Here is a 57,671-nt window from a genome sequence, read left to right on the forward strand (position 1 = left end):
CTAGTACAGGTCTTTCTGAGTTGAGAAGTTTTGACTCTATTGACAACGCTCCTGAAGAAAAAGAGCGCGGTATTACAATTAATACTTCTCACGTTGAATACGCTACAGAAAACCGTCACTATGCGCACGTTGACTGTCCTGGTCACGCGGATTATGTGAAGAACATGGTTACTGGTGCTGCCCAGATGGACGGTGCTATATTAGTGGTTGCTGCGACAGATGGACCTATGCCTCAAACGCGTGAGCATATCCTTCTTGGACGTCAGGTAGGTATTCCTCGTATCGTTGTATTCATGAACAAGGTGGATATGGTTGATGATGAAGAACTTCTTGAGCTAGTTGAGATGGAAGTACGTGATCTATTGAGCTTTTATGAGTATGACGGTGACAATGGTCCTGTTATTCAAGGATCTGCTTTAGGTGCACTTAATGGTGAGCAAAAATGGGTTGATAAAGTTTTAGAACTTATGCAAGCTGTTGATGATTGGATCGAATTGCCAAAGCGTGATGTTGATAAGCCATTCTTGATGCCTATCGAAGATGTATTCTCTATTACTGGTCGTGGTACTGTTGCAACTGGTCGTATTGAAACTGGTGTTGCTAATACAGGGGATCCGGTAGAGATCATTGGTATGGGTGCTGGTAAACTTACCTCTACTATTACGGGTGTTGAAATGTTCCGTAAGATTTTGGATAGAGGTGAAGCTGGTGATAACGTAGGTATCTTATTGCGTGGTATTGAGAAATCTCAAATTACTCGTGGTATGGTAATTACCAAGCCAGCTTCTGTAACTCCTCACCAGAAGTTCAAAGCTGAGGTTTATATCCTGAAGAAAGAAGAAGGTGGTCGTCACACGCCATTCCACAATAATTACCGTCCACAGTTTTATGTACGTACAACTGACGTAACAGGAACTATTACACTTAGTGATGGTGTTGAAATGGTAATGCCAGGGGACAACTTGACTATCAATGTAGAGCTTATTCAGCCTATCGCGATGACTGTAGGTCTTCGTTTCGCAATCCGTGAGGGTGGTAGAACTGTAGGTGCAGGTCAGGTTACTGAAATTCTTGACTAAGAATATTTAATATATAAGAAGGGAAGGCGTCCGTTTACGGGTGCCTTGCCTTTTATTAATGTGTAGCCTTTTATTTATGCTAAAGGCTATTGATTACTAAAATAACTTTTTGGTTATTTTAAATACGGGTTTAGCTCAGTTGGTAGAGCACTGGTCTCCAAAACCAGGTGTCGGGAGTTCGAGTCTCTCAACCCGTGCAAAATTGGATTGATATTTACGGTTTTCCGTTTCATTCAATTGACAAATTAGAGAAGACGACTTGTATGTTGGAATTCTTAGATTAAAAATTTCTACTAAATAAAATATTAAAATGGCTGGTTTAGTAAATTACGTTCAGGAGTCCTATAATGAATTGAAAAATCATGTAACCTGGCCTCCTTTGTCTGAAGCACAACGACTAGCTGTTGTTGTTGCTGTATTTACGGTTATTTTTGCGCTGGCTATCTGGGGTGTTGATACTGTATTTAGCCGTGCTATCAAGTTTTATTTTAATCTCGTAGGCGCTTAAAAACATTTACAATGGCTATAACAAACAATACCGATAAAGACTGGTACGTGGTACGGGCCGTAAGTGGTCAGGAAAACAAAGTAAAAGGATATATAGATCAAGAAGTCGCTCGATTTAATCTTGAAGATTATGTAGAAGAGGTCCTTGTTCCTACTGAAAAAGTTATACAGATACGTAAAGGCAAAAAAGTCAATAAAGAGCGTGTTTATTTCCCTGGTTACATCATGGTTCATGCAAATTTGGGCGGTGAGGTAACACACATGATCAAATCGATCAATGGTGTGATAGGCTTTCTGGGAGAAACTAAAGGTGGAGATCCTGTGCCCCTTAGAAAATCTGAGGTCAACCGTATGCTAGGTAAAGTGGATGAGCTTTCTGTAAAATCAGAAAATGTAGCCATTCCATTTGTCATAGGAGAGACGGTTAAGGTGATAGATGGTCCTTTTAATGGATTTAATGGTACTGTTGAAAAAATCAATGAAGAAAAGCGCAAGCTTGAGGTCATGGTTAAAATATTTGGTCGTAAGACTCCTTTGGAACTTAGCTATATGCAGGTCGAGAAGGTATAGATTGATAAATGTTACATTATATAGATAATATTCTTCCGCTTCCACTAAAGAATATGTCAACTTAAATTTTTAGAAATGGCAAAAGAAATAAGTAAAGTTGTAAAGTTGCAAGTCAAGGGGGGTGCCGCTAACCCTTCCCCACCAGTTGGGCCAGCTTTAGGTGCTGCCGGTGTAAATATCATGGAGTTCTGTAAGCAGTTTAATGCGAGAACCCAAGATAAAGCAGGAAAAGTTCTTCCTGTTGTTATTACCGTTTATGGTGATAAATCTTTTGATTTTGTAATCAAAACCCCTCCTGCAGCAGTGCAGTTATTGGAAGCAGCTAAGTTAAAAAGTGGTTCAGGAGAACCTAACCGTAAGAAGGTTGCAAGTGTATCCTGGGATCAGATAAAAGCAATCGCCGAAGATAAAATGGTAGATTTAAATGCTTTTACTGTAGATAGCGCTATGAAAATGGTGGCAGGAACTGCACGATCAATGGGAATAACGGTAAAGGGACAAGCTCCTTTTTAAAAACCACAAAAGCAATTTAAAATGGCAAGAATAACAAAAAAGCAAAAAGAAGCCCAGGCGAAAGTAGATTCAAATGCTACTTACACCTTGCTTGAGGGTTCTAAGCTTATAAAGGAAATTAGTAAATTTAATTTTGATCCTTCTGTTGACTTAGCTGTACGTCTTAATGTTGACCCACGTAAAGCCAATCAAATGGTGCGTGGCGTCGTGACCCTTCCACATGGTACGGGTAAAGATGTAAAAGTACTCGCTCTGGTAACTCCAGATAAAGAGGCTGAAGCAAAAGAAGCAGGGGCTGATTATGTAGGTCTGGATGAGTATCTTGAGAAAATCAAGAACGGTTGGACTGATGTTGATGTAATCGTGACCATGCCAAGTGTAATGGGTAAACTAGGACCTTTAGGTCGTGTTTTAGGTCCCCGTGGCCTAATGCCGAACCCTAAAACAGGTACGGTAACGATGGACGTGGCAAAAGCAGTAAGCGATGTTAAATCTGGTAAGATCGACTTTAGGGTTGAAAAAACCGGTATTGTACATGCTGCAATTGGTAAAGCATCTTTTGATGCCGAAAAAATTGCTGATAATGCCCGAGAATTGATAACCACATTAGTAAAATTGAAGCCTACAGCAGCAAAAGGTATCTATATCAAAAGTATCTTTATGTCTAGTACCATGAGTCCTAGTGTAGAGATAGATTCTAAGCGCTTTGCTGAGCAGTAAATAGTTAAATTATGACAAGAGAAGAAAAATCAAAAGTAATAGAAGACTTAACTGCACAGTTGGCTGATAGCACAAACATCTATCTGGCAGATATCGCTGGTTTAGATGCTGGAACCACTACACGATTACGTAGAGCGTGCTTTAAAGCTGGTATACGACTGGCTGTAGTTAAAAATACATTGCTTGCAAAAGCAATGGAGGCTTCAGAAAAGGATTTTGGTGAATTGCCTTCGGTATTGAAAGGTAACACGTCAATCATGTTTTCTGAAACAGGAAATGCACCTGCTAAGGTTATAAAAGAATTCCGTAAGAAATCTGAAAAACCTTTATTAAAAGGAGCATTTATTGAAGAGGCAATCTATGTGGGTGACAACCAACTCGATGCACTTGTTGACATTAAATCTAGGGAAGAACTTATTGGGGATATCGTTGGACTTCTTCAATCTCCTGCCAAGAACGTTATTAGCGCTCTTAAATCAGGTGGTTCTACAATCGCTGGATTGGTCAAAACACTTTCTGAAAGGGAAGAATAATACGTACGCACTTTTTTAATTTATATAAACAAGAATAATTTTTTTAAAACGATAGAAATGGCAGATTTGAAAGATTTCGCAGAACAATTAGTAAACTTAACTGTAAAAGAAGTTAATGAACTAGCAACTATTTTGAAGGATGAGTATGGCATTGAGCCAGCTGCAGCAGCAGTTGCAATGGCAGGACCTGCAGGTGGTGGAGAAGAAGCTGCTGAAGAGCAGACTGAATTTGATGTTATCCTTAAAGCAGCAGGTGGATCGAAATTAGCAGTTGTAAAATTAGTTAAAGAACTTACAGGTTCAGGTCTTAAAGACGCTAAAGAATTAGTTGATAACGCACCAAGCCCAATCAAGGAAGGTGTAGCTAAGGACGAAGCAGAAGCAGTTAAAAAACAACTGGAAGAGGCTGGCGCCGAAGTTGAGCTTAAATAAGCTTAACACATACAATAACAAAGGTTTAGGTCTTTCTTTTTCGATATTTATCGGAAAGAATTGACCTAAACCATTTGTTGTATATAAGGTTTACCTTTTTATTACGACTAAAATCCCTCGTGATTGTTTATATTATATATCCACTAAGGTGGAAACTTAACAATCATGTATGTGTCGCTAGGACACGCCAAGTGCGAAGTCAATCTCGTACGCTCCTGATTGAGTTCAGGAAACACTTTTTATTTAATTAAATTCCGTTCGTTGAAGATGCAAGCAAAACAAGCTGAAAGAGTAAATTTCTCATCGGTACAGAACAGGCCTGAATATCCAGACTTTTTGGATATCCAGATAAAATCCTTTCAGGATTTTTTCCAGTTGGAAACCAAGTCAGAGGAAAGAGGGAATGAAGGACTCTACAATACATTCCTAGAGAATTTTCCCATTACGGATACCCGTAACAATTTTGTACTAGAATTTTTAGATTATTTCGTAGATCCTCCAAGATATTCCATTCAGGAGTGTATTGAGCGTGGTCTTACGTATAGCGTTCCCTTAAAGGCACGTCTTAAATTATACTGTACAGATGATGAGCACGAAGATTTTGAAACTATCGTGCAGGATGTTTATCTAGGTACCATACCCTACATGACTCCTAGTGGTACATTTTGTATCAACGGGGCAGAACGTGTAGTTGTATCTCAGTTGCACAGATCTCCTGGTGTGTTTTTCGGTCAATCGTTTCACGCGAATGGAACAAAATTATATTCGGCAAGGGTTATTCCTTTCAAAGGTTCTTGGATTGAATTTGCTACAGACATTAACAGTGTGATGTATGCTTATATTGACAGGAAGAAAAAATTACCTGTTACCACACTTTTCCGCGCTATTGGTTTTGAGCGTGATAAAGATATTCTTGAAATATTTGACCTTGCAGAAGAGGTTAAAGTATCAAAAACCGGACTTAAAAAATATCTGGGACGTAAGCTTGCTGCACGTGTCTTAAATACATGGCACGAGGATTTCGTTGATGAAGATACTGGCGAAGTTGTTTCCATAGAGCGTAATGAAATCGTTCTTGACAGGGATACAACCTTAGAAAAAGAGCATATTGATGAGATTCTTGATGCCGGCGCAAAAACTATTTTGCTTCACAAAGAGGATAATCTGCATGCTGATTATGCTATTATTCACAATACATTACAAAAAGATCCTACGAACTCTGAGAAAGAAGCAGTAGAGCATATATACCGTCAATTGCGTAATGCGGAGCCGCCAGATGAGGAAACGGCACGTGGTATTATTGACAAATTATTCTTTAGTGACCAGCGCTACAACTTAGGTGAGGTTGGTCGTTACCGAATGAACAAGAAATTAGGTCTTGATATAGGTATGGATAAGCAAGTGCTTACCAAAGAGGATATCATTACTATTGTTAAATATCTGATCGAATTGATCAATTCCAAAGCGGAAATTGATGATATTGATCACCTTTCAAACCGTCGGGTACGTACGGTAGGTGAGCAGCTTTCTTCACAATTTGGTGTAGGTCTTGCGCGTATGGCAAGAACTATTCGTGAGCGAATGAACGTTCGAGATAATGAAGTTTTTACCCCTATAGATTTGATTAACGCGAAGACACTTTCGTCGGTGATCAATTCATTTTTTGGTACAAACCAATTGTCTCAGTTCATGGATCAGACAAACCCTTTAGCGGAAATCACGCATAAGCGTCGTCTTTCTGCATTAGGGCCCGGTGGTCTATCCCGTGAGCGTGCAGGTTTTGAGGTTCGTGATGTGCACTATACCCATTACGGTCGTCTTTGTCCTATTGAAACCCCTGAGGGACCAAACATTGGTTTGATTTCCTCCCTAGCAGTTTATGCTAAGGTGAATCCAATGGGCTTTATCGAGACACCTTATCGTAAGGTTACTGATGGAACAATCGATTTAAAAACAACTCCGCAATATTTAAGTGCGGAGGAAGAGGAAGGGATGTTGATTGCTCAGGCAAACAACCCAATGAACGAAAATGGAACTATTGATGCGGAGCGTGTTATTGCCCGTATGGAAGGTGACTTCCCGGTAGTTGAACCAAATACTGTTCATTACGCAGATGTTTCCCCTAATCAGATTGCCTCTATTTCGGCATCATTGATTCCGTTTTTGGAACATGATGATGCGAACAGGGCACTGATGGGCTCAAACATGATGCGACAGGCAGTACCTTTATTACGCGCAGATGCGCCTATCGTGGGTACCGGTCTGGAACGTCAGGTAGCTTCAGATTCCCGTGTACTTATAAATGCAGAGGGTGATGGTGAAGTTGAATATGTAGACGCGAATGAAGTAACTATTAAATATGACCGTACGGAAGATGAGCGTATGGTAAGTTTTGATGGGGATTCAAAAACCTATCAACTGGTTAAGTTCAGAAAAACGAACCAAAGTACTTCTATCAACCTGAAGCCTATCGTAAGAAAAGGTGATCGTGTTAAGAGAGGTCAGGTTTTATGTCAGGGTTATGCCACCGAAGACGGTGAATTGGCTTTGGGACGAAATATGAAGGTAGCCTTTATGCCTTGGAAAGGGTATAACTTTGAGGATGCGATCGTAATCTCAGAAAAAGTGGTGCGCGATGATATATTCACGTCTATCCACGTTGATGAGTATTCTCTTGACGTACGGGATACAAAATTGGGTAATGAAGAATTAACCAATGATATTCCTAACGTTTCTGAAGAGGCGACAAAAGATCTTGATGAGCATGGGATGATCCGTGTAGGTGCAGAGGTGAAGCCTGGAGACATTTTGATAGGTAAGATCACTCCTAAAGGGGAATCTGATCCTACTCCAGAGGAGAAATTGCTTCGTGCGATCTTTGGTGATAAAGCAGGTGATGTAAAAGATGCTTCTTTAAAGGCGTCCCCATCATTGCGTGGTGTTGTAATAAACAAAAAATTATTTGCCAGAGCTATAAAAGATAAGCGTAAGCGTGCTCAGGATAAAGAGGATATTTCAGCGCTGGAAGCTGATTTTGATGCCAAATTTGACGAATTAAGGTCAATTTTAGTTGATAAATTGTTCCAGATGGTGAACGGTAAAACGGCTCAGGGTGTCAAAAATGACCTTGGTGAAGAAGTTTTGCCAAAAGGGAAGAAGTTTACCTTGAAAATGTTGAACGCTGTTGAAGACTACACGCATTTAAATCAAGGTACCTGGACAACAGACGATGCAACTAACATTTTGATTGCAGACCTGTTGCACAACTTCCGTATTAAGGAAAATGACCTTCAGGGGAATTTGCGTCGTGAGAAGTTTACCATCTCTGTAGGTGATGAACTTCCGGCAGGTATTATCAAATTGGCTAAAGTCTATGTTGCTAAGAAACGTAAGCTTAAAGTAGGTGATAAGATGGCGGGACGTCACGGTAACAAAGGTATCGTTGCCCGTATCGTACGTCAGGAAGATATGCCTTTCCTTGAAGATGGAACACCGGTCGATATCGTATTGAATCCACTGGGTGTACCTTCTCGTATGAACATTGGTCAGATTTATGAAACGGTTCTAGGATGGGCTGGTCAGAAATTAGGTCAAAAGTATGCTACCCCTATTTTTGATGGTGCTACTTTAGATCAAATCAATGAGCTTACTGATGAAGCAGGTATTCCAAGATTTGGCCATACCTACCTTTATGATGGTGGTACTGGTGATCGCTTTGATCAACCGGCTACCGTTGGAGTAATTTATATGTTGAAACTGGGGCACATGGTTGATGATAAGATGCACGCACGTTCTATTGGACCGTACTCGCTTATCACACAGCAACCACTTGGTGGTAAGGCACAATTTGGTGGTCAGCGTTTTGGTGAGATGGAGGTTTGGGCACTTGAGGCCTATGGTGCATCCGCTACTTTGCGTGAGATTTTGACCGTAAAATCTGATGATGTTATCGGTAGGGCTAAAACCTATGAAAGCATCGTGAAAGGTGAACCAATGCCAGAACCAGGTCTTCCAGAATCTTTCAATGTATTGATGCATGAGCTTAAGGGTCTAGGTCTGGATATCCGATTGGAAGAGTAGTGACTTTTCGCGAAAGCGGAAGTTTTTGACTCGTTCCTATTGATGTTCGAATAGAACATCGCTAACAATTAAAATAATTTTCGACATAAGGTATTATGGCAAGAAATAATGAGAATACTACAGCAAAGAGGTTCGATAAAATCTCTATAGGTCTGGCGTCTCCCGAAGCGATTTTGGCTGAATCACGAGGAGAGGTGCTTAAACCTGAAACTATAAACTACCGTACGCACAAACCAGAACGTGATGGTCTGTTTTGTGAGCGTATTTTTGGTCCTGTTAAGGATTATGAATGTGCTTGCGGTAAATACAAAAGAATACGCTATAAGGGCATTGTTTGTGATCGATGTGGAGTAGAGGTTACTGAGAAAAAGGTACGTCGTGACCGCGTGGGACACATCAATCTTGTAGTTCCAGTTGCACATATTTGGTATTTTAGGAGCTTGCCCAATAAAATTGGGTACCTTCTAGGTCTTCCTTCTAAGAAGTTGGACATGATCATTTACTATGAGCGTTACGTTGTAATACAAGCTGGTATTGCAAAAAACGCTGATGGTGAAGACCTACAAATGATGGATTTCCTTACGGAAGAGGAGTATCTGGACATTCGTGAGAGTATACCGCAGGAGAATGCCTATTTAGACGATTCAGACCCTAACAAGTTCATCGCCAAGATGGGTGCAGAGTGTCTGATTGAGCTTTTAAAGCGTATTGATCTTGACGAACTTTCTTATGACTTGCGTCATAAAGCCAACAATGAAACTTCAAAACAACGTAAAACGGAGGCTTTAAAACGTCTACAGGTTGTAGAAGCTTTACGTGATGCAAATAAAAATCGTGAAAACAAAGCGGAGTGGATGATCATGAAAGTGGTTCCAGTTATTCCACCGGAATTACGTCCTCTTGTGCCCCTGGATGGTGGTCGTTTTGCAACATCAGATTTAAATGACCTTTACCGTCGAGTAATCATTCGTAACAACCGTTTGAAGCGCTTGATGGAAATCAAAGCTCCAGAGGTAATCTTACGTAATGAGAAGCGTATGCTTCAGGAAGCGGTAGATTCCTTATTTGATAATACCCGTAAGTCTTCAGCAGTAAAAACGGATTCTAACCGACCTTTAAAGTCACTTTCTGACTCTTTAAAAGGTAAGCAAGGTCGTTTCCGTCAAAACTTACTTGGTAAACGTGTCGATTATTCTGCACGTTCGGTAATTGTTGTGGGACCAGAATTGAAATTATATGAGTGCGGTCTGCCTAAAGACATGGCAGCGGAACTTTACAAACCATTCGTGATCAGGAAACTGATAGAACGTGGTATTGTAAAAACCGTAAAATCCGCTAAAAAAATTATAGATAAAAAAGAGCCGGTAGTTTGGGATATTTTGGAAAACGTCCTTAAAGGACACCCAGTATTGCTCAACCGGGCTCCAACGCTTCACCGTCTAGGTATTCAGGCATTTCAGCCTAAATTAATAGAAGGGAAAGCGATCCAGTTGCACCCATTGGTTTGTACTGCATTTAACGCCGATTTTGACGGTGACCAGATGGCGGTTCACCTTCCACTGGGTCCTGAAGCTATTCTTGAAGCACAATTATTGATGCTTGCCTCTAACAATATTTTAAACCCTGCTAACGGTGCACCAATCACGGTACCGTCTCAGGATATGGTATTGGGTCTGTATTATATGACCAAATCCCGTAAGAGTACTGAAGATGTTAAGGTCAAAGGGGAAGGTATTACCTTCTACAGCGCTGAAGAAGTTGTTATTGCGCACAACCAGAAAGTGGTCGATATCAATGCCAATATCAAAATCCGTGCAGTTGACTTCAATGAAGAAAGAAAATTGGTGCCACAGATTATTGAAACCACGGTTGGTCGTGTGATCTTTAATGAAAGCGTACCTCAAGAGGCCGGGTTTATCAACGAAGTATTGACTAAAAAGTCACTTCGTGATGTTATCGCACGTATCCTGAAATTGACTAATGTACCACGTACTGCAGAATTTTTGGACAGTATCAAGACACTAGGCTATACGTTTGCCTTCCGTGGTGGTTTATCGTTCTCTTTAGGGGATATTATTATTCCTAAAGAAAAACAAGGAATGATTGACGATGCCAATACGCAAGTAGATGGTATTATGTCTAGCTATAACATGGGTCTTATTACCAATACGGAGCGTTACAATCAGGTTATTGACGTGTGGACTTCTACGAATGCCACGTTGACTGAATTGGCAATGAAACGTATTCGTGAGGATCAACAAGGGTTCAACTCCGTGTTTATGATGCTTGATTCTGGTGCAAGGGGTTCTAAGGAGCAAATTCGCCAGTTGACAGGTATGCGTGGTCTTATGGCCAAGCCGAAAAAATCAAATGATGGTGGTGGGGCAATTATTGAAAACCCTATTCTTTCTAACTTTAAGGAAGGTCTTTCCATTCTTGAATACTTTATCTCTACTCACGGTGCGCGTAAAGGTCTTGCAGATACCGCCCTTAAAACGGCAGATGCTGGTTACTTGACACGTCGTCTGGTAGATGTTTCGCAGGATGTGATCGTAAATAGTGAAGACTGTGATACCCTTCGTGGTGTTGAAGTTTCAGCACTTAAGAAAAACGAAGAGATTGTAGAAACACTTGAAGCTAGAATCATTGGTCGTATCGCATTGAATGATGTGATCAACCCATTGAATAGCGAAGTGATTGTAACCGCAGGAGCAGAAATTACAGAAGAAATCGCTGCCGAGATTACCGCTAGTCCATTGGATTCCGTAGAAGTACGTTCTCCATTGACCTGTGAGGCTAAAAAAGGAATATGTTCTAAATGTTACGGTCGTAACCTTGCAACCAATAGAATGGTACAGCGTGGTGAGGCGGTAGGTGTAGTAGCGGCGCAATCCATTGGAGAGCCTGGTACACAGCTTACGCTACGTACGTTCCACGTGGGAGGTATTGCGGGTAACATTTCTGAAGAAAACAAAGTAATCTCTAAATTTAACGGTCGTCTTGAAATAGAAGATCTTAAAACTGTTCAGGGAGAAGACAATGAAGGCAATCCTGCACAAATTGTAATTTCCAGAACATCTGAGGCACGTATCTTCGATTCTAAAACAGGAATTTTATTGAGTACCAATAACATTCCTTACGGTTCTCAATTGTTCTCTAAAGATGGAGGAAAAGTTGATAAAGGGGAGATCGTTTGCCAGTGGGATCCTTATAACGGGGTGATCATTTCTGAATTTGCAGGTAAGATCAAATATGAAAATATTGAACAAGGTCTTACTTATCAGGTTGAAACAGATGAGCAAACTGGTTTCCAGGAGAAAGTAATTTCTGAATCACGTAACAAACGTATGATCCCTACCCTTCATATTATGGGTAAAAAAGATGAGATCATCCGTTCGTACAACCTTCCGGTGGGAGCCCACTTAATGGTTGATGATTCTGAAAAAGTAAAAATCGGTAAGATTCTTGTCAAAATACCTCGTAAATCATCTAAAGCAGGTGATATTACCGGTGGTCTGCCACGAGTGACTGAATTGTTTGAAGCACGTAACCCTTCTAATCCTGCTGTTGTAAGCGAAATTGACGGTGTGGTGTCCTTCGGAAAAATCAAGCGTGGTAACCGTGAGATCATTGTTGAATCAAAACTAGGGGATATCAAAAAGTACCTTGTTAAACTTTCTAACCAGATATTGGTACAGGAAAATGACTTTGTACGTGCAGGTATGCCACTTTCTGATGGTTCTGTAACTCCAGAGGATATCCTTGCCATTAAAGGACCTTCCGCAGTGCAGCAGTATCTTGTGAACGAAGTACAAGAAGTATATCGTCTACAAGGGGTACGTATTAATGACAAGCACTTTGAAGTTGTCGTACGTCAAATGATGCGTAAAGTTCGTATAGGTGATCCGGGAGATACTATTTTCCTTGAGAATCAACTTGTACATAAAGATGACTTTACTACTGAAAATGATGAAATCTTCGGAATGAAGGTTGTTGAGGACGCAGGTGATTCTGATACTCTAAAAGCAGGGCAGATAATTTCTCCTCGGGATCTAAGGGATGAGAATTCCATTTTGCGTAGGGAAGATAAGAACCTTGTTGTAGCAAGGGATGTTATTGCGGCAACGGCTACTCCTGTATTACAGGGTATAACCAGAGCTTCATTACAGACCAAGTCATTCATTTCTGCTGCTTCGTTCCAGGAAACGACAAAAGTGCTGAATGAGGCTGCTGTGAGTGGTAAGATTGATGAACTGGAAGGTCTTAAGGAAAATGTGATCGTAGGTCACAGAATTCCGGCAGGTACCGGTCTTCGTCGCTACGAGAGCATTATCGTAGGCAACAAGCAAGAACTGGCAGAACTAGAGGCTGCCCGTGAAGAAGTTAATTTTAATTAATAATATATATCTAAAAAGCCACCAACAGAATACGTTGGTGGCTTTTTTAGTTTTATAAAGGAGCCATCTGCACTTTTTAATCATTTACTGATTTAAAAGTCCGTGGTTCACTATAAACAAAGAATATGGCAGAAGAAGATAAAAACAAACAAGGACAGATTAATATAGAACTTGATGAAGAAATGGCGCAGGGCACGTATTCAAACCTTGCGATAATCAATCATTCAGTATCAGAATTTGTGGTAGATTTTATCAATATCATGCCCGGAACACCTAAAAGTAAGGTCAAGTCGCGAATTATCCTTACTCCGCAGCATGCAAAACGATTGGCGAAAGCCCTTCAGGAGAACGTAAAGCGCTTCGAGAAAGCACATGGGGAGATCAAGGATTATGACAAGCAGCCCATACCTTTAAATTTTGGCCCTACCGGGCAAGCCTAAATTATTAAAACCCTCTTTTGAGGGTTTTTTTTTTGGACTTTAATTATTTTAATTTTTAGGGAAGAACCTGATTAATTTTAGAATTTTTTTTAATGAATTAAGAAAAGACAGCGTAATATTGTGAGGTGATGATAAGCAATTGGTATTCAAATCTTGTGTTCTTTATGTTTGCGGTACTTTTTGGTACGGCCAGCTCGGGATATGCGTTTACTGGACATGAAATTGCTGGTGCCAAGGTTCCTGTATCTAAAAGTCATTATTTATTAGATAAGAATTTTCAGGATCAGGGACTCGAAGTTGACGTGTTGATACTCTCCTTTGAGGAATTTACTATTGAATCGACATCATTTTCCGTTTCTAAAATTCCTTTTTATAATGGTTTATCACATCAACGTGCGTCGAGACATCTGTCAAAAGCCATTACGCCTTACTATATCTTTTCTCAGACCATTTCCCCCAGTCTGACAAGTTATGAGTTACTTTTTCCCTTTCATACTTTTAGTTAGTTATTAAAGTATCACTGGCATTGATTGCTCAATGATTGCAGTCTTGACATGTGCCTTTAAGGCTCTTTTTAATACTAATTAAACTCAAACAAAATGAAAATAGAAATGACCGTGGTCTACATTATCGTAGCCGCACTTGTAATCGTACCTTATATTGCCATAATCTTTTTCGGATCTGGAAAAGGAAAAAAAATATCCTCCCGTTTTAAAGAAGAAGTCAAAAATAACGGACTTCATATTGCTCAAAAAGAAGCATGGAACCGTCACATTATTGGCGTGGATAACACAAAGAATATTTTGCTTTTTGCCCAGTATAATGAAGAAAATGTTGTCGACACGTTTAAGATCAACCTCAATGAAGTTGACCGGGTGGATGTTTTTGAAAAGAAAAACACCATTAAATTAGATAACAAGCCCAGTGAAGTTCTTGAATATATAGGTTTAGATGTTTTACTTTTTGACGGTAGAACACATGAAATCTGTTTTTACGATACACACATTGACGTTGCTCAGAATTATGAGCAGGAACATGCCGAAAAATGGAGGGCAATCTTGGTAGGACAGAAAAATTCAAAGATGCCTATTAAGAATACAACTGCTGCTTAATAAGTAGTATTGGTTTGTAAAAAAAAACAGTCAGGTTTTCCTGACTGTTTTTTTTGCATTATAACCTCTCTATTTATATTCTGAGACGAAATGTAATTTTACATTGGGATATTTTTGCTGCGTCATTTGTAAGGTAAATGGGGAGTCAGCAAAGAATACCATATGACCCCGTTTGTCCTTGGCTAAAAACCGCTGTTTTACCCTAATAAACTCCTTATATTCGTCACTTTTAGGGTCTTTCGGCTCAATCCAGCATGCTTTATGGACATTTAGCGGCTCGTAAGTACATTTAGCTCCATATTCATGTTCCAGGCGGTATTGTATGACTTCGTATTGAAGCGCACCTACCGTACCTATTACTTTCCTTCCATTGAGCTCCAGGGTAAAAAGCTGGGCGACACCTTCATCCATAAGTTGGTCAATCCCTTTCTCCAGTTGTTTTGATTTCATGGGATCGGCATTGTTGATATACCTAAAATGCTCTGGGGAAAAGGCGGGGATTCCTTTGTAGTGAATACTTTCCCCTTCGGTAAGCGTATCCCCTATTTTGAAATTTCCAGTATCGTGAAGGCCCACGATATCCCCAGGGTATGAAACATCTACGATTTCTTTCCGCTCCGCGAAAAAGGCGTTCGGGCTAGAGAATTTTAGTTTTTTATCGTGGCGCACGTGTAAGTACGGCGTATTCCGTTCAAAAACCCCCGATACTATTTTTACAAATGCCAGTCGGTCACGGTGTCGCGGATCCATATTGGCATGTATTTTAAAAACAAAACCGGTAAATTCTTTTTCATTGGGTTTGATCAGGCGTTCCTCGCTCTGTTTAGGACGTGGGGGAGGAGCGATCTCAACAAAGGCGTCCAACAATTCACGAACACCAAAATTGTTTAAAGCGGAACCAAAAAATACAGGTTGCTGCTCTGCATTAAGATACGCCTCCTGATCAAAATCTGGATAAACACCGGTAACGAGTTCTACATTTTCACGAAGTTCTTCAGCAAATTTCCCGCCAATGACCTTTTCCAGAAAATCATCATTAAGGTCATCTATCTCAACGGTTTCTTCAATATTCTTACGGCTGTCGCCACTAAAGAGATTTATATTTTTCTCCCAGATATTGTAGATTCCTTTAAAATCGTAGCCCATTCCTATGGGAAAACTCAATGGCGTTACCGTAAGATTGAGTTTTTGCTCAATTTCATCAAGCAGTTCAAAAGCATCTTTACCTTCGCGATCCATCTTGTTGATAAATACAAGCATGGGGATCTTGCGCATACGGCAGACCTCCACGAGTTTTTCGGTTTGTTCTTCAACCCCTTTTGCAACATCAATCACAACGATCACGCTGTCAACCGCAGTTAAAGTCCTAAAGGTATCTTCGGCAAAATCTTTGTGCCCGGGGGTATCGAGAATATTGATCTTTATTCCCTCATATTCAAAGGCAAGCACAGAAGTGGCTACGGAAATACCACGCTGGCGCTCAATTTCCATAAAGTCACTGGTTGCCCCTTTTTTGATCTTATTGGATTTTACGGCACCCGCTTCCTGAATTGCTCCACCAAAAAGCAAGAGTTTTTCGGTAAGTGTGGTTTTCCCGGCATCCGGGTGGGAGACGATCCCAAAAGTTCTTCTGCGTTTTATTTCCTTGGCAAGGCTCATTTGCAATTTTTAAGGCTGCAAATATACCATTTATAAAAGATTCCCTAAGGCCTTAAATAAGTATCTTAAAGAGCCTAAAAACCGATTTTTTCAACCAAAAATGATAAAAAACAGGTTGAATTCGGCATATTTTAGGAGGTTTAGCGGCCTATCAATTCTAATAAGTAATGAATTACCTTTGTTTACGGTAGGCACGATTTGTAACTTTACATATTAAAAAGGCGTATGACAGAAGAAATGGTGATCCTTGTTGATGAAAATGATAAGCAGGTAGGGCTCATGGCAAAAATGGAAGCGCATGAGAAAGCACTTTTGCACCGGGCATTTTCGGTCTTTGTATTCAATGATAAAAAAGAACTTATGTTACAGCGCAGGGCGCTGACTAAATATCACACCCCGGGCTTATGGACGAATACCTGCTGTAGTCACCAGCGGCCGGGAGAAACCAATATCTCTGCCGGCAGTCGCCGTTTGCAGGAGGAAATGGGATTTACCACAGCACTTACCGAATCAATTTCTTTTATTTACAAGGCCCCTTTTGAAAATGGCCTTACCGAACATGAATATGATTACATACTTCTGGGCGAATACAACGAGCAGCCAGAACCCAATCCTGAAGAAGTGGCCGAGTGGAAATGGCTTTCTTTGGATACTGTCAAAGAGGATATAGCACAAAACCCCGAAATTTATACCGCCTGGTTCAAGATCATATTTGATAAATTCTATAACCATATCGAAGTATGAAAGCTACAGTAAAACGAAAGGCGCACTTTAATGCAGCGCATCGTCTCTTTAAAAAAGAGTGGGATACAGAAAAAAATATGCAGGTTTTTGGAAAATGCAGCTACCCCAATTACCACGGGCATAATTATGAGCTTATCGTAGGTGTGACCGGTGAAATTGATGAAGAAACTGGCTTTGTGATCGATTTAAAAATCCTTAAGGATCTTATTGAGGAGGAAATAGAAGAGGCCTTTGATCATAAAAATTTAAACCTGGATGTGCCAGAATTTAAAAATCTGAACCCCACGGCAGAAAATATTTCGGTGGTAATCTATAATAAACTGAAGCGCAAGCTGGATTCATCATTTGATCTGGAAATCATATTATATGAAACCCCCAGGAATTACGTTATATATACTGAAAAATAATGGCACTGAAAAAAGGGGATCCCATACCGGAATTTGAGTTGAAGACTAAGGATGACGAGTGGTTTTACAGTAAAGATTTTGCTGGTAATAAACCGCTGGTTATCTATTTCTACCCTAAAAATTTTACGCCGGGCTGCACAAAAGAAGCTTGTAGCTTTAGGGATAGTTATGAAGATTTTAAGGAACACGGTGCAGAGGTTATTGGGATCAGCAGTGATAGCGTTGCCTCACATTCCCGCTTTGCAAAAAAACATGAGCTACCTTTTATTTTTCTTGCTGATGAAAAAGGAAAGGTGCGCAGGCAGTTTGGAGTAAAATCAGAACTTTTTGGACTACTTCCCGGAAGGGAAACCTTTGTTTTTGACCACAAGGGTACGTTAATATTAAAATACAACAGTTTAAAAGCCACTACGCATATCAAAAGGGCTTTAACTGCCATCAAACAACTACCACATGAAAACTAAATTGTATCCACTTACTTTTGAACCCATTTTAAAAGAAAAAATTTGGGGTGGCCAGAAACTGAACAACCGCTTTAACAAAGGCAAAGATGCTCATGCTAAAGTAGGGGAAAGCTGGGAAATTGCAGACCTTGAAGAAGGCCAGAGTATCGTAAAAGAAGGTGCTCTTAAGGGAAAGGAACTTACAGAGATTATAGCTGAAAACCCAGAAGCTTTGTTAGGCAAAAAAGTCGCGGAGCGCTTTGGGAAGAAATTTCCGCTTCTTATAAAATTTATCGACGCGGCAAAAGATCTATCCATACAGGTACATCCCTCTGATGCGACATCACCCACCGGTGTAGGCAAAACTGAAATGTGGTATATCATGCAGGCTGATGAAGGCGCTAAAATCACCGTGGGCTTTAAACCAGATATGAGTCGGGAGGTTTTTGAAAAACATATTGAGAACAATACTGTTGAAGATGCGATGGATATGCATGAGGTAAATCATGGGGATTCCTTCTTTATCAATGCCGGTCGTATTCACGCCATAGGTGGCGGAGTCCTTCTCGCGGAAATTCAGCAAACTTCTGACGTTACCTACAGGGTTTACGATTATAACCGCAAAGATGACAACGGGGAGTTGCGGGAATTGCATATTGAAGAATCAAAAGATGTACTGGACTATAAGGATACAAAAGATTTTAATCTGGAATATCCACGCGCGTCTAACGAAGTACAGACCCTCAAGCACCATAAGTATTTTAAAACCGATTGGCTGCATCTCAAGGACAAGTCGCATACCTTAGACCGCGGCGATAGCTTTACGATCATCATGGTGGTTTCTGGGACACTTAATTATAAAGTTGATCAGCATCAAAGAAGCCTCAGTGCCGGTCAAACGTTACTCATCCCTGCAGCTTGTGATAAAATAGAACTGGAAGCTAAAGACTGTGAGCTTCTGGAAGTATATTTGTAAATTATAACGAACACTAAATTTAAAGAAAAACAGAATGGCAAGCATTAAAAACCTCAAAAAGGACATAAACTACGTTTTAGGAGATATTATTGATGAAGTATATGTATGGCAGCAGGAAAATCCCAAGGAAGATCAAACAAAAGCCGAAGCAATCATTGATGAAGCCATTGCGACCTTTGACGAACTGATTGCAAAAGTGAATGATAAATCTGTTGATAACAGAAAGAAGCACCTTAACGATGTTCAAAATGAACTAGCGGAAAAAGGCAATGCATTGATCAAAAAAGCTAATGAATTATAGCATTTTTAAAACCAATTAGATAATCATCTGATTTGGTTTAAAACCCAATGAAAAACCCCTCAAAATGACCATTTTTGGTATGTTTTGAGGGGTTTTTAGGTATTATTGTCATTGAAAAAAGAATAGGTTCTTTTAGGATCCTATTTTGTAATGACTAAAATATATATTTAAAGAAACCAGAAAGGCAGTTATAATCGAAAAGTTTCTTTTGGCATTCCTGGGGTTTATTTTGTAGCACCTTCTTTGGGCGTAATTTCTTTCTTTTTAGCGACCTCTACTTCTTCTGGCTGCTTATCTGTTTTTTTGCGTTCTTTTATAAATCCTTTTAAAGTCTTACCGTATTTTGATTTGCGTATATCAGGTTCCAGCGCTTTGTAAATAGTATCCAGATACTTTACATTAGCATCAAAAATCTCTGATATGGCGAGATAAGGGGCAACTTCCAGATTCTTGTTGTTCATTGCAAAATTAACGGTGTAGAGGTATTTACGACGTACAAGATCCTGCATTTTCTTGTCATAAAATATCAGCGAATCTTCGTTTTCCTGCTGCTGTGCCTCAAAATTTTTTTGATGAGATCAAGGTTCTGCCCATTGAACTTGATGATCATTTTTTGATATTCATCAAGCTTTAGCTGGTTTTCAGATCCAGTGATCGCGGCCTGTCGTTCAAAATTTTTCAAGGAGGTAGTTAGGGTCATTTCCCCGGGTTCGGCAAAAAATAAAATACGATCATCATAATCTGAACCATCCTTTTTATCAAGATTGATGTATAATACCTGCGGTTCTTTAATTCTTGCTTCAAAGGCAAATTCTGGATCCCCATTGATCTCTACACTATCCAGTGTGATCAGCGTAGTATCATCAACCTGCTGTAAGTATAATTTTCCTTTTTTAAGTCCGCTGACGTTGCCCGTTATAAAAAAATCATTGGAGTTGTTACAACTTATGGTCGCGAGGGCCACGGCAATAAAAATCAATTTTTTGAACATGATACGTTTTTGGGTTGAGCAGCAAAGATGCCCATTTTTTACTTGAAAAGCTAAGGCAGTTTATCAATTTTTAAGCGCAAAAAAGCTTATCACCTTCAATACCTTTTACTTATGAAATACGGTATAAGCAGGATTTAAGCATTAGAAGAGGCAATCTGCATAAGTAACGTACAGGCATACGCGCCCCAGGTGCCTACAACATAACCCATAACGGCAAGCAACACGCCCACCGTGGCGAGCGAAGGGTGAAAAGCAGCCGCTACCACGGGCGCAGATGCTGCTCCTCCCACATTGGCCTGACTGCCCACCGCAAGGAAAAAGTAAGGGGCCTTGATCAGTTTAGCAACGAGAATCAGCAATCCTGCATGAATAGACATCCAGACCAGACCTATGGCCAACAGCCCGGGGTTGTCAAAAATCATGGTCAGGTTCATCTTCATTCCTATCGTCGCCACAAGGATATAGATGAATATACTACCTATTTTGCTCGCCCCGGCGCCTTCATATTGCTTCGCCGAAGTAAAAGAAAGTCCAATGCCCACTGCGGTTGCCAGGGTTATCATCCAGAAAAAAGTGCTGGTAAAGGAAGAAAGGGCCGACTTAGGGTCACTAAAGGCCGCAAAATTATGTATTAAAAAATCCGATATTTTTTCTGAGCCCCAATGAGCAAAACCTACCGCGCCAAAAGCCAGGCCCAGCATGATCATTAAGTCACTTAAAGTAGGGATTCTGTTGACCTTTTCCGCATAAGCGGAAACCCTGTTTTTAAGTTCGGTTATTGCCGTGGCGTCTGCCTTGAGCCAGCGATCTATTTGTTCTGTCTTCCCAATTCCCATCAGGATAATGGCCATCCATAAATTAGCAACCACAATGTCCACAAAGACCATCCCGCCATATTTCTCAGGATTGAACTGAAAGATCTCAAGCATTGCCGCCTGGTTTGCACCGCCACCTATCCAGCTTCCGGCAAGCGTTGCGAGACCGCGCCATACGGCATCTGGCCCGGCACCACCCACTGTTTCTGGGGATACCATGGAAATCAATAGAATGGCTATAGGTCCGCCGATTATAATTCCCACTGTTCCCGTTAGAAAAATAATTAGTGCCTTTGGTCCTAGATTGTAGATTGCTTTTAAGTCTATAGATAAGGTCATAAGTACAAGGGATGCCGGTAAAAGATAGCGGCTGGCCACAAAATACAATTGGGAAACATCAGGGTCTATAAGGCCGGCGGTACTCATGATTGCGGGAAAAAGATAACACAAGAGCAGCGCGGGGACTACTTTATAAAATTTATGCCAAAAGCCATTTTTCTTGCTTGAAGTATAAAATATACCAGCTAATGCAAACATGATCAGCCCAAAGACAATGGCATCATTTACAATTAAAGGCTCACTTTGCATAACGTAAATTTTTGGGGAAAATAGCACATTAATTACTAGGAGGAAAAATAAGGGAGGAGTTTACGATTTTTCATCTTTGTCGCCCATAGAAGTGGGAAGGCGTTTTTGAGCTTTCAGGGATTCGTTCAGTAAATATTCTATCTGGCCATTAGTGCTCCTAAATTCATCAGAAGCCCATTTTTCAATAGCTTTTAAAATATCTTCGTTAATACGTAGCGCGAAAGCTTTTTTCTTTGCCATTGTTATTCTTTAATCAACCAGTAGCTCGTAGCACCAGATTTTCTTACTATAAATTTCAAATGTTTTTTAAAGCGGAATTATAGGGTTTTTCTGCAATGTATTATTCCGAAGCTTTAAAATATGAGATTGCTTCAAAGTGTGCATAGAGATAAAGGATGGAGCTTTTTATCTATTTTAAACTTAAATTGAATAGATGAAGCCACGGCTGCTAAGGTGGTGCCTTGCTGTTCATTTCCCGAAATTGGAAAAGCGAATTAATACTATGATTTCACCCTGATATTTTCTGAAGAAAACAATTTCAGGATACTTTCATATCTAGTGATTTCCTACTTTATCGCTCCGTTATTAACGTATGTTTTAAGCACAGCTTCTGCTTCATTGGGACGTTGTGTGCCCAATAAGAGTTGGCGCCCATTTTTATATACGATTTGAATTCCCATATTGCCCTTTACGTTGAGGGCGCGTTTTTTTCTAAGTCCTATACGATATCCCCAGCCGCCATATTCTAAAATTGGGTTGTATTTGCGCACAGAGACAGATCGTATTTTATCCCAGGTGCGAAGCCGCGCTTTTCTGTGAAAAGGTAGGTAGCGATAGGATATGCCCTGTTCATCAATACGTGTTTCCAATTTGAATAGAAACCAAAAGGTTAAAAATAGCGCAACAATCAAAAGCATGCTGGTCACAACACTGGTGATTTCTGATCTCGATTGAATGATCGCATCATATTCAAACACTAAGGGGCTCGCGGCAACAGCAAGGGCTGCAATAAGTAAAATGCGCAGCCACCACTGGTCAAAACGTTGAACTTCTTTAAATACTTTCATTAATATTATCTGTTTTTCTCACGTTCAAGGATAATCTGATAATTATCCAATATTGTTATTACCTGCCAACCTTCTATCGCAAATTTATTGAGAAAATCCTGTAGTTTCTGATCATTGTTCGTTAAACTGCTCTTATATGTTTTAACCTTGTATTCTTTCATCTTCTAATGATGTAAAGTTCCTGCATTTACGACTGGTGATGCATCTTTATCACCACACAATATAACCATTAAATTGCTCACCATGGCTGCGCGTCGCTCTTCATCTAAATTTACGATATTTTTCTTGCCCAGTTCATTGAGCGCCATTTCTACCATGCCCACGGCACCTTCAACGATTTTATGCCTGGCGGCAACAATAGCGGTAGCTTGTTGCCTTTTAAGCATCGCACTTGCGATTTCCTGTGCGTAGGCCAGATAGCCAATTCTGGATTCTAAAACCTGTATGCCGGCAATTGCCAGGCGCTCTTCAAGTTCTTTTTCTAAGGCATCACTTACCTCGTTCATGCTGGAGCGTAAGGTAATATCTTCATCCAGGCCTTCATCTGCAAAATTATCATAAGGGTACATACTGGCCAGTTTACGTACCGCGGCATCAGTCTGTACGCGCACAAAATTTTCATAATTGTCAACTTCAAAGGCAGCCTTGTAAGTATCCTTCACCCGCCACACTAAAATGGTACTTATCATCACGGGGTTTCCCAGTTTGTCGTTAACCTTTAAACGCTCGCTGTCAAAATTACTTGCACGAAGCGATATTTTTTTCTTTGTAAAAAATGGATTTACCCAATAAAGGCCATTGGCCTTGATAGTGCCTTTGTATTTTCCGAAGAGTAGAAGTACCCGGGATTCGTTAGGGTTAACCATGACAAGGCCAAAAAGCAATGCAAACACTATAAAAGTAACAATACCTATTAGGCCGTTATCAAAATAGAATATTCCTGTGATAGAGGCTGCGATTACCAGGATTAATATAGCAAGTAGTATAGAGCCATTAGCGGGTAAAACGGTTTTTTCTTTGAACATTTTTTTAAATTTTAATGATATTATATTGATATCATAAAGATATATAATTTTTTAGTATCCCACTTATTAATAATCTTGTATAATTTTGATTTCCGTATAAAATGCCTAAAATCGGCTGATAATGAGCAATAAATAGCGGGTTTTACTCCATTTTGAAGCATTTTTTAAACTGACATAACCTACCTGAAAGCAGATTTGATTAGTTTTACAAAAAATCAAGCAGCTATGACGCGTCTTCTTTTAGTGCTATTGAGTGTACTTCTAACTACTGTAACGGCGACTGCCAGAACGGTTGATGATTGGGGGCAAAATGGACATCGAACCACAGCCGCAATAGCAGAAAAATATCTTTCTAACAGGGCAGAACGTGCTATCAAACGTTTGCTTGGCGATGAAACGCTCGTGACCGTTTCCACTTACGGCGATGAGATCAAAAGTATTGCCGAGATGCGTAAATATAGCGCCTGGCACTATGTGAACATAATTCCGGGAAAAACCTATGCGGAAGATGCTAAAAATCCTGATGGGGATCTTGTAATGGCCATCAATACGTGTAGGGAAGTGCTTCTTTCAAAGGCTTCAACACAGCAGGATAAAATATTCAGCTTAAAAATGCTTGTTCATCTTATGGGGGATCTACACCAGCCCTTACACGTAGGGCGGGCATCTGATAAGGGGGGCAACGATCTACAGGTACGCTGGTTCAATAAGGGCACAAACTTACATTCTGTGTGGGATACCCAGATGATAGAAAGCTACGGAATGTCTTATAGCGAACTCGCAACAAATTATGGCGCTGTTGCAAAAGAGCGTTATAAAATGTATAGCCAGGGTTCACTGATGGACTGGGTTGATGAAAGTCAGCAATTGGTCGAAACAGTATATAATTCGGCGGAAAGCGGTGATAAATTGGGATATGCCTATATGGAAGAATATAAAGATACAGTCTTTTTACAGCTTGAAAAAGGCGGAATTCGTCTTGCCGAAGTACTCAATCAAATCTTTGATTAGAAATACAATTTAATATAAAATGCGGCTGTTTTAAGATTTTTCAGTCAATTTTCCGGAAGGTAAGGTTGATGCGTTCCCCTACTTGTTTTGCTGTCTTTGGTACCTGGTGTTGCCAGTGATGTTGTGTGCTACCCTTCATAAGAAGCAAACTACCCGGCTCTAAGAGGATTTTACGCGTATCTGCTTTGTTCTTTTTGTCCCTGAATTTAAAAAATCGGGGTGCTCCCAGGCTTACCGATGCAATAATAGGGTTTTTGCCCAATTCTTTCTCATCATCTGCATGCCAGCCGTTACTGTCCTGACCGTCCCTGTATAGATTGAGCAGGCAGGTGGTAAAAACACATTTGGTCTTTTGCTCTATTTTTTGCTTTAACTCCAGGAGTGCCGTAGGAAAAAGCGCTGGGTGCATAGTTATGGAGCTATAGGTGTAGGATTTTTCATTGTCTGCAAAAAGCGCGGTTAAACGGGGTTGCGCATAGATTTTTCCAAATACTTTGATGTTATCCTGTTGCCAGTTCACTTGTTTTTTTAAATGATCAAATAATTTTTTTTGCTGATTTGGCTCAAGAAAGTCCGGGTAGTAATAGACTTCCGCTTGCGGCATATCTAGTAATTGATACCATGTATTTTCCTGATCAAAAAGTCCTTCCATACCTACGATACCATAAATTTTAGTTCGTTGCGATAGGTTGATGGTGTTTTTCCGGTAAATTTTTTGAACTGTTTATTAAAATGACTGAAATTATTAAATCCGCTTTCAAAGCAAACATCTGTAATGCTAATAGGATTTTCATGTAATAATTTGGCAGCGTGGGTCAAGCGGTATTCATTGACAAACTGGGTAAAGGTCTTACCGGTAATCTTTTTAAAATACCTGCAAAATGCGGGAACGGTCATACTTACCAGTTCTGAAATTTCGTCCAAAGGGATTTGACGTTTGAATTCATCCTTGACGAAGTTGAAGACTATATTGATACGATTGTTGTCCTGAAGTTCGGTTTCCAGTATAAAACCCTGCGCGTTCAGTACGGTGTACTGTTCTGCAACCTCAAGTGATTTTAAAATTTCCAGCAAACCAAGCAAGCGCTCATAATTTCCCAGTCTCCCCAGCGCTTCGATTTTTGCGCCAATACCACGTTTAATTTCCCCATGAAAAACGATTCCCATTTTCGCCCGTTCAAAAAGCGATTTTATGCTCTTCATCTCGGGAATCTCAAAAAATGTAGCCCCCAGAAAATCGGGAAGCATTTGTATTACGGTCTCCTGATCGTAATTACTCAGGGAATCCGTAAAACCGCAATGGGGCAAATTTGACCCTATTAATATGAGCTCTCCATTGCGATAATAGGAAATATGACTTCCTACCTGGCGTTTTCCCGTGCCACCATGCACATAAACAAGCTCAAGCTCGGGATGGTAATGCCAGAAGTTTTTACTATTGTTTTCTTTTTCTGCGTTATAGGTCCTGTATAAAAAAGAACTGCCAAAGGTGGGCTTTATCTTTTCTAAAGTAGGTTTTGAGGTTACAATACTTGACATAGACTTAAGATTTGGTTTCTCTAAAGTACGCTGAAGTGTAGAAACACACCTGTGTAAAATTAACCCAAATATGTTTAATTTTCACAATTTACTTTAGAGGATTGGTTCTGTAGTTAATTTAGCACATATTGTTGCATATTGTCTTCTATTTTTGAGGGTTTAATCTAGGTATGTTTGTATTGAAATATTTCCCAAATATTCATTTAAAACAAATACTTATGAAAACAACAATCAAAAATTTAATGTTGGCAATGGTGCTTATCGCCGGTATGAACGTGTTTGCAGCAGACTTCAACGTCGCTGTAAAAGAAGGATACACTTTATTGGTCTCTCTGGAGCAAGTAGGTGCCTCTTCAAATGTGTTGCTGCGTGATGATCAGGGTGTTCTTTTGTATAACAAAGAATTAAAAAATCAAGTGGAGACGCTTGACCTTAAAAATCTTCCCCACGGTACGTATACCCTATACATGGAGAATGACGTGATTTTTGAAAAAACATTAATCATTAAGAATGCGGATGGACTTTCTGTATTTGCTGATGCAGAAGGAACGGTTTTCAAGCCAAGCTTCAAAAAAATAAATAATACGTTGAGAATGTCTTTGACAAATCCTGCACACAAAACAGTGACTTTCAAGATATATGACAACAAAGGAGCTGAGGTCGCTTCAACGCAGAGCGAAGATTTTATAATAAAGAAAACTTTTGAATTTGCAAATGATAAAAAAGGGGATTACTTAGTGAAGACCTACGTAGGTGATCATTCTTTTTCTAAAAGCATTAGCATGAACTAAGTTCACTAACCTACTTGTGAAACTGAAAAATGCCCCTATTAAGGGGCATTTTTGGTGTTTTATAGTCTTTTTTTTACCTAAAGTTCCAGTGAAAGGGAAAGTATTACCTGATCTGGACGGGTATCTATACGACCACTGTTCAAAGTTGTGATGTTTGTATCAATAAATTGCGCTTCATTATCGCTCAGACCTCTCTCATAACGTATATCCACACCCAGGCTACCTAAATTCACGCCTATCCCAAACTGGGCTCCTACTGTAAGGTCATGTTCTACGTCGCCTAAGGTTACCTGGTCATAATCTGTGTCTAAAATATACTGAAGCGATGGTCCCGCAAATATATTCAAGGGGCCAAAAACCTGTGCACCTACGAGTAGGGGAGCGTCTAATTTTTGCATTTTAAAGTCCCTGTTATCATTGTAAGAACTTTTTGTACTGGTATACAATAGCTCTGGCCGAAAGAAAATGGAACTCCCTATTTTTCCGAATACACCTATATGATACCCCACGTTACGGTCTGGATTCTCAATAACCTTACCGGCAGAATCTTTTACATCGCCATTTCCGTTATAATTAAGTCCGGCACTTACTCCATAGCTTGACTGGGCAAAGCCCACGCTACATACAATCATGAATATTCCTAATACTACATTTTTCATACTAAGGTGGTTTAAGTTGTGAATTTGCTGTTTTGGTTTATAATTTGAATTGCGTTACAATCCTCTTAACGCAATTTTAGGTCTACTTATTTTATTTGCTATGCCACTGTGGTTGATTAAGTGTTCTTACAAATAGTTTTACCTTTGCCACTTCTTAAAAAAAATGATGCACTTTAACCTTTTACAGACAGATACTGCCAGCAGCGCAAGAGCGGCCACAATTACAACTGCTCACGGTACGATAGAAACCCCCATTTTCATGCCGGTGGGTACGGTAGCCTCGGTAAAAGGGGTTCACCAGCGTGAACTTCGGGAAGATATAAATCCTGATATTATACTGGGCAATACCTATCACTTATATCTAAGGCCACAGATTAAAGTACTGGAAGCTGCTGGTGGTTTACACAAATTTATGAACTGGGACCGCAATATCCTTACAGATAGCGGTGGTTATCAGGTATATTCACTTTCGGCAAATAGAAAGATTAAAGAGGATGGTGTAAAGTTTAAGAGCCATATAGATGGCTCCATGCACCTTTTTACGCCAGAAAATGTTATGGAAGTGCAGCGCAGCATAGGTGCAGATATCATCATGGCCTTTGATGAATGCACGCCTTATCCCTGTGATTACCAGTACGCTCAGCGCTCTATGCACATGACCCACAGGTGGCTTGACCGCTGTATAAAGCACCTGGCCAAAACACCCGTGAAATATGATTATGAACAGGCGTTTTTTCCTATTGTACAGGGAAGTACGTATAAAGACTTGAGAATGCAATCTGCGGAATACATTGCAAACGCAGGCGCCGTGGGGAATGCCATCGGTGGACTTTCAGTTGGAGAACCAGCTGAAGAAATGTACGCAATGACCGAAGTGGTGACGAATATACTTCCGGCAGATAAACCCCGTTATTTAATGGGTGTGGGCACCCCAACTAACATTCTGGAAAATATAGCCCTGGGTATTGATATGTTTGATTGTGTGATGCCCACGCGCAATGGCCGTAACGGTACGCTTTTTACAAGCCATGGTATATTGAATATCAAGAATAAAAAGTGGGAAACTGATTTCTCTCCACTTGATGAGCATGGTACTGTCTGGGTAGATCAGGAATATAGTAAAGCCTACGTACGTCATTTGTTTAAAGTAAATGAAATGCTCGCACGGCAGATAGGGACCCTGCACAATCTTGGCTTTTATATGTGGTTGGTACGTGAGGCAAGAAAACATATCTTAGCGGGCGATTTTGCCACGTGGAAAGAAAAAATGGTGCGCCAAATGGATAACAGGTTATAATGAAAATACTTGATTGGTACATACTCAAGCGTTATCTGGGTACATTTATAACAATGTTGCTGCTATTTATTCCTATAGGTATCACCGTAAACCTTGCAGAAAAAATAGATAAGATATTGGCGAATGAGGCTCCTTTATCTGAAGTTGCTATATATTATCTCAACTTTACGGTTTATTTCGCAAACCTGCTTTTCCCGCTGTTTTTGTTTCTATCAGTGATCTGGTTTACGTCAAAACTGGCAAATAATACAGAAGTGATCGCATTTTTGAGCAGTGGGGTTTCTTTTTACCGCTTTTTACGCCCTTATATCATAGGTGCAACCCTGGTTTGTGTAGGGGCCTATATTATGGGTACGTATCTCGCCCCTGCCGCAAGTCGCGGATTTAATGAGTTTACCTATCAATATCTGAAAAGCAATAAAGAAGATAGGGAAACCCAGAATGTGTACCGGCAGATTAGCGACGATGACTATATATATGTGAGTCGGTTTAATCCCGCACAAAACCTGGGTAATAATTTTACGCTGGAACACTTCAATGGCAACACGTTAGAGTATAAAATACAGGCCCGCAGCATCGTTTTTAAGCCAGAGGACAGTACCTATTCCCTCAATGGTTATAGAAAACGTATCGTGGGCAAAGAGCGTGATATCCTGGATACCGAAAGAAATCTGGATACTGTTTTTGACTTTGACCTGGAAGATCTAACGCCCGTAGAATACATTGCGGAAACCTTAAATACGCCAGAGCTGCGTGAATTTATCGCAAAGGAAAAAGCACGGGGCTCTTCGGCTATAAATAGGTATCAGGTGGTTCTTTATAAACGCTTCAGTTTGCCTGTAAGTGCCTATATCCTTACGATCATCGCCGTTTCGGTTTCTGCGATCAAGCGACGTGGGGGAATGGGGATCAATCTCGCCCTGGGTATTTCACTGGCATTTGTGTTTATATTTTTTGACAAAGTATTTACCACAATCTCCGAACAATCTGATTTTTCACCCATTATAGCGGTCTGGCTACCCAATGTACTTTTTGGTATGCTCGCCATTTATCTCCTCAAGAATGCAAAACGATAAGCTGCGCAGTTACCTGCATTTTCATGTAATTGTTTTTATCTGGGGATTTACCGCTGTGCTGGGCGCACTCATTACGATTGACGCCGTGCCCCTGGTCTGGTACCGCATGCTGCTGGCGTCAATAACCATTTTTCTATATATTAAATGGAAGGGTATTTCGCTGAAAGTAAATAGGAAAACCCTGGCCGGTTTTGGTATTGCGGGCGTAATTATCGCGCTGCACTGGCTCACTTTTTTTGGTGCCATAAAGATCTCTAATGTATCCATAACGCTGGCGATGATCAGTACCGGGGCATTTTTCACCTCTATTTTAGAGCCTATTTTCTATAAACGGAAAGTAATCTGGTACGAGATATTTTTTGGTTTAGTGGTTATCTTTGGGCTTTACCTCATATTTGAAGTAGAAACCCGCTATACCGAAGGGATTATCGTTGCATTGATCTCCGCTTTTTTGTCCTCCGTATTTACCCTTATCAACGGTAAGTTTGCCCAGAAGTACCGGCCATCGGTAATCTCGGTCTATGAACTTTCTGCAGGGGTTCTTTTTATCAGTGTGTATCTTTTGTTTTCTTCTGGTTTTGATGCGCAGTTCTTTCAGATTCCCGGGATGGACTGGATCTACCTTATTATCCTTGCTACCATTTGTACGGCTTATGCCTTTATTGCTTCCGTAAAGGTCATGAAATTCCTAAGCCCATATACGATTATGCTTACCGTGAACATGGAACCGGTGTATGGTATTTTGCTGGCTTTTGTGATATTGGGGAATGCTGAGCAAATGAACACTGGCTTTTATTACGGAGCGCTTTTGATTTTGAGTACAGTGGTCTTGAACGGAATTTTTAAAAACCGTCGCCGGAAGAAAAATGGTACGCTACCGGAAACGCTGAAAAATCCGCATGGCCGACTCACAGAGTCAAAAAACGCCACTATTTCCCCCCGAAAAACCGACTAAAACAGGCGATTTTTCAACTTTTTAGGCGATTTTTCATGCAAAGTGGTAACATTTTCTGCTAAAATTAAAGACTTTAATTGGACAATTATTGAAATGCAAAAAAAGTAAAACGTGCCTATTTAAAACTCCCAAAGCATTGGAAGGACGTTTTAAAATCTTGTATATTTGCCTTCTCACTAAAATTCTCCCTATACATGGAATATTTGGATTTTGAACAACCCATCAAAGAGTTAGAAGAACAGCTCGATAAATGCTCAATAATAGGGCAGGAAAGCGATGTGGATGTAACCAATACCTGTAAGCAGATTGAAAAAAAACTGGCCGAAACGAAAAAGGAGATCTACAAAAACCTGAGTCCGTGGCAACGGGTGCAGCTTTCGCGCCATCCCAATAGACCGTATACTTTAGATTATATCAAAGCGCTTTGTGGCGATACTTTTTTAGAACTGCATGGTGATCGCAATGTCAAAGATGACAAAGCGATGATAGGCGGGCTGGGCAAGATAGGCGATCAGAGTTTTATGTTTATTGGTCAGCAAAAAGGATACAACACAAAGACACGCCAGTACCGTAATTTTGGTATGGCAAACCCAGAGGGATACCGCAAGGCCCTTCGGTTGATGAAAAGTGCAGAGAAATTCGGTATCCCGGTAATCAGTCTTATTGATACCCCGGGTGCATATCCCGGCCTTGAGGCTGAAGAGCGCGGTCAGGGAGAGGCAATCGCCAGGAATATCTTTGAAATGACCAAACTTAAAGTGCCCATTATCGTGGTAATCATTGGCGAAGGTGCCAGTGGTGGCGCACTGGGCATAGGTGTAGGTGACCGCGTGCTCATGCTTGAAAATACCTGGTACAGTGTGATCTCGCCAGAGTCCTGTTCTTCTATACTATGGCGCAGTTGGGAATATAAGGAACGGGCAGCAGAAGCCTTAAAACTTACCGCCCAGGATATGAAAAAACAAAAGCTTGTAGATCATATTGTTAAAGAACCTTTGGGAGGTGCACACAGCAACAGGGAAGAAACATTTTCTATTGTAAAAGATGAAATTCTAAAGTCATTTAAGGACTTAAAAAACTTATCCCCAGAAGATCTGGTAGAACAAAGGATGGAAAAATACAGCCAGATGGGTGTTTTTAAAACCTAAAGGGCGTAAACATAGGTTAAACCTTATTCCGGGATTTAACAACCCGGATTTTTTTATGCTTATCAACAAATAAATAAAGTTATTCACAAGGCATTTGTTGACTACCGGTTAATAAACCTCAAGGCAATAATCACCCAAAGCCTTCACTATTTATTTACATTCGCTACATGGAAAATATTCAGACCCAGCCTGCATACAAAACCAGTTCAAATCAAGTGATTTCCCTCGAAAAAGGGAAAATACCGCCACAAGCGATTGATTTAGAGCAGGTTGTGCTGGGTGCAATGATGATTGATAAAAAAGGGGTAGATGAGATCATTGATATCCTTACCCCAGAGGTTTTCTACAAAGAAGCACATCAGCATATCTATGACGCCGTTAGGGCGCTCTTTGAAAATGGGGAGCCCATTGACTTATTAACCGTTTCTGAGCAATTGCGCAGAATGGCAAAGCTTGATAAGGCGGGCGGTGATTATTACCTTATTCAGCTTACCCAGAAAGTATCTTCATCTGCGCATATTGAATACCATGCGCGTATAATCCTGCAGAAATACATTCAGCGGAGCTTGATCAAAATTTCAAACGAGATTATTGAAGAGGCATATGATGAGACCACAGATGTTTTTGACCTTTTAGATCATGCGGAAAGCAAATTGTACGAGGTAACACAGGGCAATATCAAGCGAAGTAGCGAGACCGCCCAGAGCCTTGTGATCCAGGCGAAAAAGAAAATCGAGGAAATATCCAATAAAGAAGGACTTTCCGGTATTCCTTCCGGCTTTGACAGGTTGGACAAACTAACCTCGGGATGGCAGCCCAGTGACCTTATTATCGTTGCGGCGCGTCCTGGTATGGGTAAAACCGCGCTTACGTTGAGTATGGCAAGGAACATTGCGGTAGGGCAGGGCATTCCTGTGGCGTTTTTCTCCCTGGAGATGGCTTCCGTACAGCTTATTACACGTTTGATTTCTTCTGAAACAGGTCTTTCTTCTGAAAAGCTGCGTACCGGTAAACTGGAGAAACACGAATGGGAACAACTCAACCACAAAGTCGCCGCACTGGAAAAAGCGCCGTTGTTCATTGATGATACACCTTCGCTCTCCATATTTGACCTTCGGGCAAAAGCCAGGCGTCTTGCTTCGCAGCACGGTATTAAAATGGTCGTGATTGATTACCTGCAGCTTATGACCGCCGGCGGAAGTCAGAAAAATGGAAACCGCGAACAGGAAATTTCCATGATTTCCCGAAACCTTAAAGCACTTGCGAAGGAACTTAACGTTCCGGTTATCGCACTTTCTCAGTTATCCCGTGCGGTGGAAACCCGTGGTGGAAGTAAACGCCCACTGCTTTCTGACCTTAGGGAATCTGGGGCGATAGAACAGGATGCTGATATTGTAAGCTTTATTTATCGTCCTGAATACTACAAAATTGATGAATGGGATGATGAGGAGCGCAGCCCAACAGACGGCCAGGCGGAATTTATCGTGGCCAAACACCGTAACGGAGGCCTGGAAAACATCCGACTTAAATTTATAGGGCATTTGGGTAAATTTGATAACCTGGATGATTTTAGCACGCCTTACCAGTTTGAGTCCGCAATGAACCAGAACGCGGCGGCAAATGATGATACCTTCCGTCCAGAAAGTTTCCCTACCAGTCCAGACCAGGCCTTTGGCAGTTCTATGAATGACGATGATGATGACGGGATTCCATTCTAATGGAATTCATGAGCAGGGCAATTAATCCCCTGGATTCTTCTCATTTTTCTTGTTAAACTTAAAGATATTTAGGGGCAATACATTCCTATTCTGGGCATAATCCTTGCTATATTGTAAATTCACAAAATGCCTATGAATCTTACAATACGAAATCTCCTTAAAAGACCAATTATTGACCGTTTTAAGCGGAAAATTGCGTTCTTTTTATGTTTTTTTCTTTTCAGTATGCATGGATTTGCTTCCTATGTTTTGATCCCAATGGACCTGGAAGGTCAAAAAGAGCACCTAAAAGCGTATGGGATCACCTACTGGACCCTGGCCCGACAGCAAAAAGTGAAATGGCTGCTCAACTACCGTGGGGGTTCTTTTTTAATGTCTGATACCGAAGAACTACGGAAAGAATGCAAGATTCGTGGGGTTTCTTTTGAAGTGTTGAGCGATTCAAAAACAGCAACCATCCTAGAAGAGATCAATAGCCCTTCTCAAAATATGGAAGCCGTGGTACTTGAAAAAGCCCCTAAAATAGCGGTCTACACTCCAGAAAGTTCTTTTCCCTGGGATGATGCCGTGACCATGGTGCTTAGTTATGCGGAGATTCCTTATGAAACCATTTATGACAAAAATGTGCTGGGCGATGAGTTGGTTCTTTACGACTGGCTTCATTTGCACCACGAGGATTTTACTGGGCAGTATGGTAAGTTTTATGGGAGTTACCGGGCGGCGCCCTGGTATATTCAGGAGAAAAAAAACGCGGAGCAGCTTGCCAGCGAAATGGGTTTTGATAAGGTTTCCGAAGAAAAACTTGCTGTTGCACAGCATATTAGGGATTACGTAATAGGTGGGGGGTTTATGTTTGCCATGTGCAGCGCGACCGATAGTTTTGACATTGCGCTCTCTGCCGCAGGGGTGGATATTTGCGAACCCATGTTTGATGGGGATCCTTCTGATGCGAATTACCAGGCAAAAATAGATTACGACAATACATTTGCCTTTAAGGATTTTCAACTGGAGCGCGATCCCAATAAGTATGAGTTTTCTTCCATAGACATGACCTCAAAACGGCGTATCCCTATGGACACCGATTATTTTACCCTTAAAGATTTTTCGGCAAAATGGGATCCCGTGCCTACGATGTTATGTCAAAATCATACCGCTTTGGTCAAGGGTTTTATGGGACAGACCACCGCGTACGATCCCAATGCTATTAAAGCAACCGTACTGGTGCTGGGCGAGAACAAAACAAATGGCGAGGCGCGATATATTCATGGTATTCAGGGAAAAGGCTTTTTTACCTTTTATGGCGGCCATGATCCAGAGGATTATCAGCACAGGGTAGGTGATCCCAAAACTCAGCTTTCTTTGCATCCCAGTAGTCCGGGATATCGCTTAATACTCAATAATGTGCTGTTTCCCGCAGCGAAAAAGAAAAAGCAAAAAACCTAATATGCCTCATGTGTATCAGGTGCTTGGGATGATCCTCTTTTTTAGTTGCGCTACTTTCGCCCAGCAACCCAGATATTCCTGGTCAGAAAAAAAGGATTTTAGTTGGGCAGACCTTTCCGGTTTTCCCGATGAACAAAGTCTATATGCCGCGAGTGTAAACACAGGAATATCGCAGGATTTCTCCATTAGTTTTAAAGGCGGCGCAAAGCTATCTTCACTTCAAATCACAGCCTATATATATCCCAAACTTTCCTGGTACAAACCAGGGCGGGTAAATGCCGCCTTATTAGAACATGAGCGCCTTCATTTTATGATCACCGAAGTGCATGCACGTATGCTAAAAGAAACCATTTCAAAATTCGATTTTTCAGAAGATATACGCTCAGAAATGAACCATTTATACCGAAAAATAGAGCAAAAACGGCAGAAAATGCAGCAGGATTTTGATGCAGAAACCCGGCATGGTCTTAATAATCAGCGGGAACTTTTCTGGGAGGAAAAAGTTAACCAGCTTTTAGCAAAATATTGAGATTGCCTTCCTTTCAATTAAGTTATATTTCTTCCTTAAAGCGGTGCGCTATAGGATCTATTTTAGAGGGTTTGTAGCTTTTTTTCGATTAAAATTGACCGTTTTTTTAACTAAAATAGAAGTTTATGAATAAGGTAATAGTATTGAACAATAGGCCAGAGGGACGGCCAGAAGATTCTGATTTCAAATTTACGGAAGAAGAAAAACCAAAGCCTCAAAATGGCGAAGTTTTATTGAAAACAAAATACGTATCTGTAGACCCATATTTGCGGGGTAGGATGCGCGATCAAAAATCGTATATAGAACCTTTTAAACTGCACGAACCATTGGTTTCTGGAATTATCGCTGAGGTGGTAGAATCTAAGAATGACGATTTTAAAGAAGGGGATTTTGTAAATGGTATGCTTGCCTGGAAAGAATTTCAGACAAACAACGGTAAAAATATACAAAAAGTTGATCCAGACCAGGCCCCACTTTCTGCGTATCTGGGAGCTGTGGGGATGACCGGGCTTACCGCATATTTCGGACTTACGCATATTGGCAAACCCAAAAAAGGAGATACTATTGTGGTTTCTGGAGCAGCGGGAGCCGTAGGAAGTATCGTGGGGCAAATAGGTAAAATAAATGATTGCCGCGTGATAGGGATTGCTGGTACTGATGAAAAAATAGCATTGCTCAAGGAAGAGTTTGGTTTTGATGAAGGTATAAATTATAAAACCACAGACAATATGCAGGAAGCTATCAGTAACCTGGCACCTGATGGGGTTGATATTTATTTTGATAATGTGGGTGGCGAGATCAGTGATGCTGTTTTGCAAAATATTGCACGCGGCGCACGGGTCGTGGTTTGCGGTGCCATTTCCGTTTATAATAATGAAAAAATGCCTGTAGGGCCACGGGTAACGCCTATTTTGATCAAAAATAGCGTATTAATGCAAGGTTTTACTGTTGGTGATTTTCAATCGGAATTTAATAATGGAATGAAGCAATTGGCCACCTGGCTACAAGAGGATAAAATAATGCACAAAGAAACCATTGTAAAAGGTTTTGAAAACATACCGCAAGCTTTTATAGATCTTTTCGACGGAAAGAACTCGGGTAAAATGATCGTTGAGGTCTAAGGTATTTTTGAAAGATTGGGTTTTAGTTTACTGATCAGGTTTTAAGAATATTTTGAGCAGCAGATCATGAATTTAAAGGATCGCTGATTTATAATTTAATTGAATATATACAACAGGATGTCTAAGTTATTTTCATCATATAATATGCGGGGTATTACCTTTCGCAATCGCATAGTAGTTTCGCCTATGTGCCAGTACAGTGCAAAATATGGCCTTGCAAACGATTGGCATCTGGTACATCTGGGCAGCCGCGCTGTGGGTGGTGCTGGTTTGGTTTTTACGGAAGCTGCTGCCGTTTCGGCAAAAGGACGTATTTCTCCGGGAGATCTGGGGATCTGGTCCAAAGAGCATATAAAACCATTAAAAAGAATTGCCAACTTTGTGAAAGAACAGGGTGCGGTGGCTGGTATTCAGTTGGCACATGCCGGGAGAAAAGCAAGTACCACGCCACCCTGGGAAGGTGGGAAAAAAATCCTGCCAAAAGATGGCGGTTGGAAAGAAGACTCGCCATCACCTGTGGCCTATTATGATACAGATGAAGCGCCTAATGCCCTTTCCATCGCCGAAATCAAGGAGATTGTGGCAGATTTTGCCAGCGCTTCCAGAAGGGCTGTTAAAGCAGGCTTTGAAGTGATTGAAATTCATGCCGCGCATGGTTATTTACTCAATGAATTTTTATCTGAGTTGACTAACAGGAGACAGGATACGTATGGCGATTCTTTTGAGAACAGGATGCGTCTTTTGAAAGAAGTCTGCCGGGCGGTACGGGTCAATATTCCCAGGACAATGCCACTTTTTGTAAGGATCTCTGTTTCAGAATGGACAGAAGGCGGACAAACCGTTGACGATTCCATTCAGGTGGCAAAAGCCTTAAAGGAACTGGGAGTTGATTTAATTGATTGTTCCTCTGGAGGTGTCGTTAGAGAACAGGAGATTGATGTCGAAAAAAATTATCAGGTTCCATTTGCGAAAGCTATTAAAGAACGTGCCAATGTACCTACCGGCGCTGTGGGTACCATTACTGATGCAGCGCAGGCCGAAGCAATCTTGAAAGAAAATAGTGCAGACCTGATCTTTATAGGACGTGAATTTTTAAGGAATCCATACTTTCCATTAAATGAGGCGCTTACACTAAAAGAACAAGTAAAGTGGCCGAAACAATATGAACGTGCCAGGCCTGGGAGGTAAGTCTAAATGTGAATATTAGCCCCATAAACGGAGCTAAAGTGGTATCAATAAGAACGAAAATTATGAAAACTACAGCATATTCTATATTGGAACTGGCTACTGTAAGTCAGGATCTAGAACATAAAAAAGTATTTGAAAACAGTCTAAAATTGGCTCAAAAAGCCGAAAAATTGGGCTATAAGCGTTTCTGGCTGGCAGAACACCACAATATGGTAAGTATCGCAAGTTCTGCGACGACGGTACTTATGGGGCATATTGCCGAAGGAACAAATTCCATAAGGATAGGTTCTGGGGGGATTATGTTGCCTAACCATTCTTCCTTGTTGATCGCAGAGCAATTTGGTACACTGGGTCATTTGTACCCTAACAGGATCGATATGGGATTGGGCCGTGCACCTGGTACAGACCAGGCTACCGCTCATGCCATACGCCCAGATCGCATACAGGCGGTTTATAAATTCCCAGAGGAAATAGAAAGTATCCAGCGTTATTTTTCTAAGGATAACCAGGGTGCTAAAGTGCGCGCCACGGTAGCCGAAGGTGTTGACGTCCCTATTTATATACTGGGTTCGAGTACAGACAGTGCACATCTGGCCGCTAAAAAAGGCCTACCTTATGTGTTCGCAAGTCATTTTGCACCTACAGATCTTTTAAAAGCACTTATGATTTACCGTCGCGAGTTTCAGCCTTCTCAATATCTGGCTGAGCCTAAGGTGATCGCTTGTATAAATGTCATCGCAGCGGATACCATCAGCGAGGCAGAAAATTTATCTACCAGTTCTATACGGATGATGATAGGGGTTTTGACCGGACAGTTAGATTATATTCAACCGCCAATAAAAATGACCGATGAATTACGTCAAATCTCTCAAAATCCTGCATTGCAACGCATGCAGAAATATGCCTTTGTAGGAGATAGGGAACGTATCCAGGAACAAACAGAAGCTTTCTTAAAAGAAACTCAGGCTGACGAATTAATGGTCGCATCACACATGTATGCTATCGAAGATCGTATAAAATCGTACGAAATATTTGCATCGGTTATGGAAGAATTGAATGCAGTGCCTACCCATTAAGATCAAATTTCACTTCCGAAACTTTTCTTTAACGAATTTGTTTCTGTTATGTATCGTTATAAAAAAGCTTTATTTAAACTACAGATTTGAATATTCATTAAAGATGTAAAGTGTTTAAGAAAAAGAATTTCAGTCTTTAATTCCCATATAATTAAAAATAAAGGAGCTCTTTTGAGCTCCTTTATTTTTTTAAGATAAAGAGTACTTTTAGTATAACAGTACCAGTCCTTTAAATTAATAAACTGAACTTAATACTTATGCCAATTCAGAGGTTTCCTTATTCCTTTTAATGGTTCTGCCTTTTTGAATGAGTAAACGAATATCCTCCAGGGCAAGATATGCGCAGGGTACAATTACTAGAATGATCGAAGTTGCAAAAATAATCCCAAAACCTAGGGAAATCGCCATAGGTATTAAGTACATGGCCTGACTTGAACTTTCAAGAATTATGGGCGTAAGTCCTCCAAAAGTGGTCAGCGTGGTCAACATAATAGGCCTGAAGCGACGCAATCCTGCTTCATGGATGGATTCATAAATGCTGTTATCTTTTTCGCGCTGCTTGTTAGCATAGTCTATCATTATCAGGGAATCGTTTACTACAACTCCTGCCAGCGCTATAATCCCCATCAAACTCACGAGGGAAAGGTCATAGCCCAACATCATATGCCCCAATACCGCGCCTACAATCCCAAAGGGGATAGCGGCCATAACTATCAATGGCTGAATATAGCTCCCAAAGGCGATGGCCAGCAATGCATAAATAATTAGCATGGCCATAATAAAATTGTTCATAAGGGAGTCGGTAGATTCTTTCATTTCGGCCTGCGTACCTTCAAAAGTCCAGGTAATTCCAGGAAAATCTGCTCTCAATTGAGGTAAAACCTCCGTCTCTATGGAAGCATTGACACGGCTCACCGCATTGGCCGGTTCCACATCCATGGCCACATTTACGACCCTGCGGCCATCGCGCCTATTGATACTAGTAAAGGCCTGGCGCTGGCTGACTTCCACGACATCTAACAACGGTACTTCAACGCCATCATCGTTCCGAACTAAAAAATTCTCCAGGTTTTGTAGATCCTGACGTTCATCAAGAGGTAGTTTGACGCGCACTTCAATTTCATTAGTGCCGCGTAATTGCCGCACTGCCAATGCGCCAAAAAAGGCGTTACGAACCTGTCTGCCAATTTCTGCTGAGGTAAAACCGAGATTCCTTCCCTGCGGAAGCAACTTAAAATCATATTGCAGTTTGCCCTTGTCATAATTATCATTGACATCTGTGGTATTTGCAAAAGCTTCCATACGGGATACAAAAGCGGTGCTGGCCTTTTCCAGAACTTCAATATCATCATGGCTCAGGTCTACACTGATATCCTGGCGGTAACTCGCTGGGCCGCGCTCCGCTTCAAACGTAATTTGATCAACCCCGGGAATATCACCTATATTATCCCGCCACAAGGCGATAAGTTCACCGGCGGTCATATCGCGTTGATCTGGCGGAAGCATTACGATTTCCACATCTATGAAATTTTGCCCCGCACGTTGCTTTTAATACCTTCGGCAACCTGATCTAAATTATTTTCATCAAACATTTTACGTGTGGCCGCGGCAATATCCTCGGCTACAAGTTGAGCCTGGTCGCGCGTAGTACCTACCGGAAGGCGTACACCTGCTTCTATTTCCTCTGCGGCAACTTCTGGCATCATGATAATGCCCATATGATCACTAAGCGCATATCCACCCACGACCATCAATATAGAAGTGGCAATCGTAAGGGTGATATAACGGTATTTCAAACAATAATCCAGAAAAGGCCGATAATACCTGTCAATAAAACGGTCAAAACCTTTTGCGAAAGATTGCTGCCAGCTTTCTAATTTAGCGATCCATTTGCTCTTCTTCTTGTCAGACAAATGACCCAAATGGGAAGGAAGGATAAAAAGCGCTTCAATGAGCGAAACCGCAAGGATTACGATTACGACTGCGGGCAGCGGCCACCAGAATTTTCCGGTTTCCCCTGGTAAAAATAACAGCGGAATAAAGGCAATAATCGTTGTTAAAACACTAAAAACGACCGGTTTTGATACATCTTTGGTTCCGGCGATCGCCGCATCTATAAAACTCATGCCCTGTTGCCGGTATTCATAGACATTTTCCCCCACCACAACAGCATCGTCCACCACTATACCAAGAACGACCAGAAAACCAAACATGGAAATCATGTTGATACTTACCCCAATTAACGGAAGCAGGATCATTCCCCCTATAAAAGAAATGGCCATACCCATCATGACCCAGAATGCCAAACGATATTCAAGGAAAAGGGTCAAAATGACCAAAACGATCACAATGGCAAGCAGTCCGTTTTCTGTTAGCAAAGAAAGGCGCTCGCGGTAATCTTCTGCGCGATTGCTATCAATACGGTAATTAACCCCTGGGGGCAGTTCAAAATCATCTAAAATCTGTTGCACGGTCTCCGCAATATCCAGTGGCGATTGATCCCCAATGCGAAAGATTTCCATATCCACAGAAGTTGTCTGATTGAATTTTCCGTGGAAACCCACTTCCTCAAAGCCATCTGTAATCGTGGCAATATCCGCCAGTTTTACTGTAGCGCCAGAGGTGGAGGAAACGATAGTTATCTCACCAAATTCTTCTGCCCATTGCTTGCGTTCCTTCATGCGCAAAAGGATTTCCTCAGATTGTGTTTCCACCGCCCCAGCGGGAACATCCTGACTGTTTTGCGCGATTATATCTGCGACCTGTCTCAGGGTAAGATTGTATTGCCGCAATTTATTGCTGGGGATTTCAATATGCGTCATATACTCTGGTACATAACCTATTTCTACCTGGGTAATCTTGGGGTCGCTCAATAAACGGTTGCGTAGGCGTTCTCCCAGTTTGCGTAGTGTCCAGATGTCTGTATCGCCGTAAAGGCCTATTTCCATAACGTCGCGCTGGCGGTTGCGCAGGTTCACGTTAGGTTCTTCAATATCGTCTGGGAAGGTACGGATACGGCTAATGGCCTGATCAATATCCTGAAACGTTTTCATGCGCTCACTGCCGGCAACAAGCTCAATTTCTACCCTTCCAGAGCCTTCATTTGCGGTGGATATAATTTCTTTGATCCCCTGTATACCACGTACCGCTTCTTCAACTGGTAGCAGGATTCCCTGTTCCACTTCCGCGGGAGCAGCGCCGGGATAAACCACGTTTATATCCACAAAATCCAACTGAAACTGTGGAAAAACCTCTTTCTGAATCGTGAACATGGTATAAATACCGCCCCCTATAAGGAGTACCATAAGCAGGTTTGCCGCTATGGAATTACGCGCCATATACCCAATAACCCCTTCTTTTCTCGGTTTTTTAGTCTCTTTCTCCTTCATCTTTCTTCTTTATTGGCGCTGAGCGCTAGTATCTTTCACTGTTGTGGAATTACTATTTTGCTGCCGTAGTTCAATACCTTCTGCCACCGTGCTCAAGTTGGTTTTTACCACCTGCTCTTTGTCTTCCAGCCCGTCATTGATATAGGCATTTTCCGTATCGGTTAGTAGTACAGCTACGTCACGTATCTCTAATTTACCATTGTTCATTACCCACACCGTATTATTGGTTCGTACATAATCCCGGTCCAATTTCACTACATTTTCAAGAGTAGTTGCTTCCATACTTACTTCTACAAAGGAGCCGATGAGCAATTTCGGCTTCTCTTGATTTTCTTCTAGTTTTGACAGCGGATCAGGAACTTTTACCAGAACGCGTGCCAATCGTGTTTGTCGATCAAGGGCGCCTATCTGTTTATCCACAAAACCCTGTCTGCTTTCATTGGCTCCCCAGCCAGTGGTGTTAGTTATCGTGGCGACCGTACCGGTATCCTTTTCTGTTTCTGGGAAGCTGAGCCATTTCAGTTTAGAAACCGGAACGCTAACTTCAACCCAATAAAAGTCTGCGCCTACCAATCGGCCCAAATTAGCGCCAGGGGTCACCTGAGACCCCGTACTTACCATTTGTGAGATGATATTCGCATCAAACGGACTTCGGATGGTGGTGCGTGATAGATTAAGCTGCGCCTGGGATACGGCCGCCTTTGCGGAGGTGATATTTGCCTTGACCGCCTTAAGTTGAGGTTCCCGAAGCACAAGGGCTTCATCTTCTTCAGAAAGTGTATCGCCACCTATAAGGGCCAGATCTTGCTGTGCGATCTTTTGCCTGCCCATTTCTGTGGCCAGATTGGTCTGGGTCTGCATGAGTTCGCCTTTGCGCAGCTCAACGGTATTTGCATAATCCGAAGGGTCGATTTTCAATAGAACAGTCCCTTTTTTTACAAATCCCCCGGGTACAAAAGAAGGCGATCTGTAGGTGATTTGGCCCGTAACGCGCGGACTTAACATAATATCTTCAACCGCCTGAACCGTTCCCGTAGCTTCAATAGCCGGTTTGAAATCGCCCTTTTCGGCAGGAATAACTTCAACGAGCATGGCGGTTTTTTTTGTCGCGCCTTCTCGTTGTGCATCGGGTTCACTGCTGAAAATGAAATAGATGGACAATGCAGCCACTGCAAAGATCGCTGCACATATAATTATAATTTTCTTCTTTTCCATACTTTAAATAAATAATTTACTGCGGTGTTGTTTCTGGTTCGCTTTCGTCACTGGCATCAAAACTGCCCGCGAGTGCCCTGTACATATCAATGCGTATTTCTAGCTGCCGCTGCTGGGCATCTATAAAATCACGGCGCAATTGTTGTTCGCGGTCTAGCGCCAGGAAAACATCAAGATAATTACTTGTTCCGTAAAGAAAACCCAGCCGCAATTGGCGATTGGTACTTTCCGCGAGTTTCAACTGCAATTGGAGCGTTTCCAGGCGCTGTATCTGATTTTCTTCCTGAACAAGGGCGTCTTCCACCTCTCGGAAGGCATTTAGAACGGTTTGCCCATAGTTGTAAAGCTGCTGGTTTTTTAGAGCTTCCGTACGGTCAACCTCTGCCCGAAGCCGGCCACCGTAGAGTAGGGGAGCGACCAGATTACCAGCAAGGGTATAGGCCCATTCGTTGAACAGGTTCGCGTAATTATTAGAGCGTGCCTGAGCAGAAAGATCAACAAAAAGGCGTGGATATTTATTCCGGATCGCCTCTGCCATGTCACGATCTGCCGCTAGCACAAGATTGTAACGTTGAACGACATCTGGCCTTCTGCGTACAAGTTCCAGGGGTATACCTGTAAGGGGCAACGCGGGCATCCCTGGAAGACTGTCTGGAATTATTTCAGTAAAACTTTGTGGCGCTTTGCCCAGCAACACCGCGATCTGGTTGTTGAGCAACTGTACATCAGCTTCATAGGACAGGCGCTGGTTGCGGGTTTCTTCTACAAGCTGCCGCTGCCTAAATACATCTACCGAACCTACCTGGCCGCCGGTAAAACGCGCACGGATGAGTTTAAGCAAATCTTCATTGGTCTGCATTTGTATTTCAGCAAGGCTGAGCTGTTTTGTTGCGGTTACAAGTTGAAAGTAAGTTTCTGCAATAGTCGCAGATAAACTTATCGCCGCTGCCTGATAATCCTGATAACTTGCACGCATTCTAAGGTCTGCGGCCTGGGCGGCAGAGCGTATGCTGCCCCATAGATCCACTTCATAAGCGGCGGATAGACCCAACTGTACATTCTCGCCACCGGCAAAATCAGGTTCTGGCCTGCTAAAAGCATTTTGGGATCCGGCAGAAATATCAGGCCAGAGAAAGGATTTTTGCCTTCTGCGAATGGCCGTGGCCGCCTTAAATTGTTGCCAGGTGGCGGCCAGGTCTAGATTTTTGGCCAGGGCGCTATCAATTAAAGTATTGAGTTTTGGGTCTTTGAAGGCCGTCCACCATTTCTGGGGTATGACATCATTCCCGGTCTGGCTAAACTCCTCTGGCATGGCGATAGGAGGTTCAACGCGCTGCATTTTTGGCGCACAGGATGTAGATACGATAAAGAGTAGGAAGAGGTAACGTTTCAATATATAAGCTGGCTTTTTTTTGTTAGTTATATGCTTAAAATTATTTTTAATGTACTGTTTTAGAGGTTTAAAAAAACCGCTTTCCTGTGAATAGATATGCCGCACAGCATTTCTATGTTCCTTAATTTTTGCAAATGGCAATTCGGCTTAGCGGTATAAATTATATAGTAGCACTTAAAGTAATGAAATCAATTTAAGGTCTATTTTTTATAGAAATACATTAAAGTCTTAATTTACACAGTAATAAGTCTTTGGTGATAGGGATAAAGAATATTTTAACTTTTAACGTGATGAAAGATTCTACTGCTAGCGTAATATCGCATTAAAAAGTAGTGGTAAAGGTATTCAAACAAACAAAGCGATACCATAAAATACGAAATGGTATTTTTCTCTCCGGGATTTCGGTTTTTGCGCAACTTTATCTCTTTCAACCGCTTTTGCCCGCACTGTGCAGTGCCTTTAATGTAACTGTAGCCATGAGCAGTTTAGTAATTTCTGCAGGAACGGTAGGAATGGCCGTTGGACTTTTTATTCTCGCGTTTCGGGCTGATGCTATCGAACGGAAAAAATTAATGGTATTTTCACTACTTATATCCGCTTTTTTAACCGTTTTTTCGGCATTTTCCCCCAGTTTTCTCATTTTAGTGCTACTTTGTTTTTTTAAGGGGATGGTGCTTTCTGGGGTTTCTGCAGTAGCTTTGGCCTATCTTTCCGAAGAAATACGTCCGGCTATTCTTGGAGTGGCAATAAGTATTTATCTTAGCGGAAACACCTTGGGAGGTATGCTGGGCCGGGTAAGCGCTGGTCTTATGGAAGGTTGGCTGGGGTGGCGTTTAACTACGATGATAATAGGAATATTCACTCTTTTTCTGGGAATTATATTCACAAAATACCTTCCAAAATCGGCTAATTTTGAGCCAAAAAAAGCCGTTTTTAGCCAGAAATTGGCACTAATGGGCTCTTTTTTAAAACAACCCGTATTACTGTCTTTATTTTTAATTGCCATGTTAAGTATGGGCACTTTTATAAGTGTTTATAACTACCTGGACTTCCATCTGGCCGAGCCCCCGTTCTCCCTCCCGCATTATGTGATCGCGCTTATTTTTATAATGTATTTGGCGGGTATTGCTGGTTCTCTGATGACCGGAAAATGGTCTGATCGGAAAAATCTGACGTGGGTACTGCAGATGGTATTGCTCCTATTTTTACTTGGACTAGCGGGATTATTTTCCCAGCACTTGTGGTTGCTCATTTTAGGTTTAGGTATACTTACATTTGGCTTTTTTGGCACTCATACCATGGCCAGCCGTCTCGTTTCAACATACGCCCCAGAAGGCAAAAGTTCTGCAGTAAGCTTATATTGGTTATTTTATTATATTGGTTCAAGTGTTTTGGGTAGTTTAACGGGAATGATAATCAGTGCTTCGAACTGGTACGTATTTGTGATTGTATTGATGATCTTGATTGCCATAGCTTTTTTGTTTGCTTTTAGCATAAAAAAGAATTTAACTAGCATTAGTTGAACACTGCTTGAAAGAATAACTATTTTTTTAATTTAAATAAAACCATATGGCTTCAAAAACTTCCATTTTTAGTCTATTAATTGTCTTTTTAATGTCATTTTCAGCTCTTTTTGGCCAAAAAACGTCAATAACCGTTCGGGCTCAGGCAAAAGATGCTAAATTTATAGGTACTTCCATAGGTGGTGCACAGATTATGATTAAAAATGCGCACAGCGGAGAGATTTTAGCCGAAGGTTTTACAAGCGGAAGTACCGGTGATACAGAAAAAATACTTAAAAGTCCGTACAAAAGAAACGAGCGGATCACTGATGAAACTACGGCAGGATTTACGGCAGTGCTTGATCTGGATAAGCCTGTTTTTGTTACCGTTGAAGCCTATGCACCTGTGCTTAAAAAACAAGCTGCAGTGCTAAGTTCTACACAATTGTGGCTCATTCCCGGGAAAAATATTGACGGTGAAGGCCTAATTCTACAAATTCCCGGTTTTGTCGTAGATATTTTGAGTCCGCAGACGCATGAAGGACTTTCGGCTGACAATGAAATAGAAATCAAAGCAAACGTGGTCATGATGTGCGGTTGCCCTACATCCCCAGATGGAACCTGGGATTCCAATCAATACGAGGTCAGCGCGCTGATAACAAACGAAGCCGGTAAAACTAAAGAAGTCCCCTTAAAATTTGCCGACAAAACCAGTACGTTTGCTGCGTCAACTTCTTTAGAAAAAGGCTATTATCAACTTAGCGTTTACGCTTATGATCCCATTACAGGAAACACAGGACTTGACCAAACCGCGTTTATAGTGAATTAAATATTTGCTTTTTAGCGAAACGTTATTTTTGTTGCGAAAGGTAGGTTACCAGCGATGAAAATTCTTCAAAAGAAAGCGAATTTGCCAGGCCGGTGGGCATCATGGAATTTGGCATTTCCTCACGTTCTGCAATATCTTTAGTAGCAATTTTGGTCACTTTTCCGGAGATATCGCGAAGTTCAAGTTCCTCGGCAGAAGCGGCAGTGATAAAACCCATAAAACTTTTGCCATCATTTGTCCTGATCAAATTAGTCGCAAAACCTTGAGAGATCGATGCGTTTGGTTTTAAAATAGATTCAGCGATCTGCACACGGTTCATAATAGAACCTATTTGTCCCATAAATGGGCCTTTGAGATTTTCCCCTTTAGCAATACTGTGGCAGGCGATACAGCCCTGTTGATTGAAAAGAGCTTTGCCTAGTTTGGGATCGCCGTCATATTCATCTAAGGCGCGTATCACATCTTCAATAGAAGCTTCGCCTACCTGCCCTTCTTTATTTTGTATGGCTTCAAGGTCAATATTATCCTCTTCCAGGACATTTTCGGCAACCTGGGATTGGGGTTGGTCAAAGGCGTCAATATCCAATCTCAGGGTTTTATTTAAGCTGCTGAAAAAGGCATTATCGCCAACGGTATTATTTCTTTGAGCATCCAGAAGCAGATTTTTGATTTTTTCCGAAGATTCCCAGGTTGTCGCGTTGTAATACGGGCCGTGCGTATCAGGGCGTGTTCCCCACCACGAACTTCCATCAAAATCAGTTTCCTTTGTATACAAACGCGCCAAGGTGGACAGGATGTTCGTTTTCAATTCCCTGTCATCAGCTTTTTGATACGCCGAAATAAGTCCGTCTACCGCAGTTGGATTATGCATATAACGAAGCGCCCAGAGTGCCATTTTTGTATTTTTGGTTCCGATAGCTTCAATACATGCCTGCATTGCATTCATCTTGATAAGGTTTTGTACGGCAAGATGCGCAGGAATAATGGCGGAATTTGGCGTGGCATGTGCACCTTCTATTTCATCAAGTTCAAAATCAATCGATTCAGGCACCGGAATATCCAATAAATATTTTGCGGTTTCTGGTTTATCAATTCGGCCCAGACCAACAATCGCAGCCACTTTTACCCGATCTGAAGGATCGTTGAGCGCATCTATAAAAAGTTGGGTATCTACATTTTGAAGACAGGTTTTACGGTCAGTAAGTGCACGAAGGGCAAATTCACGCAAGGCATCCTGTTCTGCTAGTTTTTCAAGATTTTGAATGGCATCACTGCAGGAAGCTTGTGCGTACGTATAGATACCGGCAACGCGAACTTTAAGCGATAATTGCTCGTTTTGAGCAATTTTTAGGGCAATTGGGGCAATTTTTTCTTTTGAACGGGAAAGCATTTCCTGCTGGGCGACCAATCGGCTAACCGCATTCTCAGATTTTAAGAGCGGGACAAGACTGTCAAAACCAAGTTTTTGAACATCAGGAAAAGCCTCGTATTTCCAGTCTTTAGGAACGGCACGTATCACAAAACCCTTAGTGTCACTTCCCGTATAACCCGCACCGTCCCATGCAGCAAGGTACATGCGGCCAGAACCATCCACATCAAGATCTGTAATCTGCGCCAGGTTTATGAATTCTATTTCTTTCTGGGTAAAACTGGCCCCATCTATGGTTACAGGATGCAGAAAAAGTTCGCTGCGGCCCCAGTCTGCCATCATGGGTATGTGATTAAATTGTGCTGGCCAGCGGTTATCATCCATAAAATAACTTCCCGTGCCCGATCCACCGCCCAGATCAGCAAGTGCAGGTATGATTTCATCAGTGAAATTTTTGAACAGTTTGGGATAGCCGTATTCGCCAGTTTGCAAATGATGCAGAAAACGGATGTTCCATCCGCCGCCGTCATTGGTGTTTCCACGCGTAAAAATGTTCATGAAGGGATCAATCGCCACATCATAAATATTACGCGTTCCGTGGGAATAAATTTCCATTTCAGTGCCATCAGGCCGTACCCGCACGATCCCGCCGCCCAGCATGGTGAGCTGGGTGCCGTCTTGATCTGTAGCGTTGTAAAATCCAAAATCGCCAACGGCAATGTAAATCCAGCCATCTATCCCCATACGGATGCCGTTAGTAGCGTGGTCAGTACCCTGTTTCTTTAGGGTTTCAGGATTGCTGATGTTTTTAATAAGTGGCTGGGAAGCGCCATCTGCGATTCCATCTTTATTTTTATCTTCAAATTTCACAAGATCCATTCCGCTGGCCTGGCCGGTTTCTTTGGAAAATGTGGTATGTAAAACATAAAGGAAATCACCGATGGACAAAATGCCACGAGGATTGTCAACCTGAGCAAATACCGTATGGGTATCGGCTTTGCCGTCATTATTTGTATCAATAAGCTTGATAATACTACCTTTTTCGGGCTCTTTTCCCAAAGAACCGATCTTATCTACACCTACAAAAACCTCACCGGTCGCGGAGGTTGCGAGGCATGCCGGACTAGGAATTAGATCTGGCCCGGCCAGGGTGTCAATTTGTAATTCAGCTGTTTCCTGAGTTTTTGTATTTGTACTGTCTATTGTAGTCTCTGGAATGTTATAAAAAGCGGTAAGTTCTTTAATGTCAATCTTAGGCTTTTGAGTTGTGTCGCTTTCACAACTTATAGTAGCGGCTATAATACCTAGAAGTAAGAAGTAATTTTTAAAGGTTGTGGTCATTATCAGGACAAATTAATTTTGAGGAGTGGTTTGATCTTCAGCTAAAACTTGGTCAACAATAGTCTGCAATTTTTCAGTATCGTTTTTGTACGGTTCTAAATCCACGATCTCCACTTTACGGAACTCTGTTGGCGCACTCTCGCTTTGTAGGGAAATAGTTCCACCTGTAAGCAATTTTCCGGTTTTTTCCCCATTAACCGGATCTAGTTGCGGGTTCTCATATGCCAGCACTTCTTCCCCGTTTACATAATGTTTTATAATAGAATCTCCCAGCGCTAGTACTTCAACCCGTACCCACTGGTCGCCATCAAAAGTTTTTGAAGAAGAAGTAACACAATGGGTGGTGACTATTTCTCCATTTCTTACATATTGTGTACCAGGCGTACATAGGTTTGCGGTAGATCGCTCGCCCTTACCGGTGCCCCCCAGCAGTTGCACTTCTATAGAATTAGGAAAATCCTGGTCTATGGCCATAGATTCTGGTGTTTGCCCGTGAATCATGATCCCATTGTTACGAATTGCCCAGCCTTCCCCATCACCTGGCTGCTCACCTATAAAACGATATTCTACTGCCAGTAAATAATAAGAATAAGGGTCCTTATAAAAGATATGCCCATAACGTTTTTTAAATGCATCATCGTACTGATCGTAGTTGATCTGGAGCTTCCCATCAACCACCCGAAACGTATTGCCAAAATTCTCTCCTATGGGGAACTCCCTGATCTTAATATCCCAGTCACTGAGATCTTTACCGTTAAAAAGCTGTTTCCATTGAGGATTGTCTGACGTGCAGCTTATCAAAAGTAAAGCTGCCATGAGAAGAACAACCGGTGTCATCAAAAACTTTTTTTTCATTCTTTTATAATTTTCGTTTAGCGGAAAGCTTGTAATAAGCGTGTTAATTTAAGAATCTATATTTAATCCCTGATCTATCATTAACCTCCTATTTTCTTGGATGTTCTAAATTTAGCACTTGCATATTGTTTTTATGCGCAATAGTTAGATCGAAGTGTGAAAGCCTAAAAAATAAAAGGAGAATTACCGGGATCATGAGGAAGGTTTTATCTTATTACCTGCAGTTTAAACATACGTTAAGAGGTGAATTCCTTCTTTTAATTTCAGATTACTAAAAACTTTGGGCACGGTAGAAGGAAGCCTTAAAAAAAAATTGGTTGCTAATTTCTTAATATAAACCTGTAGAATGAAAAGGTGGTACCTTTATCTTTTCAAGATATTTTTAATATACCATTCATGGCATTTAATTTTAATACCGAATATCCATCTATAGAATCCCTGCGTGAAAAAGCTAAAAAACGTATGCCGCAATTCGCATTTGAATATCTGGATGGTGGATGCAATGAAAATATCAATATTAAACGTAATACTGATGAAATCAGGGAAATACAATTAAAACCAAGATATCTTAAAAATTATCGAAAATCGAGTCTCGAGACGGAGTTGTTCGGTGTAAAATACAGTATGCCCGTAGGTATTTCCCCTGTGGGACTACAGGGCCTGATGTGGCCCAATTCGCCTGAAATATTGGCAAAAGCAGCTTTTGAACAAAATATTCCGTTTGTTTTGAGTACGGTTTCCACCAGCAGTATTGAGCGCATTAGTGAACTTACGGAAGGTAAGGCCTGGTTTCAGCTATACCATCCTACCGAAGACTGGCTTCGGGATGATATTTTAAAACGTGCTGAAGCAGCTCAATGTCCGGTTCTGGTTATTCTTGCAGATGTTCCCACCTTTGGCTATCGCCCAAAAGAGATAAGAAATGGACTGGCCATGCCACCGCAGATCAACCTGCGCAACGTGATGCAGGTATTTGGAAAACCTACCTGGGCTCTGGAAACCCTAAAATATGGACCGCCTAATTTTGCCACCATGGAAAAATATATGGAATCCGGTATGAGCATCAAGCAGTTGGGAAAATGGATGGATGCCACGTTTTCTGGACGATTGAATGAAGAAAAGATAAAACCATTGCGTGACCTTTGGAAAGGCAAACTTGTATTAAAAGGTGTGGTTTCTGATGAAGATACAGAAGAAGCCATCCGCCTGGGCTTTGATGGGATTATTGTTTCAAACCACGGCGGCAGGCAACTGGATGCTGGCGAATCTACCATTAAGCCGCTTAAAACCATCGCCGAAAAATACGGCGACCAGATTACGGTAATGATGGATAGTGGTTTGCGTTCTGGTCCAGATATTGCGCGCGCTCTGAGCTGCGGGGCAAAATTTACCTTTATGGGACGTTCCTTTATGTATGGCGTGGGTGCACTGGGCGAAAAAGGCGGCAATCATACCATAGAAATGATCAAGACGCAACTGCAGCAGGTCATGGAGCAGGTTTGCTGCGAGAATGTCTATGATCTGCCCAAATACCTTGTAAAATAAGCGGTATTTAACTCAAAAAACAGATCCATTATCAGCGCTCTTCAACCGGGCTCATAAAAAAAAGCCGTTTCACATTTGTGAAACGGCTTTACCACTATAAAAACCAATCAATAAAAACTTTATTTATTTCCATCCTCCGCCAAGATCCTTGTACATGGCTACGCGTGCATGTAGTTGCTCTTTTCGGGTTTCCACGAGTTCCATTTGAGATTCCAGTGCATCACGCTGAGTAAGAAGCACCTCCATATAATCAGCTCTGGCAGATCTAAAAAGACTGTTGATAATATTAATGGATTCTGTGAGCGCAGCGACTTGTTTTTCCTTGAGCGCATAGCTTTGCTTGAGGTTTTCAATGTTAGATAATTGATTGACCACTTCCATATATGCATTGAGAATCGTCTTTTCATAATCAAAAACGGTCTGGAGTTGGCGGGCGTTCGCGTTCGCATATTCCGCTTTAATTGCATTTCTGTTTATGAGCGGAGCGACCACATCGCCCATCACCGAATACAAAAGGGACTCTGGTGTGGAGGTAAGGAACCTGGGCTTAAAAGCTTCCAGTCCCACCCCGGCATGAAGGGCCAGGGAAGGATAGAAATTAGCTTTTGCCGCTTTAGTGTCCAGTTTTGCCGCTGCCAACTCATACTCTACCCGGCGTATATCGGGCCGGTTTTGTAGGAGTTGGGAAGGTACACCGGTATAAAGCGTATCCATTTGACGCGAGATGAAATTTTCTGCATTACGCGCGATGGTATGCGGCGCCCTACCTATAAGAAAATTGATCTTATTCTCCGTTTCTGTAATATCCTGTTGAACCGCGTACATCTCACTTTGGTTTTTAAAAACCTCTGCTTCCAGACGCCGCACTCCAAGTTCTGTGGCACGAGCTGCCTGTTTTTGCAGGCGTACGATTTTTAACGCGTTGCCCTGCAGTTTTAAATTCTGCTGAATAATTTCCAATTTATTATCCAGCGCAAGCAGTTCATAATAAGAATCGGCTATTTCGGCAATAAGGTTGGTCACCATAAAGTGGTTTCCCTCTACCGAAGACAGATATTCCATCACAGCTGCTTTTTTAGAATTGCGCAGCTTTTTCCAAATATCCAGTTCCCAGGAGGCAAACAGTCCAGCCCTAAAATTTGGCAAAGGTTCCGGGAATTCTACGCCCTCTTTAATATCTGTGTTCGCATCGTTCGCGCCCTGGCTGGTGTAGCGTCCCACCTTTTCAAGTTCTGCACCTGCCTGAAGGTTTACAAAAGGAAGATATTCCCCTTTTCTCGCCTGGATCTCGTTGCGCGCCATGGTTACCTGTTGCATGGTGATATTAAGCTCCTGGTTGTTGACCAGGGCGGTATCAATAAGTGCGTGCAGGTTTGCATCTGAGAAAAAATCCTTCCAGTTCAGGGTGGCAGAATTTGTGGAATCCTCCACATTCCTGTTCTGAAAATGCTCCGGCAAAGAAGCATTGGCATCCCTGATCTTACTGGTGGGCACACAGCTGTACATCAGCAAGGCCAGAAGGATACTGAGCGACCACGATCTATGTGTCATAAATACTCTACTTATTCTATTTTTCATCGCTTTCTCCTTTCTTTAGTTTTTTCAGTCTTTTTTTCATTTTGCGCAGTTTTTCCCTTAGGCTACTTTTATTTTCATATTCGCGCATAAATTGTTCTGAGATTGGTTCTACATCCTCGTCCCTGATAAGGTTTTTGCCTTCAGACATTGTTGCAAAGATGAAATAGAGTCCCGGTATGATAATGACGCCAAACAAGGTCCCTATGAGCATACCACCCAGGGCAGAACCTCCTATGGTCCTGTTGCCTATCGCACCGGCACCGCTGGCAATCACCAGTGGGATCAAGCCCGCAATAAAAGCAAAAGAAGTCATTAAAATAGGCCTAAAGCGCAGTTTTGCACCTTCAATCGCCGCATTAAGTATGGTGGCACCCTCCCTATTTTTTTGCACGGCAACCTCTACGATAAGAACGGCATTTTTACCCAGTAGTCCCACCAGCATTATCACCCCAATCTGGGCATAAACATCATTGGAAAGTCCCATTAATTTCAACAGTAAAAAGGAACCAAAAACACCCACCGGGAGCGATAAGATTACCGCAAGCGGAAGAAGGAAACTCTCGTATTGCGCGGCAAGTACGAAATACACGAAAACGAGCACGATACCAAAAACATATAGCGCGTCATTACCACGGTTCGCCTCGTCATAAGACAATCCTTCCCAGGCGATATCATAGCCGGGGGGAAGTTTTTCCGCCGCAACTTCTTTAATTGCTTCAATGGCATCTGCACTGGTAAATCCAGTTGCAGGTAGCCCTCGTATCGCGGCAGAATTATAAAGGTTGTACCTGGTAATTTCGTTAGGGCCCAGGGTTTTTTCCATTTTCATGAAAGAAGAGTAAGGTACCATCTCGCCTTCTTCATTTTTCACATAAAGTTTCATGACATCAGAGGGTAGTCCGCGATATTCTGGGCCTGCCTGGGTATACACTTTGAAGAAACGACCAAATTTTATAAAGCCCTGTTCATATGTACTACCTATTAGAATATTGAGGTTTTCCATCGCTTTACCTATGGAAACACCCTTTTGCATGGCCGCTTTATTGTTGATACTCAACTTATATTGAGGATAGTTTGCCGCAAAGAAGGTAAATACACCTGTCAATTCTGGACGCTTATTAAGTTCATCAAGAAACTCGTTGTTTATACGTTCAAATTCATGGTAATCCGTTTCATTGTTCTTATCAAGCAAACGCATGGAAAAACCACCAGAAGAACCAAAGCCAGGTACAGCGGGCGGCTCAAAATATTCTATTATGGCACCCAGGTCTTTTGTCTTTTCCTCTAGTTCTTCCATGATCTCTTGCACGCCGTGTTCCCGGTCTGACCATGATTTTAAGTTGATAAGACAGGTACCGGCGTTAGAACCACGACCTTCGGTCATGATCTCGTAACCGGCAAGGGAAGAAACAGATTCCACACCATCCACATCTTCTGCGATCTTCTGAAGTTTTTTGGCAACTTCATTTGTACGTTCTAGTGTAGCACCAGGGGGGGTCTGTATGATCGCGTAGATCATTCCCTGATCTTCACTGGGAATAAAACCTGCCGGAAGCACCTGGCTAGTCATAAAGATACCCGCACAAAATGCAATCAAAATACCAAAGGTGATAAGCCTTCGGTTGACAATTCGCGTCAAAAATGTGGTATAACGGCCTGTTAATCGTTCAAAACCACCATTAAACCAGTCAATAAACCGGTTTATTGGAGTCCTTTTCCGTGGTTTTCCATGGGTATTTTTTAATAACATGGCGCATAAAACCGGAGTAAGGGTTAATGCGACTACTGCGGAAATTACGATAGAACCCGCCATGGTAATTGAGAACTGACGGTAAAATACCCCCACCGGACCAGACATGAACGAAATAGGGATAAACACAGAAACCATGACCAGCGTGATCGCAATGATCGCACCTCCTATTTCACTTAGGACTTCAGAAGAAGCCTTATAGGGAGAAAGGTTTTTCTCTTCCATTTTTACGTGCACAGCCTCAACTACCACAATGGCGTTGTCAACCACGATACCAATGGCAAGCACGAGCGCAAAAAGTGTAATAAGGTTAATGGATAGCCCAAAGAGCTGCATTACAAAGAATGCGCCTATCAGGGAAACGGGTACGGCAATAATGGGGATGAGCGTTGAGCGCCAATCGCCTAAAAACAAAAATACCACGATCGCCACCAGGATAAAAGCATCCCGAAGCGTGTGCAGTACCTGCTCAATGGACGCGTCCAAAAAGTTTGATACGTCGTAACTGATCTTATAAGCCACACCTGGAGGTAGGTTTGCTTTCAGTTCTTCAAGTTTTGTTTTAACATCCTTTATAACATCGCTACCATTACTGCCAAAGGTCTGTTTGAGCACAATGGATGCCGAAGGTTTTCCGTCAAGGTTGGAGTAAATATCAAAGAATTCACTACCCAGTTCAACATCTGCCACATCACCCAGAGTAACATTTTCGCCCTCTTCGGTGGCTTTTAAAATGATGTCTTTATACTGTTGTGGCTCATCATACCTATCCTGATAAGTAAGAACATATTCTAGAGATTGTGCCTTTATTCCAGAACTTTGACCAATTCTCCCGGGCCTGGCCAGGATACTTTGCTCTTCCATTGATTTAAGGACTTCTTCAGCAGAGATACTGTAGGCACGCATACGGTCTGGCTTGAGCCAAACGCGCATGGCAAATTTACGGCTACCCAGAATCTGGGCGCTTGCAATACCATCAATTCGCTGAATTTCTGGAACTATGCGGGTGTAAGCATAGTTATATAGAAATTTCTCATCATTATTGCCATTTTTGCTGTAAAGGTTTACGTACATCAACATACTGGGCTGTACGGGCGTTATGATAACCCCTTCACGCTGCACAAGATCTGGCAGAAGTGGCATGACCTGGTCAACACGGGTTTTCACTTGTACTACCGCATCATTGGGATCTGTGCCCGGTTCAAAAATTATACGGAGGGTACCCTCACCGGCACTGGTTGCATCTGATGCGATGTAGCGCATACCCTGAACACCGTTTATAGCGGTCTCCAGGGGAATTAATGTTGATTTTACAAGCACATCTGCACTGGCACCGGGATAGGCGATAAATATGTTTACCGTGGTGGGAGCAATCTGTGGGAACTGTGATATGGGTAATTGTTTGATCGCCAGTAATCCTATAAAAACAATGATTACCGAGATTACAATGGCCAGTACTGGCCTATGGATAAATTTTTTAAACATGGTGTTTTAAAATTTTGGGATTTCTACTCTGCGTAGATTTCGAGGTTAGCAAGTACCTCTGTGGGTGCGACCTTGTTTACCTTAACTTTTTCATTGTCTTTTACCAGACGAATGCCTTCCAGGAGGACCTGATCGTTTTCGGTGAGGCCTTCTACGGCAAAAAGGTGCGGTATTTCTGCAGTTACCTTAATTTCTTTCTGATGTAGTACGCCCTCTTTGTCCACTACGAACACAAAGCGTTTATCAAGCACTTCAAAAGTGGTTTTCTGCGGTATAAGAAGCGCATGGTCCAACTTGGTATTCATAAGTATATTTCCGGTTTCCCCGTGTCTGAGGATACCTTTTGGATTTGGGAATACGGCCCTGAAAGCGATATTCCCGGTGGTATTGTTGAATTCACCTTCAATGGTTTCTACCACGCCATCTTCATTGAATTGCTGATTGTTAGCCAGAAGCAGGTTTACTTTCTG

At 41.6% G+C, this 57,671-nt stretch carries 52 protein-coding genes and 1 tRNA gene (2 of these 53 only partly in view); 33 read left to right on the forward strand and 20 right to left on the reverse strand.

What is annotated here, in order from left to right; genetic code table 11:
* The 13 genes from tuf to P162_RS11800 all read left to right on the forward strand — a co-directional run.
* Positions 1–1,079 carry the 3' portion of an elongation factor Tu gene (gene tuf, locus P162_RS11740; RefSeq protein ID WP_031427569.1) on the forward strand. The gene continues 109 nt to the left of window position 1, outside the view, so 1,079 of the gene's 1,188 nt are visible here — the last part of the coding sequence; the start codon falls outside the window, past its left edge; the stop codon is at positions 1,077–1,079.
* A gap of 124 nt (positions 1,080–1,203) precedes the next feature.
* Positions 1,204–1,276 (forward strand) — tRNA-Trp (locus P162_RS11745).
* A 113-nt stretch (positions 1,277–1,389) separates the two neighbouring features.
* Positions 1,390–1,587: a preprotein translocase subunit SecE gene (secE, locus tag P162_RS11750; protein ID WP_031427570.1), complete on the forward strand. Its 198-nt coding sequence runs from the start codon at positions 1,390–1,392 to the stop codon at positions 1,585–1,587.
* A gap of 11 nt (positions 1,588–1,598) precedes the next feature.
* Positions 1,599–2,156 (forward strand): transcription termination/antitermination protein NusG, encoded by a 558-nt coding sequence (gene nusG, locus P162_RS11755; protein ID WP_031427571.1) that lies wholly within the window; start codon positions 1,599–1,601, stop codon positions 2,154–2,156.
* Between the two features lie 75 nt (positions 2,157–2,231).
* Entirely contained in the window at positions 2,232–2,669 is a 438-nt protein-coding gene (rplK, locus tag P162_RS11760) for a 50S ribosomal protein L11 (protein WP_031427572.1), read from the forward strand.
* 21 nt (positions 2,670–2,690) lie between these two features.
* Positions 2,691–3,389, forward strand: a complete 699-nt coding sequence (gene rplA, locus P162_RS11765) for a 50S ribosomal protein L1 (protein ID WP_031427573.1) — start codon at positions 2,691–2,693, stop codon at positions 3,387–3,389.
* A gap of 11 nt (positions 3,390–3,400) precedes the next feature.
* The gene (rplJ, locus tag P162_RS11770) at positions 3,401–3,922 is read left to right on the forward strand and encodes a 50S ribosomal protein L10 (RefSeq protein WP_031427574.1); all 522 of its coding nucleotides are present in this window, start codon (positions 3,401–3,403) and stop codon (positions 3,920–3,922) included.
* 57 nt (positions 3,923–3,979) lie between these two features.
* On the forward strand, positions 3,980–4,354 hold the full coding sequence (rplL, locus tag P162_RS11775) for a 50S ribosomal protein L7/L12 (RefSeq protein ID WP_031427575.1): 375 nt from the start codon (positions 3,980–3,982) through the stop codon (positions 4,352–4,354).
* 267 nt (positions 4,355–4,621) lie between these two features.
* Positions 4,622–8,434 carry a DNA-directed RNA polymerase subunit beta gene (gene rpoB, locus P162_RS11780; RefSeq protein ID WP_031427576.1) on the forward strand — a complete coding sequence of 1,271 codons (3,813 nt, stop codon included), beginning with the start codon at positions 4,622–4,624 and terminating at the stop codon, positions 8,432–8,434.
* Positions 8,435–8,529: 95 nt separating this feature from the next.
* The gene (rpoC, locus tag P162_RS11785; protein ID WP_031427577.1) at positions 8,530–12,831 is read left to right on the forward strand and encodes a DNA-directed RNA polymerase subunit beta'; all 4,302 of its coding nucleotides are present in this window, start codon (positions 8,530–8,532) and stop codon (positions 12,829–12,831) included.
* 125 nt (positions 12,832–12,956) lie between these two features.
* Entirely contained in the window at positions 12,957–13,271 is a 315-nt protein-coding gene (locus tag P162_RS11790) for a DUF3467 domain-containing protein (protein ID WP_031427578.1), read from the forward strand.
* A 128-nt stretch (positions 13,272–13,399) separates the two neighbouring features.
* Positions 13,400–13,777: a hypothetical protein gene (locus tag P162_RS11795; protein WP_164076253.1), complete on the forward strand. Its 378-nt coding sequence runs from the start codon at positions 13,400–13,402 to the stop codon at positions 13,775–13,777.
* Between the two features lie 93 nt (positions 13,778–13,870).
* On the forward strand, positions 13,871–14,383 hold the full coding sequence (locus P162_RS11800) for a hypothetical protein (protein WP_031427580.1): 513 nt from the start codon (positions 13,871–13,873) through the stop codon (positions 14,381–14,383).
* 69 nt (positions 14,384–14,452) lie between these two features.
* Here P162_RS11800 and P162_RS11805 read toward each other — a convergent pair whose 3' ends face one another.
* Complete coding sequence (locus P162_RS11805; protein WP_031427581.1) at positions 14,453–16,042, reverse strand: peptide chain release factor 3; 1,590 nt, start codon at positions 16,040–16,042, stop codon at positions 14,453–14,455.
* A 225-nt stretch (positions 16,043–16,267) separates the two neighbouring features.
* Here P162_RS11805 and idi point away from each other — a divergent pair, with 225 nt between their 5' ends.
* From idi to P162_RS11830, 5 genes are read left to right on the forward strand one after another with little or no spacing between them, the layout of a single operon-like run.
* Positions 16,268–16,786, forward strand: coding sequence for an isopentenyl-diphosphate Delta-isomerase (idi, locus tag P162_RS11810; protein ID WP_031427582.1), 519 nt, complete (start codon positions 16,268–16,270; stop codon positions 16,784–16,786).
* Positions 16,783–17,193, forward strand: coding sequence for a 6-pyruvoyl trahydropterin synthase family protein (locus P162_RS11815; RefSeq protein WP_031427583.1), 411 nt, complete (start codon positions 16,783–16,785; stop codon positions 17,191–17,193). The genes idi and P162_RS11815 overlap by 4 nt, the downstream gene beginning before the upstream one ends.
* A complete protein-coding gene (locus tag P162_RS11820; protein ID WP_031427584.1) occupies positions 17,193–17,657 on the forward strand; it encodes a peroxiredoxin in 465 nt (154 codons plus the stop codon). Before P162_RS11815 ends, P162_RS11820 begins: the two co-directional genes overlap by 1 nt.
* Complete coding sequence (locus tag P162_RS11825) at positions 17,647–18,612, forward strand: type I phosphomannose isomerase catalytic subunit (RefSeq protein WP_051907874.1); 966 nt, start codon at positions 17,647–17,649, stop codon at positions 18,610–18,612. Before P162_RS11820 ends, P162_RS11825 begins: the two co-directional genes overlap by 11 nt.
* Positions 18,613–18,646: 34 nt before the next feature.
* The gene (locus P162_RS11830) at positions 18,647–18,913 is read left to right on the forward strand and encodes a hypothetical protein (protein WP_031427586.1); all 267 of its coding nucleotides are present in this window, start codon (positions 18,647–18,649) and stop codon (positions 18,911–18,913) included.
* 224 nt (positions 18,914–19,137) lie between these two features.
* Here the strand turns inward: P162_RS11830 and P162_RS18000 are convergent, their stop codons facing one another.
* The 7 genes from P162_RS18000 to P162_RS11860 form a co-directional block, all read right to left on the reverse strand.
* A complete protein-coding gene (locus P162_RS18000; RefSeq protein ID WP_316931602.1) occupies positions 19,138–19,422 on the reverse strand; it encodes a hypothetical protein in 285 nt (94 codons plus the stop codon).
* A gap of 17 nt (positions 19,423–19,439) precedes the next feature.
* Positions 19,440–19,904, reverse strand: coding sequence for a DUF4369 domain-containing protein (locus P162_RS18005; RefSeq protein WP_316931603.1), 465 nt, complete (start codon positions 19,902–19,904; stop codon positions 19,440–19,442).
* A gap of 134 nt (positions 19,905–20,038) precedes the next feature.
* On the reverse strand, positions 20,039–21,307 hold the full coding sequence (locus P162_RS11840) for a DUF819 domain-containing protein (protein WP_031427587.1): 1,269 nt from the start codon (positions 21,305–21,307) through the stop codon (positions 20,039–20,041).
* 60 nt (positions 21,308–21,367) lie between these two features.
* Positions 21,368–21,547, reverse strand: coding sequence for a hypothetical protein (locus P162_RS11845; RefSeq protein WP_031427588.1), 180 nt, complete (start codon positions 21,545–21,547; stop codon positions 21,368–21,370).
* Between the two features lie 326 nt (positions 21,548–21,873).
* The gene (locus tag P162_RS17885; protein ID WP_031427589.1) at positions 21,874–22,374 is read right to left on the reverse strand and encodes a hypothetical protein; all 501 of its coding nucleotides are present in this window, start codon (positions 22,372–22,374) and stop codon (positions 21,874–21,876) included.
* Positions 22,375–22,379: 5 nt separating this feature from the next.
* Positions 22,380–22,535 (reverse strand): DUF4177 domain-containing protein, encoded by a 156-nt coding sequence (locus tag P162_RS11855; protein ID WP_117434201.1) that lies wholly within the window; start codon positions 22,533–22,535, stop codon positions 22,380–22,382.
* Between the two features lie 3 nt (positions 22,536–22,538).
* Entirely contained in the window at positions 22,539–23,399 is an 861-nt protein-coding gene (locus tag P162_RS11860) for an SPFH domain-containing protein (RefSeq protein ID WP_031427590.1), read from the reverse strand.
* Between the two features lie 225 nt (positions 23,400–23,624).
* Here P162_RS11860 and P162_RS11865 point away from each other — a divergent pair, with 225 nt between their 5' ends.
* A complete protein-coding gene (locus tag P162_RS11865) occupies positions 23,625–24,410 on the forward strand; it encodes a S1/P1 nuclease (RefSeq protein ID WP_031427591.1) in 786 nt (261 codons plus the stop codon).
* Between the two features lie 40 nt (positions 24,411–24,450).
* On the opposite strand, the gene P162_RS11870 is transcribed toward P162_RS11865, so the two are convergent.
* The gene (locus P162_RS11870) at positions 24,451–25,062 is read right to left on the reverse strand and encodes an alpha-ketoglutarate-dependent dioxygenase AlkB family protein (RefSeq protein ID WP_031427592.1); all 612 of its coding nucleotides are present in this window, start codon (positions 25,060–25,062) and stop codon (positions 24,451–24,453) included.
* A 2-nt stretch (positions 25,063–25,064) separates the two neighbouring features.
* On the reverse strand, positions 25,065–25,949 hold the full coding sequence (locus tag P162_RS11875; protein ID WP_031427593.1) for an AraC family transcriptional regulator: 885 nt from the start codon (positions 25,947–25,949) through the stop codon (positions 25,065–25,067).
* Positions 25,950–26,167: 218 nt separating this feature from the next.
* On the opposite strand from P162_RS11875, the gene P162_RS11880 reads away from it, so the two are divergent.
* Entirely contained in the window at positions 26,168–26,740 is a 573-nt protein-coding gene (locus tag P162_RS11880) for a hypothetical protein (protein WP_031427594.1), read from the forward strand.
* Between the two features lie 77 nt (positions 26,741–26,817).
* Here the strand turns inward: P162_RS11880 and P162_RS11885 are convergent, their stop codons facing one another.
* On the reverse strand, positions 26,818–27,399 hold the full coding sequence (locus P162_RS11885; RefSeq protein WP_031427595.1) for an outer membrane beta-barrel protein: 582 nt from the start codon (positions 27,397–27,399) through the stop codon (positions 26,818–26,820).
* A gap of 166 nt (positions 27,400–27,565) precedes the next feature.
* On the opposite strand from P162_RS11885, the gene tgt reads away from it, so the two are divergent.
* From tgt to P162_RS11935, 10 genes are all read left to right on the forward strand, one after another.
* Positions 27,566–28,696: a tRNA guanosine(34) transglycosylase Tgt gene (gene tgt / locus P162_RS11890; protein WP_031427596.1), complete on the forward strand. Its 1,131-nt coding sequence runs from the start codon at positions 27,566–27,568 to the stop codon at positions 28,694–28,696.
* On the forward strand, positions 28,696–29,772 hold the full coding sequence (locus P162_RS11895) for an LptF/LptG family permease (RefSeq protein WP_031427597.1): 1,077 nt from the start codon (positions 28,696–28,698) through the stop codon (positions 29,770–29,772). Before tgt ends, P162_RS11895 begins: the two co-directional genes overlap by 1 nt.
* The gene (locus P162_RS11900; protein ID WP_081868419.1) at positions 29,759–30,727 is read left to right on the forward strand and encodes a DMT family transporter; all 969 of its coding nucleotides are present in this window, start codon (positions 29,759–29,761) and stop codon (positions 30,725–30,727) included. The genes P162_RS11895 and P162_RS11900 overlap by 14 nt, the downstream gene beginning before the upstream one ends.
* Positions 30,728–30,921: 194 nt before the next feature.
* Positions 30,922–31,875: an acetyl-CoA carboxylase carboxyltransferase subunit alpha gene (locus P162_RS11905; RefSeq protein WP_031427601.1), complete on the forward strand. Its 954-nt coding sequence runs from the start codon at positions 30,922–30,924 to the stop codon at positions 31,873–31,875.
* A gap of 167 nt (positions 31,876–32,042) precedes the next feature.
* Entirely contained in the window at positions 32,043–33,593 is a 1,551-nt protein-coding gene (dnaB, locus tag P162_RS11910; RefSeq protein ID WP_031427603.1) for a replicative DNA helicase, read from the forward strand.
* Between the two features lie 225 nt (positions 33,594–33,818).
* Positions 33,819–35,036 (forward strand): hypothetical protein, encoded by a 1,218-nt coding sequence (locus P162_RS11915; protein WP_051908062.1) that lies wholly within the window; start codon positions 33,819–33,821, stop codon positions 35,034–35,036.
* A 1-nt stretch (position 35,037) separates the two neighbouring features.
* Complete coding sequence (locus P162_RS11920; protein WP_031427605.1) at positions 35,038–35,565, forward strand: DUF922 domain-containing protein; 528 nt, start codon at positions 35,038–35,040, stop codon at positions 35,563–35,565.
* A 125-nt stretch (positions 35,566–35,690) separates the two neighbouring features.
* The gene (locus P162_RS11925) at positions 35,691–36,686 is read left to right on the forward strand and encodes an NADP-dependent oxidoreductase (protein ID WP_031427607.1); all 996 of its coding nucleotides are present in this window, start codon (positions 35,691–35,693) and stop codon (positions 36,684–36,686) included.
* Positions 36,687–36,803: 117 nt separating this feature from the next.
* Positions 36,804–37,874 carry an NADH:flavin oxidoreductase/NADH oxidase gene (locus tag P162_RS11930; RefSeq protein ID WP_031427608.1) on the forward strand — a complete coding sequence of 357 codons (1,071 nt, stop codon included), beginning with the start codon at positions 36,804–36,806 and terminating at the stop codon, positions 37,872–37,874.
* Between the two features lie 62 nt (positions 37,875–37,936).
* Positions 37,937–38,950 carry an LLM class flavin-dependent oxidoreductase gene (locus P162_RS11935; protein ID WP_031427609.1) on the forward strand — a complete coding sequence of 338 codons (1,014 nt, stop codon included), beginning with the start codon at positions 37,937–37,939 and terminating at the stop codon, positions 38,948–38,950.
* Between the two features lie 255 nt (positions 38,951–39,205).
* Here P162_RS11935 and P162_RS17950 read toward each other — a convergent pair whose 3' ends face one another.
* From P162_RS17950 to P162_RS11950, 4 genes are read right to left on the reverse strand one after another with little or no spacing between them, the layout of a single operon-like run.
* Positions 39,206–40,468: an efflux RND transporter permease subunit gene (locus P162_RS17950; protein WP_262493919.1), complete on the reverse strand. Its 1,263-nt coding sequence runs from the start codon at positions 40,466–40,468 to the stop codon at positions 39,206–39,208.
* Positions 40,469–40,470: 2 nt separating this feature from the next.
* On the reverse strand, positions 40,471–42,339 hold the full coding sequence (locus P162_RS17955; RefSeq protein WP_262493920.1) for an efflux RND transporter permease subunit: 1,869 nt from the start codon (positions 42,337–42,339) through the stop codon (positions 40,471–40,473).
* Positions 42,340–42,348: 9 nt separating this feature from the next.
* Positions 42,349–43,554 carry an efflux RND transporter periplasmic adaptor subunit gene (locus tag P162_RS11945; protein WP_031427610.1) on the reverse strand — a complete coding sequence of 402 codons (1,206 nt, stop codon included), beginning with the start codon at positions 43,552–43,554 and terminating at the stop codon, positions 42,349–42,351.
* Between the two features lie 16 nt (positions 43,555–43,570).
* Entirely contained in the window at positions 43,571–44,947 is a 1,377-nt protein-coding gene (locus P162_RS11950; protein ID WP_241077763.1) for an efflux transporter outer membrane subunit, read from the reverse strand.
* A gap of 332 nt (positions 44,948–45,279) precedes the next feature.
* Between P162_RS11950 and P162_RS11955 the strand changes: the two genes are divergently transcribed.
* Complete coding sequence (locus P162_RS11955) at positions 45,280–46,470, forward strand: MFS transporter (protein ID WP_031427613.1); 1,191 nt, start codon at positions 45,280–45,282, stop codon at positions 46,468–46,470.
* A 46-nt stretch (positions 46,471–46,516) separates the two neighbouring features.
* Entirely contained in the window at positions 46,517–47,278 is a 762-nt protein-coding gene (locus tag P162_RS11960) for a hypothetical protein (protein ID WP_031427615.1), read from the forward strand.
* Positions 47,279–47,300: 22 nt separating this feature from the next.
* On the opposite strand, the gene P162_RS11965 is transcribed toward P162_RS11960, so the two are convergent.
* Positions 47,301–49,988, reverse strand: a complete 2,688-nt coding sequence (locus P162_RS11965) for a c-type cytochrome (RefSeq protein ID WP_035917033.1) — start codon at positions 49,986–49,988, stop codon at positions 47,301–47,303.
* A 12-nt stretch (positions 49,989–50,000) separates the two neighbouring features.
* Positions 50,001–50,843, reverse strand: coding sequence for a DUF1080 domain-containing protein (locus P162_RS11970; RefSeq protein ID WP_031427618.1), 843 nt, complete (start codon positions 50,841–50,843; stop codon positions 50,001–50,003).
* Positions 50,844–51,239: 396 nt separating this feature from the next.
* Here P162_RS11970 and P162_RS11975 point away from each other — a divergent pair, with 396 nt between their 5' ends.
* Positions 51,240–52,388, forward strand: a complete 1,149-nt coding sequence (locus P162_RS11975; protein WP_031427620.1) for an alpha-hydroxy acid oxidase — start codon at positions 51,240–51,242, stop codon at positions 52,386–52,388.
* Between the two features lie 123 nt (positions 52,389–52,511).
* Here P162_RS11975 and P162_RS11980 read toward each other — a convergent pair whose 3' ends face one another.
* The 3 genes in view from P162_RS11980 to P162_RS11990 are tightly spaced (at most 23 nt apart) and all read right to left on the reverse strand, a layout consistent with a single transcriptional unit that may run on beyond the window.
* Positions 52,512–53,939 (reverse strand): TolC family protein, encoded by a 1,428-nt coding sequence (locus P162_RS11980; RefSeq protein ID WP_241077764.1) that lies wholly within the window; start codon positions 53,937–53,939, stop codon positions 52,512–52,514.
* A 16-nt stretch (positions 53,940–53,955) separates the two neighbouring features.
* On the reverse strand, positions 53,956–57,201 hold the full coding sequence (locus tag P162_RS11985; protein ID WP_031427623.1) for an efflux RND transporter permease subunit: 3,246 nt from the start codon (positions 57,199–57,201) through the stop codon (positions 53,956–53,958).
* A 23-nt stretch (positions 57,202–57,224) separates the two neighbouring features.
* On the reverse strand, positions 57,225–57,671 hold the final stretch of the coding sequence (locus P162_RS11990; protein ID WP_031427625.1) for an efflux RND transporter periplasmic adaptor subunit. The gene runs 633 nt beyond the window's last position; 447 of the gene's 1,080 nt are visible here — the last part of the coding sequence; the start codon falls outside the window, past its right edge; it ends in the stop codon at positions 57,225–57,227.

Source organism: Flavimarina sp. Hel_I_48 (assembly GCF_000733945.1).
Classification (GTDB): Bacteria; Bacteroidota; Bacteroidia; order Flavobacteriales; family Flavobacteriaceae; genus Leeuwenhoekiella.

Coding starts and splice junctions, on each gene's coding strand:
- secE (WP_031427570.1), top strand. CDS start 1,390: ATGGCTGGTTTAGTAAATTACGTTCAGGAGTCCTATAATGAATTGAAA.
- nusG (WP_031427571.1), top strand. CDS start 1,599: ATGGCTATAACAAACAATACCGATAAAGACTGGTACGTGGTACGGGCC.
- rplK (WP_031427572.1), top strand. CDS start 2,232: ATGGCAAAAGAAATAAGTAAAGTTGTAAAGTTGCAAGTCAAGGGGGGT.
- rplA (WP_031427573.1), top strand. CDS start 2,691: ATGGCAAGAATAACAAAAAAGCAAAAAGAAGCCCAGGCGAAAGTAGAT.
- rplJ (WP_031427574.1), top strand. CDS start 3,401: ATGACAAGAGAAGAAAAATCAAAAGTAATAGAAGACTTAACTGCACAG.
- rplL (WP_031427575.1), top strand. CDS start 3,980: ATGGCAGATTTGAAAGATTTCGCAGAACAATTAGTAAACTTAACTGTA.
- rpoB (WP_031427576.1), top strand. CDS start 4,622: ATGCAAGCAAAACAAGCTGAAAGAGTAAATTTCTCATCGGTACAGAAC.
- rpoC (WP_031427577.1), top strand. CDS start 8,530: ATGGCAAGAAATAATGAGAATACTACAGCAAAGAGGTTCGATAAAATC.
- P162_RS11790 (WP_031427578.1), top strand. CDS start 12,957: ATGGCAGAAGAAGATAAAAACAAACAAGGACAGATTAATATAGAACTT.
- P162_RS11795 (WP_164076253.1), top strand. CDS start 13,400: ATGATAAGCAATTGGTATTCAAATCTTGTGTTCTTTATGTTTGCGGTA.
- P162_RS11800 (WP_031427580.1), top strand. CDS start 13,871: ATGAAAATAGAAATGACCGTGGTCTACATTATCGTAGCCGCACTTGTA.
- P162_RS11805 (WP_031427581.1), bottom strand. CDS start 16,042: ATGAGCCTTGCCAAGGAAATAAAACGCAGAAGAACTTTTGGGATCGTC.
- idi (WP_031427582.1), top strand. CDS start 16,268: ATGACAGAAGAAATGGTGATCCTTGTTGATGAAAATGATAAGCAGGTA.
- P162_RS11815 (WP_031427583.1), top strand. CDS start 16,783: ATGAAAGCTACAGTAAAACGAAAGGCGCACTTTAATGCAGCGCATCGT.
- P162_RS11820 (WP_031427584.1), top strand. CDS start 17,193: ATGGCACTGAAAAAAGGGGATCCCATACCGGAATTTGAGTTGAAGACT.
- P162_RS11825 (WP_051907874.1), top strand. CDS start 17,647: ATGAAAACTAAATTGTATCCACTTACTTTTGAACCCATTTTAAAAGAA.
- P162_RS11830 (WP_031427586.1), top strand. CDS start 18,647: ATGGCAAGCATTAAAAACCTCAAAAAGGACATAAACTACGTTTTAGGA.
- P162_RS18000 (WP_316931602.1), bottom strand. CDS start 19,422: ATGCAGGATCTTGTACGTCGTAAATACCTCTACACCGTTAATTTTGCA.
- P162_RS18005 (WP_316931603.1), bottom strand. CDS start 19,904: ATGTTCAAAAAATTGATTTTTATTGCCGTGGCCCTCGCGACCATAAGT.
- P162_RS11840 (WP_031427587.1), bottom strand. CDS start 21,307: ATGCAAAGTGAGCCTTTAATTGTAAATGATGCCATTGTCTTTGGGCTG.
- P162_RS11845 (WP_031427588.1), bottom strand. CDS start 21,547: ATGGCAAAGAAAAAAGCTTTCGCGCTACGTATTAACGAAGATATTTTA.
- P162_RS17885 (WP_031427589.1), bottom strand. CDS start 22,374: ATGAAAGTATTTAAAGAAGTTCAACGTTTTGACCAGTGGTGGCTGCGC.
- P162_RS11855 (WP_117434201.1), bottom strand. CDS start 22,535: ATGAAAGAATACAAGGTTAAAACATATAAGAGCAGTTTAACGAACAAT.
- P162_RS11860 (WP_031427590.1), bottom strand. CDS start 23,399: ATGTTCAAAGAAAAAACCGTTTTACCCGCTAATGGCTCTATACTACTT.
- P162_RS11865 (WP_031427591.1), top strand. CDS start 23,625: ATGACGCGTCTTCTTTTAGTGCTATTGAGTGTACTTCTAACTACTGTA.
- P162_RS11870 (WP_031427592.1), bottom strand. CDS start 25,062: ATGGAAGGACTTTTTGATCAGGAAAATACATGGTATCAATTACTAGAT.
- P162_RS11875 (WP_031427593.1), bottom strand. CDS start 25,949: ATGTCAAGTATTGTAACCTCAAAACCTACTTTAGAAAAGATAAAGCCC.
- P162_RS11880 (WP_031427594.1), top strand. CDS start 26,168: ATGAAAACAACAATCAAAAATTTAATGTTGGCAATGGTGCTTATCGCC.
- P162_RS11885 (WP_031427595.1), bottom strand. CDS start 27,399: ATGAAAAATGTAGTATTAGGAATATTCATGATTGTATGTAGCGTGGGC.
- tgt (WP_031427596.1), top strand. CDS start 27,566: ATGCACTTTAACCTTTTACAGACAGATACTGCCAGCAGCGCAAGAGCG.
- P162_RS11895 (WP_031427597.1), top strand. CDS start 28,696: ATGAAAATACTTGATTGGTACATACTCAAGCGTTATCTGGGTACATTT.
- P162_RS11900 (WP_081868419.1), top strand. CDS start 29,759: ATGCAAAACGATAAGCTGCGCAGTTACCTGCATTTTCATGTAATTGTT.
- P162_RS11905 (WP_031427601.1), top strand. CDS start 30,922: ATGGAATATTTGGATTTTGAACAACCCATCAAAGAGTTAGAAGAACAG.
- dnaB (WP_031427603.1), top strand. CDS start 32,043: ATGGAAAATATTCAGACCCAGCCTGCATACAAAACCAGTTCAAATCAA.
- P162_RS11915 (WP_051908062.1), top strand. CDS start 33,819: ATGCATGGATTTGCTTCCTATGTTTTGATCCCAATGGACCTGGAAGGT.
- P162_RS11920 (WP_031427605.1), top strand. CDS start 35,038: ATGCCTCATGTGTATCAGGTGCTTGGGATGATCCTCTTTTTTAGTTGC.
- P162_RS11925 (WP_031427607.1), top strand. CDS start 35,691: ATGAATAAGGTAATAGTATTGAACAATAGGCCAGAGGGACGGCCAGAA.
- P162_RS11930 (WP_031427608.1), top strand. CDS start 36,804: ATGTCTAAGTTATTTTCATCATATAATATGCGGGGTATTACCTTTCGC.
- P162_RS11935 (WP_031427609.1), top strand. CDS start 37,937: ATGAAAACTACAGCATATTCTATATTGGAACTGGCTACTGTAAGTCAG.
- P162_RS17955 (WP_262493920.1), bottom strand. CDS start 42,339: ATGAAGGAGAAAGAGACTAAAAAACCGAGAAAAGAAGGGGTTATTGGG.
- P162_RS11945 (WP_031427610.1), bottom strand. CDS start 43,554: ATGGAAAAGAAGAAAATTATAATTATATGTGCAGCGATCTTTGCAGTG.
- P162_RS11960 (WP_031427615.1), top strand. CDS start 46,517: ATGGCTTCAAAAACTTCCATTTTTAGTCTATTAATTGTCTTTTTAATG.
- P162_RS11965 (WP_035917033.1), bottom strand. CDS start 49,988: ATGACCACAACCTTTAAAAATTACTTCTTACTTCTAGGTATTATAGCC.
- P162_RS11970 (WP_031427618.1), bottom strand. CDS start 50,843: ATGAAAAAAAAGTTTTTGATGACACCGGTTGTTCTTCTCATGGCAGCT.
- P162_RS11975 (WP_031427620.1), top strand. CDS start 51,240: ATGGCATTTAATTTTAATACCGAATATCCATCTATAGAATCCCTGCGT.
- P162_RS11980 (WP_241077764.1), bottom strand. CDS start 53,939: ATGACACATAGATCGTGGTCGCTCAGTATCCTTCTGGCCTTGCTGATG.
- P162_RS11985 (WP_031427623.1), bottom strand. CDS start 57,201: ATGTTTAAAAAATTTATCCATAGGCCAGTACTGGCCATTGTAATCTCG.